The 53589-nt window shown below is 30.7% G+C and carries 36 protein-coding genes (1 of these 36 only partly in view); 26 read left to right on the top strand and 10 right to left on the bottom strand.

Features of this window, described 5'->3' with window-relative positions:
* The coding region (locus ASC36_RS02535) for a nucleoid-associated protein (protein ID WP_167336865.1) at positions 1-341 on the bottom strand (341 nt) is incomplete at its 3' end.
* 370 nt (positions 342-711) lie between these two features.
* Here ASC36_RS02535 and ASC36_RS02530 point away from each other — a divergent pair.
* Positions 712-2304 carry a peptide chain release factor 3 gene (locus ASC36_RS02530; protein WP_055424908.1) on the top strand — a complete coding sequence of 531 codons (1593 nt, stop codon included), beginning with the start codon at positions 712-714 and terminating at the stop codon, positions 2302-2304.
* 87 nt (positions 2305-2391) lie between these two features.
* On the opposite strand, the gene ASC36_RS02525 is transcribed toward ASC36_RS02530, so the two are convergent.
* Positions 2392-3624, bottom strand: a complete 1233-nt coding sequence (locus tag ASC36_RS02525; protein WP_055424907.1) for a matrixin family metalloprotease — start codon at positions 3622-3624, stop codon at positions 2392-2394.
* 322 nt (positions 3625-3946) lie between these two features.
* Here ASC36_RS02525 and ASC36_RS11245 point away from each other — a divergent pair, with 322 nt between their 5' ends.
* The 12 genes from ASC36_RS11245 to ASC36_RS02465 all read left to right on the top strand — a co-directional run bounded on the left by ASC36_RS11245 (position 3947) and on the right by ASC36_RS02465 (position 21830).
* Entirely contained in the window at positions 3947-6343 is a 2397-nt protein-coding gene (locus ASC36_RS11245; protein WP_082435380.1) for an ABC transporter permease subunit, read from the top strand.
* A gap of 25 nt (positions 6344-6368) precedes the next feature.
* On the top strand, positions 6369-6869 hold the full coding sequence (locus ASC36_RS02515) for an L-2-amino-thiazoline-4-carboxylic acid hydrolase (RefSeq protein WP_055424906.1): 501 nt from the start codon (positions 6369-6371) through the stop codon (positions 6867-6869).
* Positions 6862-8097 (top strand): Zn-dependent hydrolase, encoded by a 1236-nt coding sequence (locus ASC36_RS02510; protein ID WP_055424905.1) that lies wholly within the window; start codon positions 6862-6864, stop codon positions 8095-8097. Before ASC36_RS02515 ends, ASC36_RS02510 begins: the two co-directional genes overlap by 8 nt.
* Positions 8098-8355: 258 nt before the next feature.
* Complete coding sequence (dnaK, locus tag ASC36_RS02505; RefSeq protein ID WP_055424904.1) at positions 8356-10269, top strand: molecular chaperone DnaK; 1914 nt, start codon at positions 8356-8358, stop codon at positions 10267-10269.
* Between the two features lie 747 nt (positions 10270-11016).
* Positions 11017-14088, top strand: coding sequence for a type I restriction endonuclease (locus ASC36_RS02500; RefSeq protein ID WP_055424903.1), 3072 nt, complete (start codon positions 11017-11019; stop codon positions 14086-14088).
* Positions 14089-14094: 6 nt separating this feature from the next.
* Positions 14095-15723 (top strand): HsdM family class I SAM-dependent methyltransferase, encoded by a 1629-nt coding sequence (locus ASC36_RS02495; RefSeq protein ID WP_055424902.1) that lies wholly within the window; start codon positions 14095-14097, stop codon positions 15721-15723.
* Positions 15716-16966 (top strand): restriction endonuclease subunit S, encoded by a 1251-nt coding sequence (locus ASC36_RS02490; RefSeq protein ID WP_073961190.1) that lies wholly within the window; start codon positions 15716-15718, stop codon positions 16964-16966. The genes ASC36_RS02495 and ASC36_RS02490 overlap by 8 nt, the downstream gene beginning before the upstream one ends.
* 578 nt (positions 16967-17544) lie before the next feature.
* Positions 17545-18156, top strand: coding sequence for an outer membrane beta-barrel protein (locus tag ASC36_RS02485; RefSeq protein WP_055424901.1), 612 nt, complete (start codon positions 17545-17547; stop codon positions 18154-18156).
* A gap of 62 nt (positions 18157-18218) precedes the next feature.
* Complete coding sequence (locus ASC36_RS02480; RefSeq protein ID WP_055424900.1) at positions 18219-18866, top strand: hypothetical protein; 648 nt, start codon at positions 18219-18221, stop codon at positions 18864-18866.
* Between the two features lie 116 nt (positions 18867-18982).
* Positions 18983-20632: a glucose-6-phosphate isomerase gene (pgi, locus tag ASC36_RS02475; protein WP_055424899.1), complete on the top strand. Its 1650-nt coding sequence runs from the start codon at positions 18983-18985 to the stop codon at positions 20630-20632.
* Positions 20633-20855: 223 nt separating this feature from the next.
* Positions 20856-21269, top strand: coding sequence for a hypothetical protein (locus ASC36_RS02470; protein WP_055424898.1), 414 nt, complete (start codon positions 20856-20858; stop codon positions 21267-21269).
* A 39-nt stretch (positions 21270-21308) separates the two neighbouring features.
* Positions 21309-21830 carry a Dps family protein gene (locus ASC36_RS02465; protein WP_245630722.1) on the top strand — a complete coding sequence of 174 codons (522 nt, stop codon included), beginning with the start codon at positions 21309-21311 and terminating at the stop codon, positions 21828-21830.
* Between the two features lie 52 nt (positions 21831-21882).
* Here ASC36_RS02465 and ASC36_RS02460 read toward each other — a convergent pair whose 3' ends face one another.
* Both ASC36_RS02460 and ASC36_RS02455 read right to left on the bottom strand, forming a co-directional pair.
* Complete coding sequence (locus tag ASC36_RS02460; protein WP_055424897.1) at positions 21883-22677, bottom strand: SDR family NAD(P)-dependent oxidoreductase; 795 nt, start codon at positions 22675-22677, stop codon at positions 21883-21885.
* Positions 22678-22794: 117 nt separating this feature from the next.
* Positions 22795-23655, bottom strand: coding sequence for a hypothetical protein (locus ASC36_RS02455; protein ID WP_055424896.1), 861 nt, complete (start codon positions 23653-23655; stop codon positions 22795-22797).
* Positions 23656-24311: 656 nt separating this feature from the next.
* Between ASC36_RS02455 and ASC36_RS02450 the strand changes: the two genes are divergently transcribed.
* The 6 genes from ASC36_RS02450 (at position 24312) to ASC36_RS02425 (ending at position 34336) form a co-directional block, all read left to right on the top strand.
* Positions 24312-26639: a glycoside hydrolase family 3 protein gene (locus tag ASC36_RS02450; protein ID WP_055424919.1), complete on the top strand. Its 2328-nt coding sequence runs from the start codon at positions 24312-24314 to the stop codon at positions 26637-26639.
* Between the two features lie 96 nt (positions 26640-26735).
* A complete protein-coding gene (locus ASC36_RS02445) occupies positions 26736-28997 on the top strand; it encodes a TonB-dependent receptor (protein ID WP_073961189.1) in 2262 nt (753 codons plus the stop codon).
* Between the two features lie 134 nt (positions 28998-29131).
* The gene (locus tag ASC36_RS02440) at positions 29132-29515 is read left to right on the top strand and encodes an exonuclease/endonuclease/phosphatase family protein (protein ID WP_055424894.1); all 384 of its coding nucleotides are present in this window, start codon (positions 29132-29134) and stop codon (positions 29513-29515) included.
* 170 nt (positions 29516-29685) lie between these two features.
* Positions 29686-30501 (top strand): histidine phosphatase family protein, encoded by an 816-nt coding sequence (locus ASC36_RS02435; RefSeq protein WP_055424893.1) that lies wholly within the window; start codon positions 29686-29688, stop codon positions 30499-30501.
* A 272-nt stretch (positions 30502-30773) separates the two neighbouring features.
* Positions 30774-33029 (top strand): TonB-dependent receptor, encoded by a 2256-nt coding sequence (locus ASC36_RS02430; RefSeq protein ID WP_073961188.1) that lies wholly within the window; start codon positions 30774-30776, stop codon positions 33027-33029.
* Between the two features lie 29 nt (positions 33030-33058).
* The gene (locus tag ASC36_RS02425; protein WP_055424892.1) at positions 33059-34336 is read left to right on the top strand and encodes an MFS transporter; all 1278 of its coding nucleotides are present in this window, start codon (positions 33059-33061) and stop codon (positions 34334-34336) included.
* A gap of 66 nt (positions 34337-34402) precedes the next feature.
* Here ASC36_RS02425 and ASC36_RS02420 read toward each other — a convergent pair whose 3' ends face one another.
* The 4 genes from ASC36_RS02420 to ASC36_RS02405 form a co-directional block, all read right to left on the bottom strand.
* A complete protein-coding gene (locus ASC36_RS02420) occupies positions 34403-35119 on the bottom strand; it encodes a ZIP family metal transporter (RefSeq protein WP_055424891.1) in 717 nt (238 codons plus the stop codon).
* Positions 35120-35842 carry a class I SAM-dependent methyltransferase gene (locus ASC36_RS02415; protein WP_055424890.1) on the bottom strand — a complete coding sequence of 241 codons (723 nt, stop codon included), beginning with the start codon at positions 35840-35842 and terminating at the stop codon, positions 35120-35122. It lies immediately after the preceding gene.
* A 251-nt stretch (positions 35843-36093) separates the two neighbouring features.
* Complete coding sequence (locus ASC36_RS02410; protein ID WP_055424889.1) at positions 36094-36372, bottom strand: hypothetical protein; 279 nt, start codon at positions 36370-36372, stop codon at positions 36094-36096.
* A gap of 71 nt (positions 36373-36443) precedes the next feature.
* Positions 36444-36698: a hypothetical protein gene (locus ASC36_RS02405; RefSeq protein ID WP_055424888.1), complete on the bottom strand. Its 255-nt coding sequence runs from the start codon at positions 36696-36698 to the stop codon at positions 36444-36446.
* 427 nt (positions 36699-37125) lie between these two features.
* Between ASC36_RS02405 and rpsA the strand changes: the two genes are divergently transcribed.
* From rpsA to ASC36_RS02385, 4 genes are all read left to right on the top strand, one after another.
* Positions 37126-38919: a 30S ribosomal protein S1 gene (gene rpsA, locus ASC36_RS02400; protein ID WP_055424887.1), complete on the top strand. Its 1794-nt coding sequence runs from the start codon at positions 37126-37128 to the stop codon at positions 38917-38919.
* 253 nt (positions 38920-39172) lie between these two features.
* A complete protein-coding gene (locus ASC36_RS02395) occupies positions 39173-40174 on the top strand; it encodes a 2-hydroxyacid dehydrogenase (RefSeq protein ID WP_055424886.1) in 1002 nt (333 codons plus the stop codon).
* A gap of 291 nt (positions 40175-40465) precedes the next feature.
* Entirely contained in the window at positions 40466-40972 is a 507-nt protein-coding gene (locus ASC36_RS02390; RefSeq protein ID WP_055424885.1) for a DNA-3-methyladenine glycosylase, read from the top strand.
* Positions 40973-40986: 14 nt separating this feature from the next.
* A complete protein-coding gene (locus ASC36_RS02385) occupies positions 40987-42477 on the top strand; it encodes a bifunctional ADP-dependent NAD(P)H-hydrate dehydratase/NAD(P)H-hydrate epimerase (RefSeq protein WP_055424884.1) in 1491 nt (496 codons plus the stop codon).
* 106 nt (positions 42478-42583) lie between these two features.
* Here ASC36_RS02385 and ASC36_RS02380 read toward each other — a convergent pair whose 3' ends face one another.
* Together ASC36_RS02380 and ASC36_RS02375 are read right to left on the bottom strand one after the other, a co-directional pair.
* Positions 42584-44368 (bottom strand): chloride channel protein, encoded by a 1785-nt coding sequence (locus tag ASC36_RS02380; protein WP_073961194.1) that lies wholly within the window; start codon positions 44366-44368, stop codon positions 42584-42586.
* 31 nt (positions 44369-44399) lie between these two features.
* Positions 44400-45200, bottom strand: coding sequence for a hypothetical protein (locus tag ASC36_RS02375; RefSeq protein WP_055424882.1), 801 nt, complete (start codon positions 45198-45200; stop codon positions 44400-44402).
* Between the two features lie 345 nt (positions 45201-45545).
* Between ASC36_RS02375 and ASC36_RS02370 the strand changes: the two genes are divergently transcribed.
* The 3 genes in view from ASC36_RS02370 to sov are tightly spaced (at most 26 nt apart) and all read left to right on the top strand, a layout consistent with a single transcriptional unit that may run on beyond the window.
* Positions 45546-47816: an NADP-dependent malic enzyme gene (locus ASC36_RS02370; protein WP_055424881.1), complete on the top strand. Its 2271-nt coding sequence runs from the start codon at positions 45546-45548 to the stop codon at positions 47814-47816.
* 26 nt (positions 47817-47842) lie between these two features.
* The gene (ruvA, locus tag ASC36_RS02365; protein WP_055424880.1) at positions 47843-48424 is read left to right on the top strand and encodes a Holliday junction branch migration protein RuvA; all 582 of its coding nucleotides are present in this window, start codon (positions 47843-47845) and stop codon (positions 48422-48424) included.
* Positions 48425-48433: 9 nt separating this feature from the next.
* Positions 48434-53589 carry the 5' portion of a T9SS outer membrane translocon Sov/SprA gene (gene sov, locus ASC36_RS02360; protein WP_055424879.1) on the top strand. Its footprint extends 1933 nt past the window's final position, so 5156 of the gene's 7089 nt are visible here — the first part of the coding sequence; it begins with the start codon at positions 48434-48436; the stop codon falls past the right edge of the window.

Here is a 53589-nt window from a genome sequence, read left to right as displayed (position 1 = left end):
ATAAAAATTTCGCCATTTTTAATTTGTGGATGATTGGATCTTTCAAAAAGATGATCCAACACTTTATCTGAAAAACTAACAAAATCGATGGTATCTTCAAAAATATCTTTACATAAAGAATATAAAATATTAAAATTTATGTCTTTCGTATAATGTGTGAATTGGAAATATTCCAGATTTTTTTTAAAGGGAGAAAGGAAATAGGGTTGCATTTCTTCTTCTTCTTTCTCGTTTAGATGGAATAAATCCCCGGCATAGATATTTTTTTCTTCTCGTAGTTTATTACCGGAAAATTGTAAAGTTAATTTTGAAATTACTGCATGTTTTAAATTAATCGTCATAAATTTGCCTGATAAAGAACTACAAAAATAATTCATTTAAATAGATCAGTGAATATTATTCCATATTAAATTGAAATTAAATAATTACATTTCATTTTATTCTTAAGATGAGAATTTAGAAGAGTATTATTAAATTAAATAGTTAATTTGCTTTGTTTAAATAAAAAAACAGGAGATTTGAGAGTAAGTTGAGGAGTAAAATTAGATAAATAGTTATTTTTTCCGATATTAATAAAACTGAAATTAAATTTACTTCATTTATTGTAATAATTTTTATACCTATTTGTAATTTAAATTCCATAAAAAACTGAATAGTTACACTAAAAATAAAAATTTTAAAAATTCTATATTTGCAAACATTTTATAACATATGGGAACAACTCTAGAAAAAGAAATTAAAAGAAGGAAAACCTTTGGAATTATATCCCATCCGGATGCCGGAAAGACAACCTTAACTGAAAAATTATTATTATTTGGTGGAGCCATCCAAGAAGCCGGGGCTGTAAAAAGCAATAAAATCAAAAAAGGAGCTGCTTCAGATTTTATGGAGATCGAAAGACAAAGAGGTATTTCTGTTGCAACTTCGGTATTGGCTTTTGAATATAAAGGAAAAAAAATAAATATATTAGATACTCCCGGACATAAAGATTTTGCCGAAGATACCTATAGAACGTTGACTGCTGTAGATTCTGTTATTGTAGTTATAGATGTAGCCAAAGGAGTGGAAGAGCAAACAGAAAAATTAGTACAAGTTTGTAGAATGAGGAATATTCCTATGTTGGTTTTTATAAATAAATTGGATCGAGAAGGTAAAGATGCCTTTGATTTATTGGATGAAGTTGAGCAAAAGCTACATTTAAGAGTTACTCCCTTATCTTGGCCTATTGGAATGGGATTGGATTTTCAAGGTATCTTCAATATGTGGGAAAATAATTTAAAATTCTTTACAGAAGAAAAAAAACAAAAAATAGGAGATAGCATTGAGATTAAAGATATTAATGACAACTTGATTAATGATTTTATTGGAGATCAGGCGGCAGAAAATCTTAGAAATGAACAAGAATTGATTCATTCGGTTTACCCAAAATTTTCTAAAGAAGAATACTTAAACGGAACTTTACAGCCTGTTTTTTTCGGATCAGCATTGAATAATTTTGGAGTTCAAGAATTGTTGGATGCATTCGTTGAAATTGCTCCTAATCCGCTTCCAAAAATGAGTGATATTCGGTTGGTAAGACCGGAAGAAACTAATTTTACGGGATTTGTATTTAAAATTCATGCCAATATGGATCCTAAACATCGAGATAGGTTGGCTTTCGTAAAAATTGTATCAGGAATTTTTAAACGTAACACTAATTACTTACATGTTCGTCAGAATAAAATGATGAAATTTAGCAGTCCCGCAGCCTTTTTTGCAGATAAAAAAGAAGTAGTAGAAGAGAGCTATCCCGGAGATATTGTTGGTTTACATGATACTGGTAATTTTAGAATTGGAGATACATTAACTGAAGGAGAAAAGTTGAATTTCAAGGGTATTCCATCGTTTTCGCCGGAGCATTTCCGTTATATAAATAATGAAGATCCTATGAAAACCAAGCAATTGGCAAAAGGTATAGACCAATTAATGGATGAAGGAGTAGCACAATTATTTACATTAGAGATGAATAACAGGAAAATAATAGGAACAGTTGGTGCGCTTCAATTTGAAGTAATACAATATCGACTGGAACATGAATATTCAGCTAAATGTAGTTACGAACCCGTGCATATTCATAAAGCATGCTGGGTTGAAACGGATGATGAAAAATCAACAGAATTTTTAGAATTTAAACGAGTTAAGCAAAAGTTTCTAGCTAAAGATAAGTTTGGACAGTTAGTGTTTTTAGCCGATTCTGCATTTAGCATAAGTATGACACTTGAAAAATTTCCATCCATAAAACTTCATTTTACCAACGAATTTTAAGAAGATAATATTATTATTAAAATGCAAAAAAAAAGAGAGTTATATTTGATAACTCTCTTTATAATTAATAGCTTGAATGATGTGGAATTATTTTAAAATATAAAAGGCTATGCCTTCATATTTGTATGTATATAAATTGTCGAGAGGAAATTTAATTTCACTATAATTTGTTGTAAAAAAATGATCTGGTTTATTAAGGGCTTTAAAAAAACGGTATACAGGAATTGTGTTAGGTTTCTGAGTTTTATATGCATAACCAGATATTCCTTCGTAAATCCATCCTCCTTGTCCACCATTTTTTAATTCATTCCAATTTAATGTAGATAAACGATCTCCATTTTTATAATTATAATATCTAAAAATAGGATAGGCTTCGTCAGTTTGATTGGCGAAAATCTTTCCTAATATTCCTTCATAAAATCTATTGCCTAATTCGTTATAATTAGAAGTATAAAAATGTTGTCCATTTATATAATATCTATAAAAATTTTTAGTTTCTACATAACTAACTTTACCCGGATATTGTTCAGATATAAATCTTTTGTCCATTGGAGATAGAACCACGTTCCATCCGCTAGACCACCCATCAAGAGTTAAAGATGCAGGAAAAGAATAAAGCATGATTGATTGACTGTCAAATGAAGAATAATTAGTAGTAGTGGAGCTATATTTTTCAAAAATGCTATGATTGACAGTTTCTTTGCTCCAATAATTAGGTGCTCCCCCGTAATATTCATATACTTTCTCTTTATTCCATTGTATATTTGCAGTAGGGCTCTGATGTTCATGATGTAATCCCAGTGCATGACCAAATTCGTGAATTATGGTTCTTGAAAATTCTGTATCGGAGGTATAATTGGTAAACCATCCAAAATTCATTGACGGAGTATTTTGGGCAATATATTTAGAATCAGTTCCAACATACGACCAAGATCCTCCACTATTATCAAAATTAATTTTAATATCAGCATCTTGATTAGAAGCAACATATTCAAAATTTAAATTAGCATATTTTAACCATTCACTGGCAAATTGTTTCACTTTATCCTGTAAAAAAGAATTTCCGTTTAAAAATTTAATTTTAATAGTTTGTCCGACGTTCCATTTTTTGTATTTACTACTTACTCCATTAACAGATACATCATGGGTAGAATCTTGCTTTTGAATAATTTCATCCGGTAAATAAGCATCCAAACAAAAATGCTCATTTTGTGTAATATTCTTTTCTGAAGAAATATCAGAGTTTAATGAATCCTCATTACAGGAAACCAAATATGCTGTAGAGCATAATAATAATAATAAATAGGTAAATTTTTTCATAATCATGTTTTTTTATAAATTTATCAAATATAGGAAATAATAATTATTTTTATATTTTATAAATATAATTTTTCCCAGTATATATAGAATAAATTTAATTTTAAATTCTTATAAGTTCATTTCTATTTTTAAATACTTATTTCATAAATTATAAATATCACAGTAAAAAAGTTGTATATAAAGTAAAAAGTTCATTTCAATATATTTTTATAAAAAGATAAAAAATAACTTTATTATGTATTAAATAATAAGTAAGTTTACCCATCAGTTTTATAGGGATTAAACTAGGTGGTTTTTATACTAATTAAAATAATAAAAGCTTGTGAATAACAATTTATTTAAAATAGATTTTCTATTGCCTACTGTATTTTTTAAATATGTATGTGTACTATTTTTCCTAATTTGCAATACAACTTATTATTATGCACAAACTTTAAAAAAAGGAGAATTAGCTGTAGGTATTGACCTTACTTATGCGCCCTATGCTTATTTACAAGGAACTCCTAGGGGTTTTGATCCTGACTTAATGAGACTTGTAGGTGAGAAATTAAACCTCAAGGTAGTATTTAAAGATACCAGAATAGAAAATATAATTATTGGCTTAAATGCAGATCATTATGACGTAATAGCTTCTGCTTTGTATGTAAATCCCCAAAGAGCACAACAAGTATTATTTTTACCATATCTTCAAACCGGGGGGGTATTGGTGGTAAGAAAAGAAGAATCTTATCGTCCGTTATCTTTACAAGACCTTTGCGGAAAGAAAATTTCATCCATGAAAGGTGCTGCATGGATTCCTAAATTAAATGAAGTTACTAAGAATTTTTGTTTTAAAAAGAATAAACAAACTATCGAAATTAAAGAATATCCCAGTGCTCCTGAAGCCACACAAGCGCTTTTATCCAAAGGAGTTGATGTTCAATATGAAGATGCTGCTGTAGCTAAAATGTTAGTAGATAAATTGGGTGATAAATTAGAGATTTCTACCCAAGAAATGATTGATCCCGTCTTAATAGGTTTAGCCTTTAAAAAAGAAAATAGTACATTAAAAAATCAAATAGCAAAAGTAATACAAGAATTAAGAAACTCAGGCGAATATCAGCAATTGTTGGATAAATATAATTTGGCTTATCCAAGTCAAGAACTATTGAATAAATATCAATGGGAAGGAGAAGCTAAATTAACACCCATAAAGAACGGAAGTTTTAATTGGAATTATTTTAAAGATCAACTATTTAATACAGATTTTTGGAAAGCCTGTGTAATTGTTATAGAATTAAGTTCTTTAACTTGGTGTATTGGGGTAGTGTCAGGTTTTTTTGTGGCATTACTGGGACAATGCACTTTTTCTTTTCTAAGAACTATTTCCAAAAGTTATATTTGGTTTTTCAGGAGTCTACCTTTATTAGTATTATTAATATTTGTATATAATCTACCTCAATTATGGCCCAAAAGCTCAGTACTTCTATCGAATCCCTTTATTTCAGGTTTACTAGCATTAGTCCTAAGTGAGACAGCATATATGGCAGAAATACACAGAGGTGCGTTACAAGCAATACCAAAAGGTCAGTATGAGGCAGGAAAAGTGCTTGGATTATCCTATTGGGGTGTTATGAGAATAATTATTGCCCCTCAAACATTTAAGATAGCCTTACCGGCATTAGCTAACCAATATGTAACTATAATTAAGTTAACGTCACTTGTATCGGTAATTTCTTTAACAGAAATATTATTAGTTGGGCAGCAATTGTATACTCGTAACTTTTTAGTAATGGAAACCCTATTAGCAGTAGCTATCTATTATATTTTGATTGTTACCATAATTACATGGATAATCAACCGGTTTGAAGAAAAATTTGATGTTCATAAAAAAAACACGGATACCGATGAAACTATACAAGTAGATTATGAAAAATTAAAAGAATATTCAAACATAAAAAACAAGAATGAAGGTAAAATCGCTTTAGAATTAAAAAATGTAAAAAAAGTATTTGGAAATACTTTAGTATTAAATGATATATCTCTAAGCGTTCCATGGGGAAAAGTAATAAGTATAATAGGTCCATCAGGATCAGGTAAAAGTACTTTATTAAGATCAATAAATGGATTAGAATCGATTGACACAGGAGATATAGAAATGGGTGGTTTACCATTTATGTTTAAAAATAACAACAAAATAAAAAAATCAAATAAAAAATTGCAAGTGCTGAAGATAGGAATGGTTTTTCAATCTTATAACCTATTTCCTCACAAAACAGTTTTAGAAAATGTTATGTTAGCACCTTTATATCATAAAAAAAATAAAGATCAAGAGTTAATACGAATACATGCATTAGCGATGCTGGAAAAAGTCGGAATGCTGATCCATGCCAATAAATATCCCCATCAACTTTCAGGAGGACAACAGCAGCGTGTCGCTATAGCAAGGGCGTTGGCTATACAACCCAGCATTATGTTGTTTGATGAACCCACTTCGGCCTTAGATCCGGAATTAGTACAAGAGGTTTTAAAAGTTATCAAAGAATTATCCAATGAAGGAATGACTATGATAATTGTTACTCACGAAATGAAATTTGCATTTGAAGTTTCAGATAGGATTGTTTTTATGGAGTCCGGACAAATTATATACAATGAAGATCCACAACAAATGAAGAAAACCCAGGATGAGAGATTATTAAAATTTATCGGAAATGTAGCTCTCGTTGAATATAATATATAAAAAACATAAGTAAACACGTACCAATATGAAAAATCAAAACGAAGAAATAGGTATTTTACAAAGAAGGAAAATAGAAGCAGAAATAATTAAACCTATATATGATATTTTAAAAAGAGAATATGGAACAGAACAGGCAAAAACCATTATAGAAGAAGCCGTTGCAAATGCCGCCATTCAGGCAGGGAAGGAGTTTGCCCAAAAAGAAGATGGCCCCACCTCTGTACAAAGCTTTGTAGCTCTCCAATATTTGTGGGAAAAAGATGATGCATTAGAAACAGAAGTAATACTTAATAATCAGGTTCAATACGAGTATAATGTGAAAAGATGCCGATATGCAGAAATGTATCATGAAATGGGATTGGGAGAAATAGGATTTTTGCTATCATGCAACAGAGATGCTAAATTTATCGAAGGCTATGCTCCGGATGTGAAGTTAACCCGCCCACATACCATAATGAATGGAGACGGGTTTTGTGATTTTCACTATAAATTAGAAAAAAGAAAAACAGAAAACTCCAATGAATGATAAATTATATATAAATTCGGAAAGATTACAATCTTGGTTAACTGATTTTGCTAAAATAGGAGGAACGCCAAAAGGAGGGGTAAATCGCTTGACGCTTACAGATTTAGATAAGCAAGCTCGTGATTGGTTTGTAGTGTTGGCGAAAAAAGCCGGATGTTCAATTAAAATAGATGCGATGGGGAATATTTTTGCAAGACGTTCGGGCGAGGATGATAGTCTTAATCCTATACTTATAGGCTCTCATATAGATAGTCAGCCATTAGGGGGTAAATACGATGGGATATATGGAGTATTGGCAGCGTTAGAAGCAGTTTATTCACTAAATGATCATAAAATAAAAACGGATCGTCCCATAGATATAGTTAGTTGGACTAATGAAGAAGGCTCACGTTTTGCGCCCGCAATGATAGGTTCAGCCGTTTTTTCAGGATTAACTTCTTTACAAGAAGGATGGGCATGTACAGATATTTCCGGTAAGACTATAGGAGAGGAATTAAAAAGAATCGGATATGCAGGAAAGGATAATTTTTTATCCTATAGAATTCATGCTTCGCTGGAGCTGCATATTGAACAAGGTCCGATTTTAGAAAATAATAATGAATTAATCGGTATAGTAACCGGTGCATTAGGGCAAAAATGGTACGATGTAGAATTTATAGGTATGGCATTACATGCCGGAACTACTCCTATGGATGTACGCCAAGACGCACTAATAGGTTTAGCCGAGGCAGTAATCGAAATCAATACAATCGGTAAAAATGAATATCCTGATGGCAGAGCCACTGTAGGAATGGTAAAGAATACCCCTAATTCCAGAAATGTAATTTCCGATAAAGCCCTGTTTTCGGTTGAATTTAGGCATCCTTCTCAAGAAGGATTAGACAGGATGGATCAACAATTATCTAAAAAGATAAAACAAATTGCTGAAAAATTAAATTTAAAATTCAACATAACCCCTATACTTTCCTTGTCTCCCTTACATTTTGATGATACATGTATAGAAGTAGTTCGTCAAGTAAGCCAAAAACTTAACTATCCACATAGAACTATGGTTTCAGGTGCCGGACATGACTCCTGTAATATTTCTAAAATAGCCCCAACATCCATGATATTTATACCTTGCGTTAAAGGTGTAAGCCACAATGAAGAAGAAGAAATTAAACCGGAGTGGATGAGCGCGGGCGCAAATGTTTTATTAAATGCAGTAATAGATTTATCCAAAAGATAAAAAAACTTTTTAATATTACTATTACTATTAATTAAGTAGTTTATTTACAGCAATTTAACTCCTTGTTTTTGATTTACTAAAGTTAAAAAATTACGGATTATGTAAAAATAATTAGACAATATGTCAGTTAACTAAACAATAATTATGACAAATTATGGTATAATGCTTCATGGCATAATCATTGAAATTAAATAAGCAATTATATAATTAAGTTTAGTATAATTAATAAAAATAAGTAATTAAAGAAAAAATATAAACATGAGTAAAATTATAGGAATTGATTTAGGAACAACGAATTCTTGTGTAGCTGTAATGGAAGGTAGTGATCCTACTGTTATTACAAATGCTGAAGGAAAGAGAACAACTCCCTCAGTAGTTGCTTTTATGGAAGATGGAGAGATTAAAGTGGGGGATCCGGCTAAAAGACAAGCAGTAACCAATCCACATAATACAGTGTATTCCATAAAAAGATTTATGGGTACTAGATTTTCCTCAGATACAAGTGAAATTTTCAGAGTTCCTTACAAAGTTGTAAAAGGTGATTCCGACACTCCAAGAGTAGATATTAACGGAAGATTATATACTCCTCAAGAAATATCAGCAATGATCCTCCAAAAAATGAAGAAGACTGCTGAAGATTTTTTAGGAGAAACAGTTGATAGAGCTGTAATTACAGTTCCAGCATATTTTAATGATGCACAAAGACAGGCAACTAAAGAAGCAGGTGAAATTGCAGGATTAAAAGTTGAAAGAATTATAAATGAGCCTACTGCAGCTGCTTTAGCTTACGGTTTAGACAAAGCTCATAAAGATCAAAAAGTGGCTGTATATGATTTAGGGGGGGGTACCTTTGATATTTCTATCCTTGACTTAGGAGACGGAGTATTTGAAGTATTGTCAACCAACGGTGATACTCATTTAGGAGGAGATGATTTTGATGATGTAATAATTAACTGGTTAGCTGAGGAATTCAAATCAGCAGAAGGTCTTGATTTAAAAGCGGATCCAATAGCATTACAAAGATTGAAAGAAGCAGCTGAAAAAGCCAAAGTAGAATTATCATCTTCTACTCAAACAGAAATCAACTTACCTTATATAACCGCTACAGCTTCTGGTCCCAAACACTTAGTGAAAACTCTAACCAGAGCAAAATTTGAACAATTAGCAGCAGATTTGGTTAAAAGATCTATGGAACCTTGTAAAAAAGCATTGGAAGATGCAGGGTTAAAAACTTCAGATATAGATGAAGTATTATTAGTTGGTGGATCTACACGTATACCTGTGATTCAAGAAGAAGTAGAAAAATTCTTCGGTAAAAAACCCTCCAAAGGAGTGAATCCTGATGAAGTAGTTGCAATCGGAGCAGCCATTCAAGGAGGAGTATTAACAGGAGATGTAAAAGATGTTTTATTGCTAGATGTTACACCGCTTTCATTAGGTATAGAAACATACGGAGGAGTATTTACCAAATTAATTGACGCTAATACTACCATACCAACTAAAAAATCTGAAACTTTCTCCACTGCAGCAGATAATCAACCGGCAGTTACTATTAGAGTAGGACAAGGAGAAAGACCTATGTTCAATGATAATAAAGAAATCGGAAAGTTCGATTTAGTGGATATACCACCTGCACCAAGAGGTGTTCCACAAATTGAAGTAACTTTTGATATTGATGCTAACGGTATTTTAAGTGTATCTGCTAAAGATAAAGGAACTGGTAAAGAACAATCCATAAAAATACAAGCATCTTCCGGATTAAGTGAAGCAGAAATTGAAAAAATGAAGAAAGAAGCTGAAGCAAATGCCGAAGCAGATAGAAAGAGGAAAGAAGAAGTTGAAAAATTAAATTCAGCTGATGCAATGATTTTCCAAACCGAAAAACAATTAAAAGAATTTGGAGAAAAATTACCTGCAGAAAAAAAACAATCGATAGAAGATGCGTTGGCAGATTTGAAAAAAGCACATGAAAGCAAAGATATTTCTGCTATTGATGCCGCTATGGAAAAAATAAACGCAGTATGGGCTTCCGCTTCAGAAGATTTATATAAATCCGGTCAAACTGCAGAAGGAGCAAACCCTGGTGCTCAAGCCGGAGGAGAAGGATCTTCCGCAGGATCTAATCAAGGTGGAGATAATGTAGAAGACGTAGATTTTGAAGAAGTGAAGTAATAGTAAGAGTAATATTTAATATAAATAAAAAACCTCAGAGCCGAAATCTGAGGTTTTTTTATAGATATACACCAGTCATAAAAAAATTGTTCTTAAAAATAAAAAAACGAAAATCTTAAATAATTAGGTCTATATATAATATACAAGAAACAAAATTGTTATGGGGTCTTTATATTAATTTTATCACCAATCCATTTTTAACGTCCACTTGAAAACATGGAGTGAAAGAATAATTATTTACCGTTCTATTCATTTCATTAAACAAAACATACATCGATAATCGAATGATAACACCCATCTGTTAGCGCTTTTAAAAAATATTTATAATTACGTACCCATTCATTATGACTTTTCAAAATTACTTTCCCTTAAATTACAGCTTAAAAAAAGAAGTTATGGATGTGAAGAGAATGAAAAGCATACAAACATCTAAGTATTAACAATTAAAATGAAAAGAAAAAAGTAAGCTTAAAAAAATATTTATTTTATATTAAGATATTCGATATATTTGCCATATTTTTTAAATAAGATATATACAATTTATTTTATTACTATATACAGAATAAGATAAATTGTTTGAAAAAATATTTTACACTAACTTGAATGAATTATTAGTCTTAAAAATTTTGTTTTATTTTAGGCTAGACTTGTATGCCAGAATAAACTAGCTTAGAGGTTATTTGATCTTATTTAGAAATTACTATATCGATGTAAAGAACTTGTTGATTCGAAACAAAGAGGTAGAATATGGTTTTTAATGAAAATTCACGAGTTAAAATTCCAGCCTTATTGCATCTGTTACAATTAGGGTATACATATATTCCCTTAAAACAACACAATCATAGAGAGGATACGAATATATTTGGAGATATTTTTATAGAAAGCTTACAACGGATTAATCCTTATGTGACCAAAGAAGATTTATATCGTACGTTGGACGAAATAAGCTTAGAATTGAATAATGAGGATCTGGGAAAGACATTTTATCAACACCTGACTGCTACTTCAGGTATAAAATTGATTGATTTTATAGACTTCGATAATAACAGTTTTCACGTAACTACAGAATTGACGTATAAAAATGGCGATGACGAATTTCGTCCGGATATAACATTGCTCATAAATGGAATGCCACTTGCTTTAATTGAAGTTAAAAAGCCACATAACAAAGAGGGAATTATTGCGGAACGAAATCGTATAAATGATCGTTTCAAAAACAAACATTTCCGACGTTTTGTTAATATCACGCAATTGATGGTCTTTTCCAATAACATGGAATATGAAGATGAAATTCTTGAACCAATCTTGGGAGCCTATTATGCTACTTCATCCTATACGGATCTATCATTCAATTATTTTAGAGAAGACGAAGAATATCCGGTCAAGCAACCTTTACGTCCCATTACTGAACAGGAAGAAAATACAGTATTGATAGACAATGACTTATTGGAAATTAAATATAGTCCTGAATTTAAGACGAATAAAGAACCTACTACGCCAACTCACCGAATACTGACTTCATTATTTAGTAAAGAGCGTTTTGCCTTTCTTTTGCGTTATGCTATTGCTTATGTAGAAGAAAACAGCGGATTGCAGAAACAGATTATGCGTTATCCACAGCTTTTTGCAACTATAGCGATCATCTCCAAACTCGAGAAAGGCTGGAATAAAGGGATTATTTGGCATACACAAGGTTCAGGAAAAACCGCGTTGACTTATTACAATATAAAACACCTAACCGATTACTACCAAAGACAAAATATAATTCCAAAATTCTATTTCATTGTAGATCGGTTGGATTTGCTCATACAGGCATCAACTGAATTTTCCAACAGAGGATTGAGAGTGAATCTCGTAAATTCTAAACAAGAATTTATTCAAGACATAAAAGTGGTTGGAGCTATTCATAACGATAGTGGAAAAGCTGAAATAACCGTGGTAAATATCCAAAAGTTCAGCGAAGATTCGGTTGTGATTAAAATGACTGATTATGATATAAATACACAACGTATTTATTTTATCGACGAAGCACACCGGAGCTACCATCCCAAAGGTAATTATCTCGCAAGTCTGATAAATTCCGATAAAAATGCAATTATTATTGCCCTAACAGGAACCCCTCTGTTGAGAGAAGTAGCAAAAGAGTACGATTCAAAATTATTGTTTGGAGGCTATATTCATAAATACTATTACAATCAATCCATTGCTGACGGATATACACTTCGATTAATTCGAGAAGAAATTGAAGGCAGCTTTAAAATGGAAATGAAAGAAGTAATGCAACGGATCAAGGTATTACAGGGAGAAATAAAAGCTTCTGATGTTTATGCTGATAGACGTTTTTCTCAAGGATTATTGGATTACATAACGAAAGACCTGGATGACTTTCGCGAAGTTTGGCAAGATGATACTCTGGGAGGTATGGTCGTTTGCGACTCTTCCAAACAAGCCAAAATGCTCTTTCAACTGTTTGAGGAAAAATATGGTATACAAGAAATTAACATAGAAAAGTTGTCCGAAGCAGCAGAACCTTCTGTACCTTATGGCAATAGAAAAAAGAAAAAACTTACAGCTGCTCTTATTCTTCATGATGAAAATGATAAAACTATTCGAGAAAAACTCATTAAAGCCTACAAAGCAGGTAAAATTGACTTATTGTTTGTGTACAATATGTTGCTTACCGGTTTTGATGCGAAACGGTTAAAAAAACTTTATCTGGCAAGAGTGATTCAGGATCATAATTTATTGCAGACACTAACCCGAGTTAATCGTCCGTATAAAAAATATGAATATGGATATGTGGTAGATTTTGCAGATATCTCCCAAGCATTCGATCGTACTAATCGTATGTATTTTGATGAGCTGCAAAATGAGTTGGGAGATGACGTTCAATTTTATACCCACTTATTTAAATCAGAAAAAGAAATAAAACAAGAATTACAGGAAATCAACGAAACACTTTTTAATTACGATACCACTAATTGTGAAGTTTTTTCGCAACAAATTGCTCAAATCACAGACAAAGTAGAGTTGCTGCGTTTGATAAAAGCGTTGCGAACTGCCAAAGAATTGAAGAATATCATAGCCCTTAACCGTTATGAAAAGTTAAAGGCTATAACCGACTTTGAACTGTTGAATCGTTTGTTAATTGAAGTACAGGGTCGGTTAGATAATCTCAATCTTATGGAAAATATGAGCAATGGGGAAGTCCCACTAAAGCTGTTAAGCACTGCTTTAGAAACTATTGTTTTCCAGTTTTTCAAAAAAGGAGAAGAAGAACTGAAATTGGCTGATGAATATAATGAATTGATTCGTAAAACTCGCGAATCCTTACAACATAACTTTGATCCGTCAGACCCTAATTTTGTGAGCTTGAGCGAAGAATTGAAGCGTATTTTCAAGAAGAAAAACCTTTCGGAAACAACGCAAACTGAAATGGTAGAGAATATGCATTTGTTTCGTCAGATATATGAAAAAGCAAAAGAATTAAATCGTAAAAATGAACTGCTGAAAGCCAAGTATGAAAATGATGAGAAATATACCCGTATACATAAACGTTTGGTAGAAAAAGATACATTAAATGTCAAAGAAATGCAGTTACACCGAGCACTCATGCAGATAAAAAACGAAGTCGATAACAGGATTGAAGAGCAAAAAGATATTGTAAATAACGAGCCATATTTTGTTAAATATATTATGCAATTGGTGGTAAAAGAATTTAAAAATAAAGAAAACTTTTTGATAGACTTTGATACTACCGAAAAAATCAAGCAACTGATCGTAAGAGAATATATGAAACAGTATAATGATAGATTTTAGATAAGTATGACACAAGATGTAAGTTTTTCAACAAAAACTAAACAGTTGATTGACAGCTTAAAAAATGTTTGTGCTAACTTTGGTTTGGGAAACGATGGGAATGAATTTAAAATCATTACGCAGGTCTTCCTCTACAAATATCTCAATGATAAATTTCGTTTCGAACTAAAGAAACAAAAACCCAAACTGGCTGAAGTTGAAAATTTAGTTCAATCATTGGCAGCAATGGAAGAGGAAGAGTATAATTTTTTATTGGCTGGATTAGATCCTAGCGTAGTACGACTAAAACCCCATCAATTGATTTCCTATCTATATAATAGGCAGAATAAAGACAATTTCGGAAAAACCTTTGACGATACCTTACGTCAAATCAGTGTAGAAAATGCTGATGTTTTTTCTATAAAATCCTCTTCAGGAGCTAAAGATAAATTATTTGATGAATTAAGTCAATTTATTACGGACCCTTCACAACGCGATGCATTTTGTCGAGCAATAATTAATAAGCTGTTCGAATTCAGCTTTGATGAGAGTTTCGAAGACTACTTTCAGGAAAAGTACGATTTCTTCAAAGACATTTTTGAATACCTGATTAGGGATTATAATTCTGACTCGGGCGGAAAATATGCTGAATATTATACACCTAATGCGGTAGCACGAATTATTGCTAATATTTTAGTAGCCGGGGATGTTAAACAAATACGATGCTATGATCCTAGCGTGGGATCAGGAGCTTTGTTAATGAGCCTTGCCCATAAAATAGGCGAAAACAACTGCACCATTTATTCGGAAGATATATCACAAAAATCGAGTACGATGTTACGGTTAAATTTAATATTGAACAATCTTACACACAGCATACCTAATGTAATAAAAACCAATACTATTACCCAACCGTTTTATCTTAATAAAAAATTTGATTATATTGTTTCCAATCCTCCTTTCAAACTCGATTTTTCCGATTTTCGGGACGAATTGGAAAAAGATAGTTTTAGAGAACGATTCTTTGCCGGAATTCCCAAAGTTCCCAAAGCCAAGAAAGAGTCGATGGCAATTTACCTGATGTTTATTCAGCATATCATGCATAGCCTGAATGAAACAGGAAAAGCAGCCGTTGTAGTACCCACCGGGTTTATTACCGCACAAAGCGGTATTGAGAAGAAAATACGTGAAGCGATGATTGGTCGTAAAATGTTGCGCGGAGTAGTAAGCATGCCGAGCAATATATTTGCCAGTACGGGGACGAATGTCAGTGTCTTGTTTTTAGATAAACAAGCCGATCCTAATAAAATAGTATTAGTAGACGCATCAAAACTGGGTAAAACTTTAAAGGAGGGTAAAAATCAACGCACTGTACTTATGCCTAATGAGGAGCAACGAATTATTGATGTAATGAATGAAAAACGTGCAGAAGAAGACTTTTCGGTTGTAGTTACAGCGGATGAGATTATAACAAAAAATTACTCATTCAGTGCAGGGCAATATTTCGAAGTAAAAATAAAATATGTGGATATTACGGCAGGAGAGTTTGCCGAAAAGATGAAAAGCTATACGGATACACTTGATTCGCTTTTTGCCGAATCACACCGTTTGGAAGAAGAAATTAAAAAACAATTGAGAGGGTTGAGGTATGAATGAATATAAGTTAAAAGATTTAATCCACATCCATAATGGAAGACCTTATGCACATTTGTCCGATGGAATTATTCCTGTATACGGAAGTGGAGGTATAATATGTTATGTAAATGAAGCTCTTTATGATCGGGAAGCGATTCTTTTACCTCGAAAAGGGACTTTAAATAACATTATGTACAGCAATCAGAAAATATGGGTTATTGATACAATGTATTATGCAACAACTAATAACAAAGCATGCCCGTACTATTTATACAGATATTTAGGTTTGCTCAACTTATCTCATTTAGATTCTGGATCTGCCTTGCCAAGCATGACTCAAGCTACTTATTATGATATTAAAGTTAAATTGCCAAATATCAAAACCCAGCAACGCATAGCCTCTGTTCTTTCTGCTTTAGACGATAAAATCGAGCTCAACAACCGCATCAATGCTGAATTAGAAGCGATGGCAAAAACGCTTTACGATTATTGGTTTGTGCAATTCGATTTTCCTGATGAAAATGGCAATCCTTATAAATCGTCAGGCGGAAAAATGGTGTATAGTGAAGAATTAAAACGAGAGATTCCTGAAGGATGGGAAGTGAAACAATTAAAAGGAAATGTAAAGTTTGAAAGGGGAATATCATATACTAGTAAAGAAATTGAAAATAATGATGGCATTCCTATGATTAATTTATCTTCAATTACAGTTGATAGAAAATATCGATCTAAATTAAAATTTTATTCCGGTAAAAATATCAATAAAAAAGTCTCATTTGGAGATATGTTGATTGCCTGTACTGATTTAACAAGAAATGCTGATATAATTGGCTCTCCTATATCTGTACCAAAAGAATACGAAGAATATGTATTTTCAATGGATTTGGCAAAAATGGAAATAATTACTGATAAATTAAAGCAAAACTATCTATACATGTCACTAATGACTGATTATTATCACAATTTTATAAAATGGTATGCTTCAGGAACAAATGTATTGCATTTAGATTTAAAAGGGATAGAATATTATCCTTTGTTATTTCCAAATATAGACATTCAAAAAAAATTTGCTTATAAAATTAAAATAATTGAAGAAAAAAAAGCTTTTATAATTAATGAAAACCAAAAACTCGCCTCCCTTCGCGATTGGCTATTGCCTATACTTATGAATGGGCAAGTAGGGTTTAAAGAAACCACTCATAAAGAAGAGATTATTAAATCACAGCAAAAAAAACAACACTTGGAGTTATTGTTATCTCAATAAAAATATATAATGAGAGTACTATGATAGACAACTATTTGGTAAACTTTTTTAATAGAAAAATTAAAATTTAAATTAACCTAATATAATCTATTTTCAATTTTTCATGTGCTGTACATAAAATTTTTAAAAAAATTTTATATATTCAATTTAATATACAATCGCATAAAAAGGCTTGAGTTTTTGCTTAAATAATTAATTTATTTTTTATTTTAATAAGATTTTTAGTAAATGAATTAAGATTTGTTTAAATGATAATTACCGATAAGTATAGTAAAAAAAATAAATTAAAGATCAAATTACTATATAAATTAGTATTTATTTATATTTGCATGCTAAATTTAAATCTCGTATATAAAAAATAAGACGAAAAAATGATGCAAAATTAGTTTAGTTGTATATTGATGTAATATAAATAAATAAAATATAAAATGTTTTTTTTAATAAAATGTTAATTTTGGCACGGTATTTAGTATATTTTTAAACGCGAAATTAGATAAATTTAGATTCTACTACGTTTTGAGTAGAAGAATAAAAATTAAATAAATTTTGAATTAAATTATTTTACAAAAAAGAAAATTATGAAAAAGTTAGTGTTGTTTGCAGCAGTAGTTTTTGGATTATCAACTATGAATGCACAAAAAAACAGTATTTTATTAGGGGGTAATGTAGGTTACAACCATACCGAAAACAAATTTGGAGGAAATTCAGGAAAACAAAAATTGGACACTTACGAATGGGCTCCATATTTAGGATATCAATTTACCGATAACTTAACCATTGGTGCAAAAGTTGCTTTTACAAAAGCTGATTTAGATAGTAAAGCTCTTCAAAATTCCGGATTAATTGATGGAGACACAAAGACTTCAAAAATAGGAGGTTTTATACGTTATTCACAACCATTAAGTGAAACCTTTGCAGTATATGCTGACTTAGGTGCAGGTTGGAAAGAGGAAAAAACTAAAGGATATGATAAATCAGCCAAATATGAAAATAAAGCAGATGGATTTTACATCGGATTTAACCCTGCTTTATTTATTAATTTCAAAAATAATTTTGGATTGAATTTTAGCATTGGTGGAGTTGAATATAACCACTTAAAAGAAAAAGGTAGTAAAAACAAATCAAATGGGGTTGATGTAACTTTTGGAAATGCGTTCAACATTGGTATTTCTAAAAACTTTTCACTATAATTCAAAAGTTATAGAGTAAAATTTTTAAACGAAAGTTATCTAACTAATTAAAAAGAAAAAGCATGAAAAAAATTATAATAGCAACCCTTACTCTTTTTAGTGTGTTGTCAACACAAGCTCAAAAGAATTCTATCCTTTTGGGTACAGACTTCAGCCTTAAAAGAGTAAATGGTTATAATGATGAAAAAACCAATAATGTTACATTCACACCGGTAATAGCTTACGAAGTAGCTGAAAATTGGTTTGTGGGAGCTAAAACCAGCTTATCTTTTGATAAACACACTTATTCAAATGCTACTATTTCAGCTTCAAGCATACAAGATAAATCGTATGAGACTAAAGTTGGTGGTTTTATTCGTTATTATAAACCTTTTAATGAAACCTTTGGTATGTATGCAGATCTAGGTGCAGGATATCAACAATATCGTTCAGATAGTAGAAAAACTCCTGGTAATTCAATTTACAACGAGGCAGACATGATAGTGGCAAATAGAGTTAGGGGATATGGATACTATATTGATTTTGCGCCAGCTCTATTTATTAACTTTAAAAACAACTTTGGTTTAAATGTGTCTTTTGGAGGAGTTGAGTGGAATGATACTAAAGAAAACGTGGCTTTAGATTACACAAATAATAACAAAAGCAAAGATTTTGATCTAACTTTTGGAAAATCTATTCACGTAGGAGTGACCAAAAAATTTAGTTTTTAAATAGTAAATTCAAAAAATTAATATAAAAAAACCTCTGATTTTTTCAGAGGTTTTTTTGTTGAAAACATGTGATAAATAAGTAAATTTGTTACTATTTAATATTAAATAAATCTATTATGGCATTATCTAAAATTAATCCTACCGAAACTCAAGCATGGCATTTATTAAAAGAACATTACGACCAAATAAAAGATAAACACCTTCGTCAGTGGTTTAATGAAGATCCACAAAGATTTGAAAAATTTTCAATTCAATTTAATGATCTTTTATTTGACTATTCTAAGAACAGAATAGATGAAAAAGCTTTGAAATTATTAATTCAGCTTGCAGAAGAAACCCATGTAAAAGAAGCTATTGAAAAGCAATTTAGTGGAGATAAAATAAATGAGACAGAAAATAGGGCGGTTTTACATACAGCGTTAAGAAACCGTAAAAATACACCGGTCTTGATTAACGGAGAAGATGTAATGCCTAAAGTAAATAGAGTCTTGTCACAAATGCAGAAATTTTCAGAGTCTGTAATTTCTGGAGAATGGAAAGGGTATACAGGAAAAGCAATTACAGATGTGGTTAATATAGGAATCGGCGGTTCTGACCTGGGTCCTTTAATGGTAGTAGAAGGATTAAAATATTATAAAACCAGATTAAATTTACATTTTGTATCCAATATTGACGGAACTCATATAGTTGAAACCCTGAAACCGTTAAATCCCGAAACAACTATGTTTATTGTTGCGTCAAAAACATTTACAACCCAAGAAACCATGACCAATGCGCAAACGGCAAAAGATTGGTTTTTGAAATCAGCTAAATTAGAGTCCGAAGTAGCAAAACATTTTGTTGCATTATCAACCAATCAAGAAGCAGTGACCCAATTCGGAATCAATAAAGATAATATGTTTGAATTTTGGGATTGGGTAGGGGGAAGATACTCTATTTGGTCAGCAATTGGACTTAGCATTTGCTTAGCTGTCGGTTACGATAATTTTACCGAATTATTAGAGGGAGGGAATGAAGTTGATTTACACTTCAGAAATACAAAATTTGATCAAAATATACCTGTAATTTTAGCCTTATTGGGTATATGGTATAATAATTTTTTCGGAGCTGAAGATGTTGCTTTACTTCCCTATGAACAGTATTTACATAGGTTTGCAGCTTATTTTCAACAAGGAGATATGGAGTCTAACGGTAAATATATAGATAGAAACGGTGATAAAATAGATTATCAGACAGGCCCAATAATCTTCGGAGAACCGGGTACTAATGGACAGCATGCCTTTTATCAATTGATACATCAAGGCACTAAGCTTATCCCTTGTGATTTTTTTGCAGGTGCCCGAACATTGAACCAAGTTTCGGATCACCATGAAAAGCTAATTTCCAACTTTTTTGCACAAACAGAAGCTTTAGCTTTCGGTAAAACAGAAGATACAGTTATTAAAGAATTAAAAGAACAAGGAAAAAGTGATGAAGAAATAAATAAACTAAAACCTTATAAAATATTTGAAGGAAACCGTCCAACCAATTCATTTTTGTACAAAATTTTAACACCCAAATTATTGGGGAAATTAATTGCTATTTACGAACAAAAAATATTTGTGCAAGGAGTAATATGGAATATATTTAGTTTCGACCAATGGGGGGTGGAATTAGGTAAGCAATTGGCAAACAAAGTTCTGCCTGAATTATCAGGAGATCAAAAAATTACAACTCATGATTCATCAACTAATGGATTAATAAATGCGTACAAAAAAATGAGATAAAAACATATATAAGCATTTAACTAGGAGATCGTCTAATGTTGGGCGATCTTTTTTATTTATAAATTAAGTAGATTACCAAGTAATTCCTTTAATTTAATAACAAGTATAATACAGGTTGATTAAAATAGTATAGAGTTAAATACTTTAGGTCTGATATTTGTATTTTATAGTTTACGAACCAAAAATTTAATAGTAATAAATAGAAGACTAAAAATTTAAAATTATGATTAAAGAACAAAATGTAGTGAAAAGCACTTACAACGACTCTTCAAAAAACAAAAAATTAGGTAAATTTTTTGGAGAAATTTTTTCATATAACAGTAGTTTAAAATTGTACCATTGGCAGGTAACCGGTAAAGGAAGTTATGCTGCACATATAGCCTTAGATCAGGCAATAGATTCAGTTTTAGATATTATTGACCGATTGGTTGAAACAGCTTATGCCCAATTTGGAGATATTGAAATCACTATAAAAGAAACTCCTACCCCTAAAGATATTATTAAAAATTGTGAGAATTTTTATCTATTACTTCAAGATGGTAGAGAATTATTTGTTGATGATTATGCATTGTCCATATTTGACGATTACCAAGAAGCTATACAACAATTATTATATAGATTAAAAAGATTACAGTAATTCTTCAAAGTATATTATAAACATAAACATAAATTTATTTTGAAAACAAAAACCAAAAAACCTGTGTCAGAAAAAGTCAGTCATATAGAAGCCAACATAGGACTTAGTGAAGATAATAAGCAATTAGTTTCGGATGGACTAAATAGGTTGCTAGCTAATGAATATTTTCTTTATACTAAAACTAGAAAATTTCATTGGAATGTGGAAGGCCCTCATTTCAGATCTATACATTTATTATTGGAAGATCAATATAAAGAAATAGCAGAGATAATTGATGAAGTAGCAGAAAGAATCAGAAAATTAGGTCATTATGCATTAGGTTCATTCAAACAATTTAGTGCAGTTGTAGACTTACTTGAACATGATGGGGAAGAAGTGGAAGATGAAAAAACAATACTGATGGAATTGTGTCAGGATCATGAGACGATTATACGCTTAATTCGATCAGAATTTATACCTACTGCTGATAAAAATAATGATGATGGAACAAGTGATTTTTTAACAGGAGTTATGGAACAACATGAATCAATGGCATGGATGCTTCGCGCTTCAACAAAATAACTATAAATTGAGTACACAAAAAAGCCTCTTTTTTTAAAGAGGTTTTTTGTTATTATAAACCGGAATATTTAGCTATAATTTTTTCAAACCACGTTTGTGGTATCATGAGTTTAACCCAGCGGGATAGTTTTTGAATTGCAGTTCCAAAATAATAATGGGGTTTTAATTTTTTTTCCTGGGTAAACAATTTTTCAATAAAGGGAGCAATAATATCAGGAGCTAAACCATTATTTACGTCATTATTCATATGAGTATAAACTTTTTCAAAATCTTTGATATAAACATTTGAAATTGAACTTTTAATTCTATGATCAGCTATATCGGTACGTATATCTCCTAAATTAATGGTGCATACCTCTATATCTGTATTTTTTAACTCATAACGTAGGGATTCTGTTATCATATCCAAGGCAGATTTAGAACCGGAATAAAAACCTCTGAAAGGTAAACCGATTTCACTACCTATAGAGGATATATTAAAAATTTTACCTTTATTAACCTTACGCATAATTGGTAAGACCTTTGAAATAAGATAGGTTGGGGCTGCAATATTTAATGTAAATAAATTTAAAATTTCATTTTTTGTAGCATTTTCAACCGGCCCGACCATACCTCTTCCTGCATTATTAATTAAAAGATCTATTTTAGAATTTTTAGCTAGAATTTGGTCAATAGCATCATCTACTTCCTTTTCATGGGTAATATCTGTAGGAATTGTTGAAAAATTTGCATTTGTGGGTACAGAACGGCTCAATCCGTAAACATTATATCCCTTTTCATATAAATAATTTCCCAATGCTAATCCTACTCCTGAAGAGGTTCCTGTAATTATAATTGTTTTAGACATTTTTGAAGTTTAATACTAAACAAAAATAAAATTAATTTAAAAGTCTTATTAAAAAAAAACAGGAAATGACATGAAGAACATTTCCTGTTTAAAAATTTTTACTAAAATTCATAAATTTTAAGTCAGCCTATGAGTACAAATGTAATCAATCAATCCATCAATAGGTCTTCTAATAGCTACACCCATTTTCATTCCATTTTCAGACAATTTTCTTTCTAATTCATCTTTTAAATAAAAACCAATAGATCCATTAAAATTGATGGGAATTTCAGTACAATTATCATACTGCTTTATATAAAAATCAATAAAAGTCTGTATTTGTTTATCGATTATTTGTCGGATAAATTCATGATCTTTGTTTTGAATAATAAATTTTGCAAATGTGGCAAGATATGCATTGGGATTAGGTTTTTTATACAAGTTATCTTTTATAAAATCTATGTCCATATTATACTCTTGAGATAATTTTACTGATAACTCATGAGGGAGTGTTTTAAAATTATAAGCTCGTATCAAATCAGCACCTAATTTATTTCCGCTGCAATCATCCATTAAAAAATATCCTAATGATAATACTTTTTGATGTAAAAGTTCTCCGTCGTAATAACTACAATTGGATCCGGTACCTAATATGCATACAATAGCTTGAGTTCCCGGAGGCGTAGTTGCATAGACAGCTCCATAGGTGTCTTCTTCTACAACAATTTCTTCAGCATTGGGGAAAGATTCTGTTAAAGCATTTTTAACGATATCTTTCATATTATCAGTTCCGCAACCTGCTCCATAGAAAAATATTTTCTTTACTGCTGGTTTATTTTGATAAATGTCAAATCGTTCATCTAATCTTTTAATCATTTCCTCTTTATTTATGGCTTCGGGACTTAAACCTTTAGTTTGTGTAGAGAATATGCGATTACCCTTAGTATCAATGGCAATCCAATCGGCCTTTGTTGCACCTGAATCTGCTAGAAGAATCATATTTTTTGTTTTTAATTTTAGTTATAGTATCAAAAGTACAAAATAAAAATATTTGTTATAAAAATATATATTCAATAAATGCAAATAAATTTATGTTGTATTGATTGTTTGGTACAGTAAATTTATTGCAAACAATAAAATGTATATACTTTGAATAAGTATTATTATAAGTGTTATTAAATATTTCTTTACATATTAAAATTAATAAAAGTTATAATTAAAATAGTAATTATTTATCAATAGTTGATTTATATCATATAAATAGGATATAAAAAATAAGTTAAAATAATACATAAACATATTTCATTTTATTAAACGTGAGTTATAATCTTTTATCTAAGTAAGAATGATAAATTGTTAAAAAATTAGCATTAAATGCTTTTATCATGTCAAATTTTTAAGATTAAAGAGTATTGAATACCTTATTTTAGTCTTAAATTAAGATAAAAATAACCATTTTGAAATATGATATTAGTCAATTGTGATATTGTTAATTATATGATAATGATTTATTTAAAAAACATATTAATTGTACTATGTTTCTACATTTTCCATAATTTATCTTATATTAGGATATTTAATTTATATTTGTAAAAACACGATAAATTTACATGTTTACAATATTCTTTTTAAAAAATAATTTAAATATTACATATATGAGAAGAAAGATTTTAACAATTTTAACAATCTTGTCTCTTTTTTTTTCAAAAGCACAGCAATTAAATTTTTTAGTGGTTGATAATGGCAATGGCGTTAAGTTAGGGTATTCACCCTTATCGGGAGTAAAAATTTTAACTATTGATGGATTGAAATTTAAAGACCTTAATAAAAATGGCAAACTTGATAAGTATGAAGATTGGAGATTGTCCATTGATGAAAGAGCAAAAGATTTAGCTCAAAAAATGTCATTGGAGCAAATAGCAGGATTAATGCTATACAGTATTCATCAAGCTATTCCATCAAATGATAGTGGATTTGGATCCGGGAAATATAATGGAAAACCGTTTTCTTTAAGCGGTGAGCAACCATGGGTATTATCTGATGAGCAACGAACTTTTCTTAAAAAAGATAATTTGAGACACGTTTTAATAACCTCTGTAAAAAGTCCTGAAATCGCAGCTCGTTGGAATAATCAAATGCAAGCTTTTGTTGAAGGAATAGGCTTAGGAATTCCAGGAAATACCAGTTCAGATCCAAGACATTCAGCATTGGCTACCGGAAATACAAAAGCGGAATTTAATGCCGGTGCAGGAGGAGATATTTCCATTTGGCCAGACGGTTTAGGGTTAGCTGCAACTTTTGATCCTTCTGTTGTGCGTAAGTTTGGAAATATTGCCGCACAGGAATATAGAGCATTGGGAATAACAACAGCTTTATCTCCACAAATTGACTTAGGAACAGAACCAAGGTGGTATAGAATTTATATGACATTTGGAGAAAGTCCTGAACTTTCTGCAGATATGGCAAGAGCTTATATTGATGGGTTCCAAACATCTTTTGGTAAAGATGAGATTATTGACGGATGGGGATACAAAAGTGTTAATGCCATGGTAAAACACTGGCCAAGCGGTGGACCTGAAGAAGGTGGGCGTGATGGGCATTGGGCATTTGGTAAATTTGCAGTTTATCCTGGAAATAATTTTGAAACTCATTTAAGACCATTTGTGGAAGGGGCATTCAAATTAGATGGTAAAACTTCCCAAGCATCAGCAGTTATGCCTTATTATACAATTTCTTATAATCAATCAAAAGACGGGAGTAATTATGCTAATGGATTTAATAAATATATAATTACTGATTTATTGAGAGAAAAGTTTGGATATGATGGAGTATTATGTACCGATTGGTTAATTACTGCAAACGAAGGTAAAACCCCTGATGAATTTAAGGGAAAGCCTTGGGGCGTTGAGAATAAAACAATATCTCAGAGACACTATATTGCTTTAATGGCAGGGATGGATCAATTTGGAGGTAATAATGATATAGAACCCGTTCTTGAAGCGTATAAAATGGGACTTAAGGAGCATGGAAAATCATTCATGAGAAAACGTTTCGAGCAATCAGCAGTTAGGCTTTTAAAGAATATATTCAGATTAGGTTTATTTGAGAACCCTTACTTAGATGTGACTGAAAGTACCAAGTTAGTAGGAAATCCTGAATTTATGAAGGCAGGATATGAAGCACAAATAAAATCAATAGTTTTATTAAAAAATAAAGCCAATATTTTACCGATTAAAAGTAGAAAAACCGTATTTATTCCAAAGAACTATTATCCATCTACAAAAGATTGGTGGGGTGATTGGTCAACCTCTAGTCTGGATTATCCTATAAATTTAGAATTAGTAAAGAAATATTATAATGTAACAGAAGATCCTAAAAAAGCCGATTTTTCAATAGTATTTGTATCAAGCCCTTATAGCAATAATGATGGTGGAGGTTATGATGGTAACGATAGAAAAAATGGAGGCAATGGATATGTCCCTATTTCATTACAATATAATAGCTACACAGCTACCCATGCTCGGGATCATAGTCTTGCTGCAGGTGATCCGGTTATAGACCCCTCTATCAAAGACCGCTCATATAAAGGAAAAACTGTAAACGTATCCAACGCAATGGATTTGCAAACAATTCTAACTACTAAAAATCAAATGGAAGACAAACCGGTAATAGTAGTAGCGAATATCAGCCGCCCTATGGTCTTCAATGAATTTGAGAATAGGGTGGAAGGGATCATCGCACGTTTTGGTGTTGGTGAACAAGCGGTAATGGATATCATTTCCGGTAAATATGAACCATCCGGATTATTACCATTACAAATGCCGGCAAATATGTTTACTGTAGAGAATCAGAAAGAAGATGTACCCTTTGATATGGAGTGTCATCAAGATACTGAAGGGAATGTATATAACTTCGGATACGGATTGAATTGGAAAGGAGTAATTAAAGATGAAAGGACCGCAAAATATGGTATAAAAAAATAGATATACTACTAGATACAGCTTTGCTAAAAGTATTAAAACAAAATTATGATGATGTAAAATTATAATCTAACTAAAACCACAAAAAATATATTAAGTATGGGAAGAGCAGTGAAGTCTCTTAGTGCTTTTGCTATTGTTTCTATTATGAATTTGATACATGCACAAGAGAATAAATCTGATAGTTTACGAGTTAAAACAGATTTAAAAAAAGATCAGAACACATCTGTGATGCTGAACGCATCAGCCGATAATGGACCAAGAAACGTAAATATTGGATTACCGGCCAGTGTGGGAGGAACCACCATTTTAGAAAACGGATTACCGGTTGTAATGGATTATGTTGTACAGATGCCGGTAAGAGCGTGGCGGTCGGATTCTAGTTTTGAGAGACTGGAGGTTCAAGATGTTGCAAAAACCGCCTTAAGTGTCGGGGATGTAGGTGTATCAGTAAATACGTATACTAATAAAGGTACAGATAAACTACAAGGTAAAGGTGAATTTGTTACCAATTCATACGGATTATTAAGGGGAAGCTTCAATGTAAGCGGACCCATGAAAAATGGATTTTATTATTCGGTTAGCGCTTATGCTAATATGGATCCAGGAACATTTACGTCAGCCTTTTCACAATTTTTAGATAAGACCCAAATTTATAAAGTATTTGTAAATAAAAAATATTATGACGGAAAAGGAGAAATTGGAGTACAATACAAATTTGTAAGTTCTCAATCTATTTCAACTAAACAAAATCCGTATTACTATCGTTCTAATGGAAAAGTAGATGCTGTGGAAGGTTTTAAATTGGGCAGAGATTCCTATTTGGAAAAATCCGGATTGGTGCATTATATAAACCCCCTTACTGGTGAATATACTACCAAAGATATAGTGAAAGGCAGTGGAGCAGAGAACCATATCTTTGATATTATAGGTAAAAATAATTTTAACAATGGAATGAAGCTGAATTATATTTTAAGGTATCAGTATGCAGAATCAGGATATTTTAATCCATATTATTCTTCAATAGGTAATCCTGTAGAAGGTAAGACCCGTTTCCGTTATGCAGATTCCGATAATATTTACAATGGAAAAGTACAATCAGTTTTGATGCTTTTTACTCCACGAGTTCCCTTCAATACTTATATGAGCCGTGTAGAATTAAGCAAAAAATATACTAAGCATAATTGGAACATTGGATTTAATGAATGGTATTATCATGTTAAAAACTATAATACTGCATCTTATTCATATTATCATGAAGTAGTACCAAATCCATCTCTTTTAATACAGGAAAATTACGACCCTCTTACCGGCATTTGGTCCCCAAGAAAAGGTTCTGACCAATTTGGAGGGTATAATCATAACGGGGTTATGCAATACTATACCGGAGGAGAAAATAAAATGGCGATTTATGGAACCGAAAAATGGACTCCATCCGATAAAATTGAAGTAGGAGGAGGCGTGAGATTGGAATGGCAAAACATTAATGGGAAATGGTATAAAGGAGAAGATAGAAAATTATCAGGTACTAATTGGGTATCCGGAAATAAAACAAAAGTTAAAAAGGATTGGATAAATAAAACTTTTACAGTTAATGCTCTATGGAAAATTATTCCTTCATTTGGACTTCAAGGAGAAGCAACCTATTCTGAATTAGGTGGCAAATTAAGTAATTATGCAGGTTCCGACGATCCGGGAATAAAAAAATCTAAAATACCCGGAGCTTCTTTCGGGGCATATTTTAATCATTCCTTAGTAAGAGTAGTATCCAAAGTTACCTACATCCAGAGAAGTAATTTTATGAATAATTCCACTTTTACCAATCCTAAAGATCCAACCGATTACATGAAAAAAACTATAAGTTATGATGTAAAAACCATAGGATGGACTACAGATGCATTGGTTACACCGTTAAAAAATTTTCAATTACATATATTATTCACCCTTCAAAACCCTGAATACAAAAATTACAAATTTGAAGCGTATGACATTAAATATGATTATGATGGAAATATAGCCAGAAGTGTATCTAAAACCATTATAGAACTAGATCCAAGCTATAGTTGGAAGAAAATTAAGTTTTGGGGTAGTGCGCGTTATTTTAGTAAAGAATATGCAAATTATACCAATTCTTTATTTTTTGCAGGACGATGGGAAACATTTGCGGGTATAGATTATAAATATAACAGTAATCTGAGCTTTGGGGTTAGTGCAGTTAATTTATTAAATCAAAGTGGAGCACAGGGCTCTATATCCGGAACCAATACTGCTGTAGATCCTGCCCCTTATTATAATAAACCAGTGGCAGGTACCTACATCCGGCCATTCACCCTAGAATTTAAAACTAAATTTAAATTCTAAAATACATATTGAATTTATTGCAAATATTAGTGGTTTTTTTTACAATTTCTCTAATTCTTTTAAGCTATGTCCAAGCATAAGGCTATATCGAAAATAAATTCAGGAATCTGATTAACTATAATGTTTATTAGAGAATGATACAGAATTTAACAAAATATATATCCAAAGTTGCAGAATGGATTGGAAAACAAGATTCGGATATTTCGCATTTACAGGAAAGTAAAGGATTTATAGCCGGGATTTATGAATTTATTCCAAAAGGAGCGAATTTGAAAAATTTAAGGAAGTTAATCGAAAATTATGGGAATTCTTATTATGTCATTGTTAGAGAGCTATCAAATGATGGATTTGTAACTTTTCCGGAAACTATAAATTCAAAATACCCGATAGTGAATCTATATCGGGTATTAGATTATGATATTCGTGATTTTATAGAAGTAGAAATTGAAGGATTTCATTTAATAGAAAGTTTTTTTACCCTTTTTCAACTCAAAAAAGAGGGTGTAAAGCAGACCTAATTTTAGCAACAAAAAAAATCAAATTCGTTTCATGATAAATGTTTATTTATGTAAGATTTTAATTCAACTTCTGTATTGAATAAAAGGATATATAAAGATAACAAGTTTAGAGACTTTGTACGGAAAAACAGAAAGAAAATTAATTAAATAAAAAAATAAAATGTAAATAAATGAAAAAATCTGTACTACAAAAATTTAAATTAATAGCTCTGATGCTATTGACCCTATCAATTAGCCCACAAGTTTCTGGGCAAAATAAAAAAACATCAAAACAAAATAATACGGTAGTTCTATATGTTACCCGGCATGGGAAGACCATACTCAATACCATGGATAGAGTACAAGGTTGGGCAGACACCCCTTTAACCCCGGAAGGAGTGGAAGTAGCTAAATTTCTAGGGTTAGGAATAAAAGATGTAAACTTTAAAGCTGCTTATTCAAGTGATCTAGGACGAGCCAGACAAACAGCTCGTATAGTATTAGATACTAAAGGGCAGCAAAACTTAGGGATAACCGAAGTACCCCAATTAAGAGAAACTAATTTTGGAAGTTATGAAGGAGACTTAAATTCAAAAATGTGGGGAGATGCAGCTTTATATTTACACTATAAATCATCAAAAGAACTTTTTGCCGATATGTCAAAAAATCCTGAAATATTGAAAAGAGCAATGAATACTTTTAAAACATTGGAAACATTAGGAATTGGAGAAAATTATGAAGATGTTAAAGCAAGAGGTCAAAAAGCCATTCGTGAAATAGCTGAAAAGGAATATTTAACGGGAGGTGGAAACATACTGGTAGTGGCTCATGGAATGGCTATAAGCGTTTTTCTTTCTGATTTAGACAGTGGCGGTAAAAAAATATCCGGAACGCACATGGGTAATGCAGCTGTATCTAAAGTAATATATAAGGACGGTAAGTTTACGATAGAATCCTTTGGAGATATGAGTTATGTTGAAAAAGGTAAACAGGTATTAGGTAAATAAAAATTAATTGATGATTAAGGGATAACCAAATTATACTGTTTTGTTAATAATTGAATAAGATGTTTTTATATGCAAGCATATAGTAGTATAAATATTTTAATTTACCTGTAAAACATAATTTTCATATAAAAATATAATTGAATCAGTTTATAAAATTTTAGTGCTTGCTTGATACTGTAATTATTCATCTATTTCAATAAACATTAAACTCTATAATTCATAAATAAGTAGAAAATATAACCACTGAACCACTGAAATAAAATTTATAAAAGATGAGAAATAAAAATAGTATATGTTTATGGTCAGTACTACTATTATTGTTAAGTACCAATGAAATATATAGTCAAAATCAAACGAAAAAAGATACAATAGAAGTAGACATAGATCAAAAAAATGATAGGAATGTCATGTTGAATGCAGCGAATAGTACCGGTCCAAGAGATGTTAATATAGGTCTGCCTGCTTCTGTAGGAGGTACCACCATTCTAGAGAATGGTTTGCCGGTAGTATTTCATTATTGGCCTGAATTACCCACAAAAGCATGGAGATCTGACGTTACGATCAATCGTACAGGTTTATTTGATTTAGGGCAAACCTTTATCAATATTGGAGATGTGGGTTTTTCTTTAAATACTTTTGATAATCTAGGTGCGGATAAGCTCCTGGGTAATGTAAATTTAGAGTCTAATCATTTTGGATTAATGAGAGGAAGTGCCAATGTAAGTGGGCCTATTAGTAATAAGGGACTAAAATATTCAGTCGGTGCTTATCTAAGCTTTGATCCCGGAACATTCAAACCATCAATCATTGATAAATATTATGCTGATAAAACCCAAATGTATAAGATAGCCTTAACTCAAGATTATAAATATACAGGAGGAGAAGGTTCTGTTTCAGTATTATACAAATATGTTAATGTTAAAAATTTAAACTACAACTATAGTCCCTTTATTTATGGTAAGGATGGAGATGTTAGTGAAATACCGGGATTTAAAATCGGACGAAAATCTTATCATGAAAGATCGGGAAAAATAACATTAATGGATGCCTATACAGGAAATTTGGTTGAAAAAGATATATTAGATGATTTTGGGACAGAATCTCATACAGTTGATTTATTAGGGACTAACAAATTTGATAATGATTTTCATCTAAATTATATAGTTCGTTATCACTCATCAAAAGTTGGTATTTACATACCTGTTATGGCAGGAGTATCAGCAGCCAAATCGGGAGAATACGTATATGCTGATACAGGAGAAGCTTATATGGGAAATAATGCACAAGGAATATTAATATTAGCAACCAGGAGAACACCCGTTAAATCTATAACCGGTACTGTAGAATTAGGTAAAAAAATAGGGAATCACGATTTAAAAGTCGGGTTAAACGAATGGCATTATAAAGTGGAGAAATATACTACAGAATCTGCTATGTACTTTCAAGAAGTAGCTCCTAATCCAAGAAAATTAATTCAGGTAGGAAGTACTGCAAATGCTAATGGGGATTTTAATTTAAATCAAGGGTTAGAATATCATAATGGAAACGAGAACAAATTAGCATTGTATATTTTAGATAAATGGTCATTGATAGACAAATTAGAATTAAATCTGGGAGGGCGTATCGAATATCAATCTCTGCGAGGAGATTATCAAGACAGAAATTTGGGCTTACTAACCTTATCAGGTCCTAAAACCGATATCAATAAAGATTGGGTTAATCAATCCTATATGTTGAGTACAGTATATAAAATGACAAAAAAATTTGGTTTACTTGGAGAAGCAAATTATAATGAACAAGCAGGCCATTTGGAAAACTATAATATAGGAGTTGATCCCAAGATAAAAAAATCTAAAATACCTTCTGCCGGTTTTGGAGTATATTATAATCACCCTATAGCAAGTATAGTTTCCAAAGCAACTTACATAACTCGTGATGAATACCGTTCTACCGTTAATTTTTCCAATCCTAACAATCCGGGAGAGGTTAAAAGAGAGACTACTAAGTATGACATAGAAACTATAGGTTGGACTACAGATATAATATCCAAACCTATAAAAAATTTTGAGTTACATTTTTTATTAACTTTACAAAGTCCAAAATATAAAAATTTTGTAGGAGAAGTTAAATTTAAAGACGGATCAACATCCCAATATGATTTTACAGATAAGTATGTTACCGGTATTTCAAAAGTTTTAATAGAAATTGATCCCAGTTATGTTTGGAAAGATTTAAGAGTTTGGGCAAGTGCAAGATATTTTAGTAAACAATACGCAAATAGACCCAACACCATATACTTTGCTAGTCGATGGGAAACATTTGCCGGATTACAATATTCGATCAATAAAAATTTAAGCTTTTCTTCCACCTTTATAAATTTATTTAATCAAAGAGGAGCTAAGGGTGATATGGGAGATTCTGATTTAATCTTAACCTCAGAAGAAGCAAAAAAGAAGGAAGGAACTATTCTTTCAGGAACATACATACGTCCTTTTACGGTAGAATTCGGTCTTAAATATTCCTTTTAACATAATTAATAATTAAAATAATACTAAATATGACTAATAAAGAAAAAAATTATGCATTACCTATAACAATGATGTTTGCCCTGTTTTTTATGATTTCATTTGTAACGGGCTTGCAGAATCCTATGGGAATAATTGTCAAAAATCAATTTGGGGCTTCAAACTTTATGTCTCAGCTAGGTAATGCTGCTAACTTTATCGCCTATGCATTTATGGGGATTCCGGCAGGTATTCTTTTACAAAAGATAGGATATAAAAAAACAGCTTTACTGGCCATTATTGTTGGTTTGTTTGGCGTTGGAATTCAATATCTATCCGGAGGAATGGAAAGTTTTGTTACCTATTTGATAGGAGCATTTGTTTCTGGTTTTTCCATGTGTATGTTAAATACCGTTGTAAATCCTATGTTAAATACTTTAGGTGGTGGAGGTAAAAAAGGAAATATTTTGTTACAACTGGGGGGCTCTATTAATTCCATGGGTGCGACCATTGTACCGGTATTGGTGGGCTACTTAATTGGAAATGCTTCAAGAGCTACCATAAAAGAAGCAAATCCGGCTCTTTTCTTAGCCATGGGGATTTTTGTTTTAGCATTTATTGTGCTATTGTTGGTAAATATACCGGAGCCTTTTTTAGATAAAAAAGAGAAAATAGAAGGAAAATATAGCGCATTTTCTTTTAGACATTTTTGTTTAGGAGTTGTATCTATATTTATTTATGTTGGTATTGAAGTAGGGATTCCAAATACAGCAAATTTGTTTATGACTTCTGCTCCAGACAAAGGAGGTTTAGGAATTGATACTACTGTTGCAGGGACTGTGGTCGGCACTTATTGGTTTTTGATGCTGATTGGACGATTGGTAGGAGCGTCTTTAGGAGCGCGTATCTCCAGCAAGGCTATGTTGGCTTTTACCTCTCTTTTAGGATTACTATTTATATTATTAGCTATCCTTAGTCCTATATCTTCAACTGTAAGTATGCCGGTATTTAAATCAGATATATCTTTAGGCTTTGCAGAATTACCTACTACCATAGTATTTTTTATATTGTGTGGGTTGTGTACTTCTGTAATGTGGGGAGGTATCTTTAATTTAGCTGTAGAAGGGTTAGGTAAATATACGTCAGCAGCATCCGGTATTTTTATGATGATGGTATGTGGAGGAGGTATACTGCCTCTTATACAAAATTATTTTGCTGATTTATTTGGTTTTTTATCCAGTTATTGGCTGATCATAATAGAATTTGGTTATATCCTTTATTATGCATTAATCGGAAGTAAAAATATAAATAAAGATATACCGATTAATTAATCTTATTTTGTTAATAAATAAAAATTCTCCTAATTTTTAGGAGAATTTTTTATATGGAAACAATATTTAAATTATTGAAATTAAAAATCCTATAAACATTCCACTAAAAACTAAAAGTAGTTTTTGCCAGTTCAAAGAGTGTTTTTCATTACTTTCGAATATAATAACAGAAGAAATATGTAAAAAGATACCGGCAACAATCCCTAATAATTTAGGGTATATATCAGGCTCTAAAAATGAACCCAAGAAGGCGCCTACGGGAGCTGAAACGGCAAATAAAATAAGAATGGAAAAGGCATATATTCTTTTAATATGTAAAGAAAATAAAAATGTTGATAAGACTATGGTCTCTGATACTTTATGAATGCTCAATGCCCATAAGATGTTTGAAGAATGAAGATGATGATCATGGACATCATGGTTATGTAAATGATGAACCTCAAGTGGGGTTCCTTCTAAAAAGGAATGAATAAACAATCCCAGCATAATACTTACCGGAATAACGCTGTCGGTATGATGATCAGAGCTGTGTAAATGACCGTGCTCAATCCCTTTAGATAAGCCTTCTAAAATTAATTGTATTCCCACACCGATAATAATCCATATACCGGCATTAAATCCGCCGTCAATATAGAGGGAAGGGAACATATCCAACACAGTTATCGCCAAAAGGAGACCGGCACTAAACATTAAAAGTTGTTTGCTGAATTTTGAATTATTCTGGAAAAAATAAGCTGTTCCCGCTCCAATAATAACAGCAGAAATCAATACGACATAGTCCATTTATTTTTCAAAAATTAAAATTAGTCGGGGAGAATGTTTTTCATTAAATGGATGTAGCTGGTAATCACCAAAAACGTTATTTAAAGAAAATCCTACCTTTTTACCAAGATTTTCAAAATAATCTAAATTAAAAGTCCTTACTCTTTCTTGAAAATGAAAGTTTTCGCCTTGATCTTGGAATTTAATATCTTTAATTATAAAGCCATTTTCAATTTTCCTTTGTAAATGAAATAAAATTCCATCAACTTCTTTATCCTCTTGTGTAATCAGTTTATCCATTGCTAATGAAACATTCATGAAATCCATCACAAAAATCCCTTTATATAATAATTGCTCAAAAATAGATTGATAAACTTTTAAATTGTCTATATCATCACTAAAATAACCAAAGCTGGTAAATAGATTAAAAATTGCGTTAAAATGATTAGGAAAATTGGGCTTTCTCATATCCCCTACAAAAAATTTAAGATGTTCATTTTCATACTCCTTGGCATATTTGATGCTTTTGGAAGCTAAATCAACGCCTGTGACATCATATCCCAATTTATTAAAAAAAATACTATGCCTGCCTTTGCCACAAGCTAAATCCAAAATTTTACTTTCAGCAGGTAAATTAAGGTATTTTAATAAATTAGTAATAAATTCTTGAGCTTCCTTATCATCACGGTTTTTATATAAAATATGATAATAAGGAGTATTAAACCATTCTGCAAACCAATCCATAAATCAAATTTAGTACAAATTTTTCACCTAATAATAACGTTAACATTACTATTATAAAATTTTTTTATTTATCATAGAATTACATGACTTTAATCTATTTTTATATTTTAAAAACTTAAAAATCACTATTATATTATTTGAATAATATGATATTTAATATTTATTATATAATACTATTATACATAAGAGGAAGGCTGCTCATAAAATATTAAATATTACTTTGCTTTATATGATTATGATTGATTTTAAAGTCATTTAATGCAAGTTATAAAGTAGTTTAAATCTTCTATCATAACAGGATTGTTGTTATATTGTTTTTCAATTTTACCATGTGGCTCATTTTCAATGCTAGTAAAATTTCTTTCTTTAAATAAAATTTCAAACTCATGGGGATTAAAAAATCCTAACCAAGGTTCACCACTTAATTCTAAAAAGGAAGTTACTTTATTAATTATTTTTCTTGAGGGATGGTTATTATTAAAATATACTTCTTTATTTAAATAATCGAGACTAATTCCAGAAACATTCACATGTTCAATGAAAAAATCGAGTATAGAAATAACTTTTTCAGATTCAAGATAAAAGGTTCCACCTTCCCATACTATGTATGTTTTCCAATTCCTAGAATGAGGAGTTGTTCAAAATTATTTATATGTTTTTTTAGTGTATTTTTAAAATAGTAATCGCGAGTCTTTATATTTGCAGAAAACATACCTCCATTGATATGATCAATATAATCGGCAATTTTTTTTCCTTCATTAATATAATTTTTAATTAAAATTCCTGAAGTCTCATCTCCTAACAAAATATGCCTAAGATAGGCAACAGCATACATTGTGTTGTTATTTTTTTTCATAATTATTTAATTGTTGCGATAAAATTAAATAATAAATTAAATGTTAACCATCATACAAATTCTTTTTTTTATAATTGTAATTTATATTTACGATTTATCAATAAAAAATATTATGTCTTTTTTTAATCAATATTTTAAAGGAATCAATCAATAACCTAAATAAAAATATATCAGAAAATATTTTTTAAATAATTTGAAATTCAAATTAATAAACGTAAGTTGTTATAAAAAGATATTGATTAACTTAAAGTAAATCAGTAAAAAAGAAGATAAAAGTTTATTTAAATTATTATTTTTTTTTTATATTTGCGCCTTGATTTGGCGAACTTAAGAAAATCGTAATAATTTCAAGTATAATCTCTTCCTTAGCAATCAATTTCGCCTTTATCTTAGATTGAATAGCGAAGGAATACAATGTTTATAAAAAATGTCCGAAGAGACTAAAAATTTAGTAGAAGATCAAGAAACTCTTAAAAATGCAAATGTGACTCCTGAGCAATTTGATTGGGATTCTTTTGAATCCGGATTAAACGCCGAGGATAGAAAAGAAAAATCTGAGTTAGAAAAAATGTATGATACTTCTTTGAGAGAACTTGACGAGAATCAGGTTTTCAAAGGTAGAGTTGTGCGTATTACTGACAAAGAAGCTATTGTTGATATAAATTTTAAATCAGAGGGAGTTATCTCTTTGAATGAGTTCCGTTACAATCCTAATCTTAAAGTGGGTGATGAGGTAGAGGTTATGGTAGCCCAAAGAGAGGATAAGACCGGTCAATTACAGCTTTCTCATAGAAAAGCAAGAATGCTCAAAGCATGGGATAGAGTTAATGAGCTTCATGAGACAGGAGAAATCGTAGAAGGATATGTTAAATCAAGAACTAAAGGAGGAATGATTGTAGATGTGTTTGGTATCGAAGCTTTCTTACCCGGTTCTCAAATTGATGTAAAACCCATTCGCGATTATGATCAATATGTTGGGAAAACTATGGAATTTAAAATCGTTAAAATTAATCATGAATTTAAAAATGTAGTTGTTTCTCATAAAGCATTGATCGAAGCTGATATTGAAGATCAGAAAAAAGAAATTATCGGACAACTTGAAAAAGGTCAGGTATTAGAAGGAGTTGTTAAAAATATAACTTCCTATGGAGTATTTATTGATTTAGGAGGTGTAGATGGATTAATTCATATCACAGACTTATCTTGGAGCAGAATTAATCACCCATCTGAAGTAGTTCAATTAGATCAAAAAGTTAATGTTGTAATACTTGATTTTGATGATCAAAAATCTAGAATCCAATTAGGTATGAAACAATTGGAGCCACATCCTTGGGATGCATTAGATTCGAACATACAAGTTGGTGATAAAATAAAAGGAAAAGTAGTTGTTTTAGCAGACTATGGAGCTTTTGTAGAAGTAGCACCAGGTGTTGAAGGATTAATACATGTTTCTGAAATGTCTTGGTCAACTCATTTGAGATCAGCTCAAGATTTTGTTAAAATTGGAGATGAAGTAGAATGTGTAATTCTTACCTTAGATAAAGAAGAAAGAAAAATGTCGTTAGGTATGAAGCAATTAACTTTGGATCCATGGACTGATATAACAGCTAAATATCCTGTGGGTTCAAAACATAAAGGAACAGTTAGAAACTTTACAAATTTTGGAGTATTTGTTGAATTAGAAGCAGGAGTAGACGGGTTGATTTATATTTCAGATCTATCTTGGACTAAAAAGATTAAGCACCCTTCTGAATTTTGTTCAGTTGGTGACGTTTTAGATGTAATAGTTTTAGAATTAGATACAGATGCTAGAAGATTAAGCTTAGGTCACAAACAATTAACTGAAAACCCTTGGGATAAATATGAAGTTAAATATGCTGAAGGAACTGTTCATACAGGAAAAGTAGTTCAGCTATTCGATAAAGGAGCTACTGTTCAATTTGAAGATGTTGAAGTTGAAGGTTTTTGTCCATCAAGATTCTTAGAAAAAGAAGACGGTTCCAAAATTAAAAAAGGAGATGAAACTGAATTCAAAGTAATTGAATTTAATAAAGAATTCAAAAGAGTTGTGGTTTCACATACAGGTACTTTCCGTGAAGAAGATAATCGAGAAGAAACTGAAAAACAAGTTAAATCACAAAATCAAAGCGTTGAAAAATCTACCTTAGGAGATTTAGACGAATTACAAGAATTAAAAAGAAAAATGGAAGAAGGACAATAATCTTTTTAATATAAATTTCATAAAATAATTTAAAAAGAACCGTAGAAAATACGGTTCTTTTTTTTATTTTTAAAGCACCATAAATGATTTCTTAAGTTAGTTAACTTTTTGATTTTTAAATAATTTAATAGATTTTATAAAATACTTATATTTTATCTAAAAAAAATAAACTTTATACTAAAAAAAAATTATACATAATTTTGTATAATATTTGCATTTGTATAAAATTAAGTTTAATGATAAAAATTTAAATATGAAGGTATCATTTTTTTCAACACAACCCTATGATATTAAATTCTTTAATGAATGTAATGAAAAGTTTAATTTTGATTTAGAGTATTTTGAACCCAATTTGGATGAACATACAGTAAATATAATTGAAGAGGGAACAGATGCCATTTGCGTTTTTGTAAATGATAAGTTAAATGAAGGGGTCATTAAAAAATTAAAAAAAAGGGGAATTAAATATATAGCACTTAGAAATGCGGGATTCAATAATGTAGATTTAGAAGCAGCTAAAAAATATGAAATTAAAGTATGCAGGGTTCCTGCCTATTCTCCCCAAGCAGTAGCCGAGCATACATTGGCTATGCTTTTAACTTTAAATAGGAAAACACATAAGGCTTATAATAGGGTTAGAGAGCAAAATTTTTCATTAAATGGGTTGTTAGGTACCAACATCTATACAAAAACTGTTGGTGTTATAGGTACCGGAAATATAGGTAGAGTTTTTTGTAAAACGATAAAAGCATTAGGTACAAACGTAATAGCTTATGATTTATATCCTAACGAAGAACTAAAAAAGGAAGGATTTCAATATGTCACTTTAGAAGAGCTTTTAAAACAATCGGATATAATTTCATTACATTGTCCTTTAACTCCTGAAACACATCATTTAATTAACAAACAAACGATTAGTTTAATGAAAAACGGTGTTTACTTAATAAACACAAGTAGAGGGGGACTAATAAATACTCTTGATATTATTGATGGATTAAAATCAAAAAAAATTGGAGCTTTAGGTATTGATGTATACGAACAAGAAGATAAACTATTTTTTAGAGATTTATCTGAAACAATTATTAAAGATGATAAAATACAATTATTGCTTTCATTTCCTAATGTATTGGTAACGGCACATCAAGCATTTTTTACAGAAGAAGCACTAACACAAATAGCACTTGTAACTTTGGATAATTTAAGACAATTAAGCAATAGTAATAGTATTGACAATAAAGCGGCAGAATTAGTATAGATAGTGAAATTTTATCTTCATTATTAAAATTTGAAGTGATAATAAGTTGAGTATTTACTTTAGGCAAGATAAAAAATAAGATATATATCTTTATAAAAATAAAATATATTTTAAGTATTTTTTTTAAATTATAATTAATTTAATCTATGTTTAATATATCAATTAATAAAAACTTGAATTTAAAACGTGATTTTAGATTAATCAAATAAATTGTTGTTTTTATTAATCAAATTTTATTTTAATAACTTATAATTCAAAAAAAGTACTTATTTTTACCGAAGTGAAGATAAAATGAGAATCGATACTAAATTTTTTCATAAAGAAGCATTTTTTGTTGCGCAGGAATTATTAGGAAAAAAAATTGTGAGAGCTTATAATTCCGGAGAAATAGTTAAATATACTATTACGGAAACAGAAGCATACGGTGGAGAAGAGGATTTAGCCTGCCATGCAAGCAAAGGCAGAACTAAAAGAACAGAGATTGTGTATCATGAAGGAGGAAAAGTATATGTTTATCTGATATATGGAATATATTGGATGCTAAATTTTGTCACCGGAAAAGAAAACGAACCTCAAGCTGTTTTAATACGAGGGGTTGAGCAATGTTCAGGTCCGGGACGGGTTGGCAAATTATTACAGTTAAATAAAGATTTTTATGGAGAAGACTTGGCTTCTTCTAGAAAAATTTGGGTAGAAGATTCTCAAATTAAACCAAATTTTATTACCACAGTAAGAGTAGGAATAGACTATGCAGGGGATATATGGAAAAATAAACTTTGGAGATTTATAATAACTTGAAACTAACAATACTTATGAAGATATTAACATCAACGCAAATAAAAGAATGTGCAAATCAGTCCATACAAAGTGAAATAACTACGTCATTAGAATTAATGGAAAGTTCAGCTTTGGCATGTTTTGAATGGCTAAAAAGCAGATACTCGAATGAACATAATTATTATATTTTTTGTGGTAAAGGAAATAATGGTGGAGATGGTTTAGCATTAGCCAGATTATTATATAATGAAAATTTTAATGTTGAAGCATTCATTATACAATCTTCTGCAGATTTTTCAGAAGACACACAAATTAATTTTGATAAATTTCCAAAATCTGTATATTTTATAGAAGGAGATGATTTTGAAGTTACTGAAGAAAAAGCCATTATTATTGATGCTTTATTTGGTACAGGTTTAAATAAAAAATTGAAGGGGGAAGCAGAAAAAATTGTTTCGAAATTAAATGAAATTAATGCTATAAAAATTTCAATTGATATACCATCAGGTTTATTTGCAGATTCACTTCCCGAAGAAAATCAAATTGTGTTTAGAGCGGATGAAACATTAACATTTGAATTTTATAAAAGGTCTTTTTTACACCTTGAAGCAGCACAATATGCCGGAAAAATACATGTACTTGATATCGGTCTGGATAAAAATTTAATTGAAAATGAAAAGACCGATAATTACCTTATAGAATATAGCCATTTTGAAAAAAATTACAAAAGAAGAAATCCTTTTAGTAACAAAGGTAACTTTGGAAAAGCAATCATCATTGGAGGAAGCTACGGTAAAATAGGATCTATAACTTTATCAACCTTGTCTGCCTTGCGAGTGGGTACTGGATTGGTGTTTACCGGAGCACCTGAGTATGGCAGTTTGGTGCTCCAAACGATTGCTCCAGAAGCCATGTTTTTTTCCTGTGGAGATAAATATATAGAAGATATTCAAATACCTTTTGAAAACTACACGATAGGGATAGGACCTGGACTTGGTACTGAGGCAACGACAAAAATGGCATTTGAAAAAATGTTGGAAAATGAAAACAATCCTATGGTTCTTGATGCTGACGCACTAAATATTATATCAGAAAATAAAGATTTATTAAATCTAATTCCCAAATATTCTATAATTACACCGCACCCAAAAGAATTTGAAAGGTTGTTTGGGAAAACTAATTCTACCTTAGAGCAATGTGAACTAGCTAGAAAAAAAGCAAAAGAATATGAAATTGTTATTGTAATTAAAGGACATAATACAGCAATTTTATTACCAGAAGGAACTTGTTATTATAATGCTACGGGTAATGCAGGCATGGCTAAAGGAGGTAGTGGAGATGTGTTAACCGGTATTATTACTGGATTACTGGCGCAAGGTTATGACTCCAAATTAGCTACGATATTAGGAGTATATATTCATGGTAAAGCGGGGGATTATGCATACGAGAAGTTTTCTCAAGAATCTATGACTGCTCAAGGCATTATACAGTGTCTTTCCGATGTGTTTTTAGAATTAAATAAATAATACAAACGAAATAATTAAATAAAACATTACCGATATTACACTTCATACGAAGCAACATAAGAAATCTATATATTTAAATGTTTTTTTAATTCCGGTAATGTATTATTTAATCCTCAGAAAAATCAACAATTAATTTTCGATATTTATCCAATAATTTTGATTTGGAAAGCATACCAATAAATTTATCATTTTCAACAACCGGTAGGTATAAGGATTTTGAATTATCAAAAATTCTAAAAATTGTTTCGTTATCATCAAATAAAGAAATACACTCAGAAGGCTTGGTAATCAGATCCTCTATTTTTAAACTTTCATAACTTTCTTTATGAAGCAAAATATTTATAAGATCATCCAAAATAATATAACCTCTGAATTTTTGATCTGTATCTTCCACGATAAAAAACTTTTTACTTGAAGAAGGAATAACATTATTAATAAATTCAGCAAAAGATAAAGATATAGAAATTTTAACAAAATTTTTTTCAATAAGATTTTTGATATTCATTCTTCTAATAGCCTCTTTATCTTTATTATGAGTAATCATCTCATTCTTTCTTTTCAAATTATAGGTATACACAGAATGTTTATCAAAATGATATTTAACGAGATAAGCAATAGTCGAAGTTATAATAAGAGGAAATAATAAACTATACCCACCCGTAATTTCAGCGATAAGGAAAATGGAGGTCATAGGAGCATGCATGATACCTGCCATAACACCTGCCATACCTACTAAAGTAAAATTATGTTCGGAGAGTTTCGTTAAGCTGGTTAGATTAATGGCTTTTGTAAACACAAATCCTAAAATTCCTCCGGTAAAAAGAGCAGGAGCGAATACTCCACCAATACCTCCGGAAGAAGTGGTGATGCTGCTGGCGACTACTTTTAAAAATAAAATTCCCAATAAAAAAAGGATAAGAAAATAATCATTTTCCCTCAATAAATAAAAGAATGAATTTTTTGTTATGCTTTCGGGGTGGGAACTCATTAAATGCTGAAGACCAATATAACCTTCGCCAAAAAGTGGAGGAAAAATAAAGATAAGTGTTCCTACCGCTAAACCGCCTAACATTGCTTTGAAGTATATACTTTTACTAGCTGAAAATTTCTTTTCAATTATACGACTTATTTTAATAAAATAAAGAGAAAAAAAACCACAGATAATTCCTAATATTATATAATAGAAAATTTTTGATTTGTCGAACGGCTCAAAAATTGCGAAATAAAACGAAATATTATCGCCCAATAAAAAATAAGAGATTAAAGCACCCGTAGTAGAAGATATTAAAATAGGTATTAACGACCACATACTCAGGTCGATCATTATAACTTCAAGGGAAAAAATAATAGCAGCTATCGGGGCCTTAAAAATCCCGGCAATTGCCGCTGAGCATCCACAAGCAATAAATAAAGTTCTTAATTTTAAATTAAGTTTAAATTCTTGTGCAATATTGGAGCCTATAGCTGCTCCCGTATATACTATTGGAGCTTCGGTTCCTACAGATCCACCGAAACCAATTGTTAAACAGCTGGATATAATCGAACTATAAGCATTTTTTTGATCTATTATACAGCGTTTTTTAGAAATAGCAAGCAAAACTTTTTCAACCCCATGGCTAATATCCATTTTAACAAAATATTTAATAAAAATAACTGTTAAGATAATTCCAATAGTTGGAAAAAATATGGTCCAATAATTAAAGTTGAAGTTTTTATTATGATAAATCAGCTCTTCAGTTAAACTTACTAAGTTTTTTAAAATTACAGCACTTATTCCTCCTATTATTCCAATTAAAATGCTGGCTAAATATATAAATGTCTGAGGATTTTGATTCCTGAATTTTCTAATTACGATATTATATTTTATACGTAGTTTTTTAATTGAATCCATATAGGATTCAAAATAATTTTTAAAGGATACATTAATTTTCATTTATTTCATCATCAACGTCTATTGATCCAACTGTATTTTTATATATTGAATAAACAATGGCTTGAGAAAAAGAAAGGGTGAAAATCAGGCCGATAATGCACATTAAGAATCCTAAAAATTTACTTATAAAAAAAGAAATCATTAATATTAAAAATATCTTTCCAAATTTCCTATTTACAATTATAAAACTATATTTAATTGCTTGAATTATTGGAGCATCATCAATAATTATAAAAGATCCGGCTAAAATGAAAGCCGGAATAATATAAAGGGCGGGTATAAACAGCAACAACATACTTATGCTAATTAAAATTATTTGAATAAATACCAACCCGATAAGTTTTATAAATTTAGTTCCTTGATATCCACTTATGAAATGTTTAAAACTTGTATTTCCCTTTTTATCTGCAAGATAAGCACAATAAACAACTCCGGCACTTAAAGGATATAAAAGAAGTCCTATAAGTGAAGATAGCAATGTTTTTATAATTATTTGGGGATTATGTATATAGTCTTGAAATAGAGAAATTAATTTTTGTAACGATTGTGAATCATTATTTAAACTACTAATAGCTTTTGCTAATTCTAAATCAATTAAGTTAGTTCCCAAATAATTGCTAAGTAAATTATAAATTAAATTATTAAATATATAGGTGAAAATAACACAAAAAATCCCATAAAAAATAGTATTTTTCCAAGCTAAAAATCCATCTGTAATAATTTTATTTACAGAGATATCATATCCATTTTTCTTTAATTTTTCAATTTTATTTTCTAAAGTTGTTTTCATGAATAATTTATTAACCTGCAAAATTACACAAATATTACCTATAATGTAAATATTTAGAAGTATTTAATAGGGGTAAGTTTAATAAAAAAAAGTAAAATACAAAAACTGTTTTTAAATTAATTTTTGTTATTATTATGATATAATTTTAATGTTAATATTCTTCGCATAAATATAAAATTTTTAATTTGTAATATTTAACTTAAAAATAAATTAATTGAATGGTTGTCTTTAAGTTAATAAAATATTTTGCTTATATATTTTATCACATAAACTAAAGATTTAAAATAGTTTCTGTGTTATAAAATAAAAATATTTACTTTTGTATGTCAAAATATAAATAAAACGATGTCACGAGAAAAAAAATTAAGAGAAGCCGCCTTAGAATATCATAGTTCCAAACCAGAAGGTAAAATTGAAGTTATACCTACCAAGCCCCATTCTACTCAAACTGATTTATCATTAGCCTATTCTCCGGGAGTGGCAGAACCATGTTTAGAAATACAAAAAAATAGTGCAGATAGTTATAAATATACGTCTAAAGGTAATTTAGTAGCAGTTATTTCTAACGGAACAGCTGTACTGGGGCTAGGAGATATTGGTGCTGATGCCTCTAAACCGGTTATGGAAGGAAAAGGTTTATTATTTAAAATTTTCGCCGGTATTAATGTTTTCGATATTGAAGTAGATGAAACAGATCCGGACAAATTTATTGAAATTGTTAAATCTTTAGCTCCAACCTTTGGGGGTATAAATTTAGAGGATATAAAAGCACCTGAAGCATTTGAAATTGAAAAAAGATTAAAAGCGGAATTAAATATTCCGGTTATGCATGATGACCAGCATGGAACAGCAATTATCTCAGCCGCTGCTTTATTAAATGCTTTAGAAATTTCCAAAAAAAATATCGCTAAAGTAAAAATAGTAGTTAGTGGTGCCGGAGCAGCAGCCATATCTTGTACAAGATTATATAAAGCATTGGGAGCCAGCCCACAAAATATATTAATGTGTGATAGCAAAGGAGTTATATATAAAGGACGAACCGGATTGAATGATGAAAAGCTTGAATTTGCTGTAGATACTCCTGACAGAACATTAGAAGATGCAATGAAAAATAGCGATGTATTTATTGGATTATCTAAAGGAAACCTGGTTACACCGGAAATGCTTTTATCTATGAACGAAAATCCAATTGTTTTCGCTATGGCTAATCCAACACCGGAAATCGATTACAATTTGGCGCTAGAAACTAGAAAGGATGTGATTATGGCAACCGGAAGAAGTGACTATCCTAATCAGGTAAACAATGTGTTAGGATTTCCATATATTTTTAGAGGGGCATTAGATGTAAGAGCTACAGATATTAACCAAGAGATGCAATTAGCTGCTGTTAAAGCCTTAGCTGATCTAGCCAAACAAAATGTCCCTGAGCAAGTAATACAAGCATACCATGTTAAAAATATGAAGTTTGGTAGGGATTATATTATACCTAAACCATTTGATAACCGATTAATAACTAAAGTTTCAATGGCAGTGGCAAAAGCAGCGATTGATAGTGGCGTAGCTCAACATATCATTACAGATTGGAAGGCTTATGAAGAAGAATTATTAGATCGAATGGGGGGTACCGATGAAAAAATAATACGACAATTTAAAATAAAAGCTAAAGATAATCTTAAAAGAATAGTGTTAAATAATGCCGAAGAATATAATGTATTAAAAGCTGCACAAATCATAGCAGAAGAAAAGATAGCTCAACCAATCTTGCTGGGAAGAAGAGACTTAATTGAAAAAACAAAGCAACAATATAATTTAGAAATTGAGGCGGAAATACTTGATATCGATACTGTTTATACACAACAAGACTTCAAAAAATATGTAGAATATCTTTATAATAAAAAACAAAGAAAGGGAATAAACTCTCAACAACAAGCAAATCAGTTATTAAAAAATAGTGATAATTTTGGAGCTCTTCTTATCGAAATGAGAGAAGCAGACTCTTTTCTAACTGGGTTTACTAAAAACTATACTGACTCTTTGAATCAGATATTAAAAGTTGTGGATTATTCTGAATCGTCTAAGAAAGTATCATCAGCCATGATTCTACTTTCTAAAAATGGTCCTGTTTTTATCGCTGATACATCATTGAATACAGATCCATCAATTGAAGAATTAGCAGCAATAGCAGAGGTTACAGCTAATTTTGTCAAACAATTGGGCATTGAACCTAGAGTAGCCATGCTATCTCACGAAAACTTTTCTGGAAATTCGAAACTATCTAGAAAAGTAATAGAAGCGGTTAAATTACTTAACCAATCTAATCCTGATTTAATTGTTGATGGAGAAATACAACCGGATTATGCATTAAATGAACAATTAGTTAGTGAATTTTCGTTTAGTAAATTAGAATCAAAACCTGCAAATGTTTTAATATTTCCAGATATGATTTCAGCTAATCTGAGCACGAATTTAGCTAAAAGTTTAGGATCTATAAAAAGTATTGGACCGGTTTTATTAGGTTTGGATAAATCTATTCACATAATCAATAGAAATTCTAGTGTAGAAGATATAGTAAATCTTGCAACTCTTGCCTCTATAGATGCTCATGTAAAAAAATAAATTATATTTCCGTTAAATAAACAAAAATGATAACTCATTTATCAGGAATTATTTTTGAAATATCCCCATCCAGTGTAGTAATAGACTGCAATGGAGTGGGATATTTTGCAACTATTAGTTTACAAACTTATACAGACATTCAAAATGAGAAAAAGGCCTTAATATATATTCAAGAAATTATACGAGAAGATTCACATTCCTTATATGGATTTTCAACAAAAACAGAACGTTCATTGTTTAATCTTTTAAATAGTGTAAACGGGGTAGGTCCGGCTTCATCCATTATGATGTTATCCTCAATGTCTGTGTCAGAAATAACTTCAGCTATTTTTAGTAGCAACAATCTAGCTTTGCAAAAAATAAAAGGAATAGGAGCTAAAACTGCCCAAAGGATAATTCTTGATTTACGGGATAAAATTTCTACATTTGAAAAGACTGAAACTTTAGATCATAATTTAGGCAATAAAAACAAATCTGAAGCGTTAAGTGCATTGGAGGTGTTAGGTATTTCTAAAAAAATTACTGAAAAAATTATTGATAAAATTTTAAAGAATAATCCGGATATCGAAGTTGAAGAACTTATCAAGGATACTTTAAAAAAATTATAAACGTTGAAAGTGTTAAGGTATATTCGTGACTATTGGCTATTTTTAGCCATATTTTATTTAAGTGGTAATATTTTAATTGCACAGGAAAATGATGATGAACAAGTTTTGAAGCTGGATAATCCCGTAAAATATGAAGCTTATTATGATTATAAAAGTGGAAATTACATATTATATCCTAAGCTGGGAGGAGTAGTTATCGGTACGCCGATAACAATGACAGCAGAGGATTATACTAATTATGTAATGCAACAAAAGTTTAATGAATATTACAAAGAGCGTTCACGTTTACAAGACGAAGTAGGAAGAGCCAATAAAGAAGGGAGAAAAGTTGAAAAAAAAGGCTTTATCCCGGGAATTACAGTTAAATCAAAACTATTCGAGCAAATATTTGGAGGTAATAAAATAGAGTTAAGGCCTTCAGGATTTGCTTCATTTGATTTAGGAATATTGCATCAAAAAATCGACAATCCACAAATTTTACCACAGAACAGAAAGAATTTTACCATTGATTTAAGACAAAGAATCCAAATGAGTCTTATCGGAAATGTAGGTAATAACGTACATTTAGGGGTAAATTATGATACTCAAGCAGGTTTTAACTTTGAAAATAAATTAAATTTAGCATGGATTCCAGGTTTAGGAAGCGGTGCAAATTTACCCAATGGCACAAGTGGAGGAGAAGATAACATAATTAAAAAAATTGAATTTGGTAATGTAAATATGCCATTGAGCACCAGTTTAATTACAGGAGCCGAATCACTTTTTGGAATTAAAGGAGAATTTCAATTTGGCAAAACTTTCTTAACAACCGTTTTTTCAGAACAACAATCCGAAGCCAGAAATATAACGGTTCAAGGCGGAGGAGTAGTCAATACATTCAAAATTAAAGCAATTGATTATGATGAAAATCAACATTATTTTTTAACCCATTATTTTAGAAACAATTACGACAAAGCACTGGAAAATTATCCGGTAATAGGTTCTACGATAACTATTACTAAGATAGAAGTATGGAGAATCGATTTGGGTAATTCAAACCTTCAAGAGCAACATCCGATTATTGCGTTGAGAGATTTAGGTGAGAATAATAATGGACAACTTCCGGATAATTCAAATTTAAATCTATATAATACAATTTCAAATCTTTCAGGAATCAGAGATGCTTCAACAGCATATAATGCAGTAAATGGAGTTTCCTTGCCGGTTGTACCCACTTTAAGTTCTTCCGCTACTATGAAGAATTACGAAAGCGGTAAAGAATTTGTAGTTCATAAAAGAGTAAAAAAACTTTCGGAAACGGAATACTCATATAATCCTCAATTAGGATATATTTCATTAAACCAAAAGCTGAATAATGACCAGCTCTTAGCTGTGGCATTTCAATATACGGACTCCAAAAATCCAGGTAAAATTTATAAAGTTGGAGAATTTTCCAATGAGGTAACCGGAGTATTGATCTTAAAATTACTAAAACCTAATCAGATAGTTTCTCCCGAATCTCCTATGTGGGATTTGATGATGAAAAATATTTATTCGATGGATGCTTCTCAAATTTCTTCTGAAGGTTTTATTGTTAATGTTATGTATCAAGACGCTTCTCAAGGCAAGATCAACTATTTACCAGATCCCAATGTAAAAAATTTACAATTGTTGCAATTATTAAACTGGGATAGATTAAATCAAAATAATGATGCAACAAACACAGGAAAAGGAGATGGTTTATTTGACTTTGTAGAAGGAATTACCATAAACTCTCAAAAAGGTAAATTAATATTTACCAAGGTGGAACCATTCGGGGAATATTTAAAAAATAAATCTGTAGATGAAAAATATATCTTTGATAAATTGTATAAAAATCTAAAAGGAGCTAATATAGTTACATCAGATCCTTTAGCAAATCGTTATTCTATTGAGGGTAGATTTAAAGGAAGTATAGGAAATGGCATATCATTAGGGGCATTTAATGTGCCTAAAGGCTCAGTTAAAGTTTCAGCCAACGGACAGATGTTAAATGAAGGTATAGATTATGTTGTGGATTACCAAATGGGAATGGTAACCATTATAAATGAAACCTATAAAAATTCAGGAGTTCCAATTAATATAAGTTTAGAGAACCAATTTGCATTCAATATGCAGAAAAAAAGGTTTATGGGATTAAACGTTGAACATAAATTCAATGATGAATTTATAGTTGGAGCGACTTTTCTTAATTATAAAGAAAGACCTTTAACACAAAAAGTACAATTTGGTTCAGAGCCGGTTAATAATTCAATGATTGGATTTAATATGATGTTGAATAAAGAATTTCCTTTCTTGACGAAGCTCACGAATTGGATCCCGGGAATAAAAACGGAAGCAGAATCCAATATAAGCCTTAAAGTCGAAGGGGCAGCATTACTTCCTGGAGAAAATAAAACAATTAATGATAATTCCTACATTGATGATTTTGAAACAACTGCATCAAAAATAAGCTTAAAAGAACCCGGGTATTGGGGAATAGCCAGTAAACCCGAAAAAGGTGGATTTGGAGCAACCTATATGAATGATATAAAAAATGGTGATGGAAGAGCACTAATGAGTTGGTATAATATTGATCCTAGATTTTTTGGAATAGGAGGAGGACAACCCGCGGGTATAGATAATAATGCATTATCTTTACATTTACAAAGAAGAGTTAAATACCAAGAAATATTTACAGAAAGAGATTATATAGCAGGTGAGCAGCTTTACATGAATACTTTTGATGTATCTTTTTATCCGAATGAAAGAGGTCCCTACAATTTTAATACACGTAAAGAAAATCCTGAGCAAGACAGATGGGGAGGACTAATGAGGCCTATATCAGTTACAAATTTTTCTGAAGCAAACATTGAATATGTTGAATTTTGGATGATGGATCCTTATGCTGACAGTAAATCACCGGGATCTAATCCTTTAGGAAATAAGCCGGAATTGATACTTCAGTTAGGTAATGTGTCTGAAGATGTGTTAAAAGATGGCTTTATGCAGTATGAAAATGGCATTAGTGATGATATAAGTCAAATGACAACAACAAACTTAGGAAAACAACCCAAAAATTATCCATTAGTTTATGCTTTTGACACAGAAGGTGAAGCCAGAAGAAAACAAGACGTTGGATATGACGGTTTAACAAGTTTTGAAGAAGCAGATTATTATAAAAATAAAGGATATGATATTGGTGATAATGCAAATTATGTAAATCCAATAACCGGTGAAGTTGACCCGTCCGCAGACGATTATGTATTTTATTTACATGGGGGGTGGGATTCTTCCAATGAAAAAAATTCAATCATAAGCAGGTACAAGTATTACAGAAATTTGGAAGGCAATTCACCATCTAATTCTATGGATGCATCTTCCGCATCTCCAGATACTGAAGATTTAAATAAAGATTTCAACTTAGACGAAACAGAAAATTATACGCAATACCGTCTATCTTTATTAGATTCAGATTTAAGAAGTAACCAAAACTCATTTGTTGTAGATAAAAAAGAAGTAGAAGTATCACTTCCTAACGGTAAAAAAGGTAATACAACTTGGTATTTAGTTCGAATTCCGGTTAGTGCATACGAATTTGGATCTGCTGAAATTTTGAATAATGTACGATACATTCGTATGTTGATGAAAGGATTTTCCAATACTGCAACTTTACGTTTTGCAACCTTTGATTTAGTCAGAAGTGATTGGAGAAAATATGAAAAAAATATTTCATCAGTTAGTGGTGAAAGCAAACAAGATTCAGAGGAAGGAAATGCAACTCTTTTACCTGTATCCAATGTTATTATCAGTGCAGTAAATTTAGAAGAAAATACAACTTCTCGTCCTCCGTATGTATTGCCTCCAGGAATAAGCAGAGAGATTTTAGGCAATACTACCGGCACACAAATGCAAAATGAATCATCCTTAAAATTAGAAATAAAAGAATTAAAAAATTCGGAACCCCGAGGTATTTATAAAAATATAGCATTAGACATGAGACGTTACAAAACTTTAAAAATGTTTGTACATGCTGAAAACATGCAAGATGTCTCAAGTAATAGTATAGATAAAGAAGCTAAGTTTTTTATCCGTATTGGTAGTGATTTGTCAGACAATTACTATGAATATGAATTTCCATTAAAATATACTCCCAATACCGCTATTTCTGCTACTGATATATGGCCTATTGAAAATACAATAGAGTTAAAATTAAAAGATTTGGTGGCTGCTAAAAATGAAAAAGACAAGAATAACTTATATAATAGCACTATTCGTTATCGAAGTCATGTCACGGGAAGTGATGATAAAATTATATATGTAAAAGGTAGACCCTCTATAGGTAACGTTAATTCAATTATGATGGGGGTACGAAATACTTCCAGTATAGATAAGCATGTTGTACTGTGGTTAGATGAACTTCGTTTGTCCGATATTGATAATGAAGGAGGATATGCCGCCAATGCAAGTATTAATTTTAATTTGGCAGATTTTGCTCAAATATCTGCTTCCGGAACCTATCAATCCGTTGGTTTTGGAGCAATCGATAGCAAACCTAGTGAAAGAAGCCAAGATGAAACCAAACAATATATGGTTAGTGCAGCCGTAAATGTAGATAGAGTTCTTCCAGAAAATTGGGGAATGAAAATACCGGTTAGCATTAGCATGTCAGAAACTTTTATAGATCCAAAATATAATCCGTTGGATAATGATGTAAAGTTGAAAAATGATCCAAGAAAAAATGAAATTAAAAAAGTAGTAAGAAGCTATTCTTCACAAAAAAATATTTCAATATCAAATTTAAGAAAAGATAGGACTACCAATAAACAACCTAGGTTTTACGATGTTGAAAATTTATCAGCCTCTTTTTCTTATTCAACTGATTATTTTAGAGATATTTATACTACTTATAGTATATATCAAAATTTACAAGCCTATATAGATTATAATTTCTCACCAAAAGGTATATATTATCAACCATTTAAAAAATTAGGGGTAGTACAAGATACAAGCAGGTTTGCAAAATATTTAAAATGGTTAAAAGAAGTTAATTTCAATCCGGTTCCTACACGTTTGTCTTTTAAAACAGACATAGCAAGAACTTATAATGAATTCCAATACAGAGATATCAATGCCTATCTCAATAATAATCCCAATAGTTACACTCC

Source organism: Apibacter mensalis, from assembly GCF_001418685.1.
GTDB lineage: Bacteria > Bacteroidota > Bacteroidia > Flavobacteriales > Weeksellaceae > Apibacter > Apibacter mensalis.
Note: the sequence above shows the minus strand (reverse complement) of the source record. Positions and strands in the feature narration are given on the sequence as shown.

Excerpts from the sequence above, each read along its gene's own strand:
- pgi (WP_055424899.1), top strand. The coding sequence starts at position 18,983 with ATGGCATTATCTAAAATTAATCCTACCGAAACTCAAGCATGGCATTTA.
- ASC36_RS02500 (WP_055424903.1), top strand. The coding sequence starts at position 11,017 with ATGGTTTTTAATGAAAATTCACGAGTTAAAATTCCAGCCTTATTGCAT.
- ASC36_RS02455 (WP_055424896.1), bottom strand. The coding sequence starts at position 23,655 with ATGATTCTTCTAGCAGATTCAGGTGCAACAAAGGCCGATTGGATTGCC.
- ASC36_RS02420 (WP_055424891.1), bottom strand. The coding sequence starts at position 35,119 with ATGGACTATGTCGTATTGATTTCTGCTGTTATTATTGGAGCGGGAACA.
- ASC36_RS02380 (WP_073961194.1), bottom strand. The coding sequence starts at position 44,368 with ATGGATTCAATTAAAAAACTACGTATAAAATATAATATCGTAATTAGA.
- ASC36_RS02440 (WP_055424894.1), top strand. The coding sequence starts at position 29,132 with ATGATACAGAATTTAACAAAATATATATCCAAAGTTGCAGAATGGATT.
- ASC36_RS02435 (WP_055424893.1), top strand. The coding sequence starts at position 29,686 with ATGAAAAAATCTGTACTACAAAAATTTAAATTAATAGCTCTGATGCTA.
- ASC36_RS02430 (WP_073961188.1), top strand. The coding sequence starts at position 30,774 with ATGAGAAATAAAAATAGTATATGTTTATGGTCAGTACTACTATTATTG.
- ASC36_RS02385 (WP_055424884.1), top strand. The coding sequence starts at position 40,987 with ATGAAGATATTAACATCAACGCAAATAAAAGAATGTGCAAATCAGTCC.
- ASC36_RS02525 (WP_055424907.1), bottom strand. The coding sequence starts at position 3,624 with ATGAAAAAATTTACCTATTTATTATTATTATTATGCTCTACAGCATAT.
- ASC36_RS02405 (WP_055424888.1), bottom strand. The coding sequence starts at position 36,698 with ATGAAAAAAAATAACAACACAATGTATGCTGTTGCCTATCTTAGGCAT.
- ASC36_RS02390 (WP_055424885.1), top strand. The coding sequence starts at position 40,466 with ATGAGAATCGATACTAAATTTTTTCATAAAGAAGCATTTTTTGTTGCG.
- ASC36_RS02415 (WP_055424890.1), bottom strand. The coding sequence starts at position 35,842 with ATGGATTGGTTTGCAGAATGGTTTAATACTCCTTATTATCATATTTTA.
- ASC36_RS02495 (WP_055424902.1), top strand. The coding sequence starts at position 14,095 with ATGACACAAGATGTAAGTTTTTCAACAAAAACTAAACAGTTGATTGAC.
- ASC36_RS02460 (WP_055424897.1), bottom strand. The coding sequence starts at position 22,677 with ATGTCTAAAACAATTATAATTACAGGAACCTCTTCAGGAGTAGGATTA.
- rpsA (WP_055424887.1), top strand. The coding sequence starts at position 37,126 with ATGTCCGAAGAGACTAAAAATTTAGTAGAAGATCAAGAAACTCTTAAA.
- ASC36_RS02370 (WP_055424881.1), top strand. The coding sequence starts at position 45,546 with ATGTCACGAGAAAAAAAATTAAGAGAAGCCGCCTTAGAATATCATAGT.
- ASC36_RS02470 (WP_055424898.1), top strand. The coding sequence starts at position 20,856 with ATGATTAAAGAACAAAATGTAGTGAAAAGCACTTACAACGACTCTTCA.
- ASC36_RS02375 (WP_055424882.1), bottom strand. The coding sequence starts at position 45,200 with ATGAAAACAACTTTAGAAAATAAAATTGAAAAATTAAAGAAAAATGGA.
- ASC36_RS02510 (WP_055424905.1), top strand. The coding sequence starts at position 6,862 with ATGAATGATAAATTATATATAAATTCGGAAAGATTACAATCTTGGTTA.
- ASC36_RS02450 (WP_055424919.1), top strand. The coding sequence starts at position 24,312 with ATGAGAAGAAAGATTTTAACAATTTTAACAATCTTGTCTCTTTTTTTT.
- ASC36_RS02490 (WP_073961190.1), top strand. The coding sequence starts at position 15,716 with ATGAATGAATATAAGTTAAAAGATTTAATCCACATCCATAATGGAAGA.
- ASC36_RS02515 (WP_055424906.1), top strand. The coding sequence starts at position 6,369 with ATGAAAAATCAAAACGAAGAAATAGGTATTTTACAAAGAAGGAAAATA.
- ASC36_RS02395 (WP_055424886.1), top strand. The coding sequence starts at position 39,173 with ATGAAGGTATCATTTTTTTCAACACAACCCTATGATATTAAATTCTTT.
- ASC36_RS02445 (WP_073961189.1), top strand. The coding sequence starts at position 26,736 with ATGGGAAGAGCAGTGAAGTCTCTTAGTGCTTTTGCTATTGTTTCTATT.
- dnaK (WP_055424904.1), top strand. The coding sequence starts at position 8,356 with ATGAGTAAAATTATAGGAATTGATTTAGGAACAACGAATTCTTGTGTA.
- ASC36_RS02485 (WP_055424901.1), top strand. The coding sequence starts at position 17,545 with ATGAAAAAGTTAGTGTTGTTTGCAGCAGTAGTTTTTGGATTATCAACT.
- ASC36_RS02425 (WP_055424892.1), top strand. The coding sequence starts at position 33,059 with ATGACTAATAAAGAAAAAAATTATGCATTACCTATAACAATGATGTTT.
- ASC36_RS02530 (WP_055424908.1), top strand. The coding sequence starts at position 712 with ATGGGAACAACTCTAGAAAAAGAAATTAAAAGAAGGAAAACCTTTGGA.
- ASC36_RS02480 (WP_055424900.1), top strand. The coding sequence starts at position 18,219 with ATGAAAAAAATTATAATAGCAACCCTTACTCTTTTTAGTGTGTTGTCA.
- ruvA (WP_055424880.1), top strand. The coding sequence starts at position 47,843 with ATGATAACTCATTTATCAGGAATTATTTTTGAAATATCCCCATCCAGT.